Raw genomic sequence first — 57,671 nt, 5'->3', positions numbered from 1 at the left:
ACATTACGATTTCATGCTATAAAAGAATCGCTGTCTAATAAACCAGTATTGGTTGAAGAGAATGAGCGTCGTTCCAAATTATTTGGTCAGAATGTGTTTAACGAAAACACGATGCGACAATACTTAACCAAAGATGCCTTTATGGGGGTAATGAATGCAGTGAAGTTTGGAAAAAAGATTGATCGTAGTCTCGCAGATCAGGTGTCGTCTTCGATGAAAGACTGGGCCTTATCAAAAGGGGTAACACACTATACACACTGGTTTCAACCATTAACAGGGACAACCGCAGAGAAACACGATGCTTTTTTTGAAACGGTAGGAGACGGCATTGCTATAGAAAAATTTGGTGGTGATCAGTTAGTGCAACAAGAACCAGATGCATCAAGTTTTCCGCACGGAGGCATTAGAAATACTTTTGAAGCCAGAGGTTATACAGCTTGGGATCCTACTTCTCCAGCATTTGTGTATGGTACAACCTTATGTATTCCTACTATTTTTGTAGCGTATACAGGTGAGGCTTTAGATTATAAAACCCCATTATTAAGAGCGTTACAGGCAGTAGATGCAGCAGCAACCGAGGTTTGTAAGTATTTCGATAAGAATGTTAAGAAAGTGACATCGTCTTTAGGGTGGGAACAGGAATACTTTTTAATAGATAAAGCGCTAGCAACCAGCAGACCGGATATAACACTAACAGGACGTACTTTATTAGGGCATTCGTCTGCAAAGGGACAGCAGTTAGATGATCATTATTTTGGTTCTATTCCAACAAGAGCGTTTAATTTTATGCGTGAGTTGGAAACTGAGTGTGTGTTGTTGGGGATACCGGTAAAGACCAGACACAACGAGGTAGCTCCAAATCAGTTTGAGTTAGCGCCCATTTTTGAAGAGGCGAATTTAGCGGTCGATCATAACTCGTTGTTAATGGATGTTATGGGGCGTATTGCTTCAAAACACAACTTAAAAGTGTTGTTACACGAAAAACCATTTGCCGGTATTAATGGTTCCGGTAAACATAATAATTGGTCCTTGTCAACCGATACAGGTGTTAATTTATTGGCACCAGGAAAAACCCCTATGAGTAACCTTCAGTTTTTAACCTTTTTCATTAACACGATTAAAGCGGTGCATGAACATGAAGAATTGTTAAGAGCGTCTATCGCTTCAGCAAGTAATGACCATAGGTTGGGAGCTAACGAAGCACCACCGGCTATTATTTCAGTGTTTATTGGTCAGCAGTTAACAAAGGTACTTGAGGAATTAGAGGGGGTAACTAAAGGTAAATTATCACCGGAAGAGAAAACAGAGTTGAAATTAAATGTGGTCGGTAAGATTCCGGATGTGCTTTTAGATAATACCGATAGAAACAGAACATCGCCATTTGCTTTTACTGGAAATAAATTTGAGTTTAGAGCGGTTGGATCTTTAGCGAACTGTGGTAACCCAATGACCATTTTAAATACCATAGTCGCAAAGCAACTTCAGGATTTTAAAGTAGAGGTTGATAAGCTGATTGATAAAAAGGACTTAAAGAAAGATGAAGCGATATTTAACGTGCTTCGTGAGTATATTAAATCGACAAAATCCATTTTATTTGAAGGTAACGGTTATGGAAAAGAGTGGGAGATTGAAGCTAAAAAGCGTGGATTAAGTAATAATAAAACCACGCCAGAAGCACTTAAAGCAAAGATTTCAGATAAGACGATTAAGTTGTTTGAGGAAATGAATGTGATGAGTTCTATTGAAACCAAGGCGCGTTACGAAATTGAAATGGAAGCCTATATTATGCATATCCAAATTGAAGGTCGTGTTTTAGGAGATATTGCGCGTAACCATATTGTGCCAACCGCGGTAAAATATCAGAATGTATTAATAGAAAACGTAAAAGGGTTAAAAGAGATTTTCGATAAAAAATTTACTACGGTTTCTAAAGAACAAATCAATTTAATAGAGGAAATATCTAGTCATATAGAAGGTATTAACTCCAATGTGACTAAAATGATTAATGAGCGTAAAAAAGCAAATACGTTGGAAGATGTTGAAAAGAAAGCTTTAGCTTATTGTAACGATGTAAAGCCGTTGTTTGATGATATTCGTTACCACTGTGACAAATTGGAATTATTGGTGGATGATGAAATCTGGCCATTAACTAAATACAGAGAATTACTATTTACAAGGTAGGATTCCAATAAAGACGTATTTAAATAGAACCTAAAATTAAGATGTGCTTTACGGCGTTTTAATCTTAATTGTCGATAAAAAATCCCGTTTTAATACGGGATTTTTTATTTCAAAGAATTAAATTTGCAACTCAATACAATACTATGAGTCAAGAAGTTTCTAAACGCTACGCACAACGCGGAGTTTCGGCATCGAAAGAAGATGTACATAATGCAATTAAAAACATTGATAAAGGGCTGTTTCCTAAGGCTTTTTGTAAAATCGTACCAGACTATTTAACAAACGACGAGGATTACTGCTTAATCATGCATGCAGATGGCGCAGGAACAAAATCATCTTTGGCTTATATGTATTGGAAAGAAACCGGAGATCTTTCGGTTTGGAAAGGTATTGCTCAGGATGCTTTAATTATGAATATTGATGATTTATTATGTGTTGGAGCAACCGACAATATAATGTTGTCATCAACTATAGGTAGAAATAAAAACCTGATTCCGGGAGAAGTGATTTCAGCAATCATTAACGGAACAGAAGAGTTAATTGAAGAATTAAAGTCTTTTGGTGTAACCATTCATTCAACTGGAGGTGAAACTGCAGATGTTGGGGATTTAGTACGTACCATTATTGTAGATTCTACCGTAACAGCACGTATGAAACGTAGCGATGTGGTTGATAATGCAAATATTCAGGCTGGTGATGTTATTATTGGTTTAGAAAGTTTTGGTCAGGCGACTTACGAGAAATCGTATAACGGCGGTATGGGAAGTAATGGGTTAACATCGGCTAGACACGATGTATTCAATAATTACTTAGCTAAAAAATACCCTGAAAGTTTTGATGCTTCAGTGCCAGAGGATTTAGTGTATTCAGGTAATGTAAAATTAACCGATGCGGTTGAAGATTCTCCAATCGATGCCGGTCAGTTAGTGTTATCGCCAACACGTACCTATGCACCAATCATCAAGCAAATTTTATCAGAATACAATAGCGATAAAGTGCATGGTATGGTACACTGTTCGGGTGGAGCTCAAACTAAAATTCTTCATTTTGTAGATCAGTTTCATATTGTTAAAGATAATATGTTCCCGATTCCGCCTTTATTCAAGTTAATACAAGAGCAGAGTAAAACCGATTGGAAAGAAATGTACCAGGTATTTAACTGTGGGCATAGAATGGAGTTATATGTATCTCCTGAAATAGCAGAAGACATCATTAAAATTTCGAAATCATTTAATGTAAATGCACAAATAATAGGTCGAGTAGAGGCTTCAGAAACCAAAAAGCTTACAATAAAAAGCGAGTATGGAGAGTTTAACTACTAAACTTTTTATTCAATGTCGTTGAAATGGAACGGTTATTGATGACAAGTGTATTTTATTAAAGTAAACTAACACAGCTAGTAAAATAAACATCCATATAAAGGTATGTTGCTTTTTATGAGCATTATGTAATGGCACATGAAAAACATTGTATTAATAATTTTTTGTTTCTTTTTTCAAATTATTTCAGCACAACCAGATTCATTATTCTTAAAAGTTAAATCAGAAAAATACGAAGGCCCGCAGTGGGTGCAAAAAAATAAAGCTACGGTAGATTTAAGCGAGGTGGCTTTTGTGAATTGGAATGCCGGGGGTACAAATTCTATTAGTGGTTTATTAGGATTTGAAACGTCGGCTAATTATTCCGATAAGTATTTTAATTGGAAAAATAACGCTGTGCTTCGTGTGGGTATGAATAAACAGGAGGCTACAGAATTGAGGAAAACCGATGATTTATTTGAAATCAATTCTAACATCGGTTATCAACCTAACGATAATTCCAACTGGTTTTATTCCGCGCGTCTTAATTTTAAAACGCAATTGTTTAATGGTTATAAGTACCCTAATAAGGATAATCCTATTTCGCGTTTTATGGCACCGGGTTACCTTTTCTTTGGGGGTGGTATGGAATATGGTAAGAATATAGATAAAACATCACTTTATTTTTCGCCAGTCACAATGAAAGCGACCTTCGTTCTTGATGAAGATTTAGCCAATGCTGGGAAATTTGGTGTAGAGCCGGGGGTTTACGATTCGGAGGGAAATTTATTAGTGCCAGGAAAACGTGTGCGTCGTGAGGTTGGTATTCTTGTAACCAACAGTTATGAAATGGAAGTGGCTCAAAATGTAAGGGCAAAACATCAGTTAAGTTTATATTCAGATTACGTCAATAATTTTGGTAATGTGGATATCGATTGGAGTATAGACTTCGATTTTAAAGTAAATAGTTTTATTCGCGCGACACTTGGGTCTCACATTCGTTACGATGATGATATTAAAACTTTGGAAGAAACCGATGTTGAAGGCGAGTATGCTGAAGCTGGAGCAAAGATTCAGTGGAAGCAGTTCTTGGGTATTGGGTTTGCTGTAGATTTTTAAGAGTTTTTTTATTTCGATAATTACTGGAATTTTTGATTAAAATTACTTCGTAGTTAGTAGAAAACACGATACTTTTTCTTTAACTTTTGTAGTTTTTCGCATTTTGTAAGGGTTGAATAATGTTTCAAAAATTTGTTAACTTTTTATTGTTGATAAATTTTCAAAACGTTAATAATCAGTTATTTGTGTTTTTTTATTGAAAACTTTATGATTTTTATCATGTTTTAGTTTGGAGATTTTTTACGTTATTTGTGGTGTAGAACCAGTAAAAACTTCCATTCCTATGCCTGTAGAAACACAAACTCACCAAAAGCCAACAACTTACACTCAAGACGAAGCATTCGAAGCTTCAAAAATCTATTTTAAAGGGGACGATTTAGCTGCCCGTGTTTGGATTAATAAATATGCCTTAAAGGATTCAGAAGGTAATTTATACGAGAAAACACCTAACGATATGCACCGTCGTATCGCTAAGGAAATTGCAAGAATTGAAAGTAATTATGCTAACCCACTTTCCGAAGAGCAAATTTTCGATTTAATAAAAGATTTTAAATATATCGTGCCACAAGGAAGCCCTATGGCGGGTATTGGTAATCCGTATCAAACAGCATCGTTATCTAATTGCTTTGTTATTGGTAATTCAGGAGAGTCTGATTCTTATGGTGGTATTATGAAAATAGACCAGGAACAGGTGCAGTTAATGAAGCGCCGTGGAGGGGTTGGTCACGATTTATCGCACATCAGGCCAAAAGGGTCTCCTGTGAAAAATTCAGCGTTAACCTCTACGGGAATTGTGCCTTTTATGGAACGTTATTCAAATTCTACACGAGAGGTGGCGCAAGATGGTCGTCGTGGAGCTTTAATGCTTTCAGTGTCTATTAATCATCCGGATTCAGAAGATTTTATTGATGCAAAATTAGAGCAGGGAAAAGTTACAGGGGCGAATGTATCGGTAAGAATTGATGATGCGTTTATGAAAGCTGTTAAGGCAGATGGAGAATATGTTCAGAAATACCCAATTTTCAGTGAAAGCCCAAAATATAGTAAAACCATTCAGGCTACAGATGTTTGGAAGAAAATAGTACATAATGCATGGAAATCTGCAGAGCCGGGGATTTTGTTTTGGGACACGGTAATTAATGAGTCTGTGCCAGATTGTTATGCAGATTTAGGCTATAAAACCGTATCTACAAACCCATGTGGGGAGATTCCGTTATGTCCTTACGATTCTTGTCGTTTATTGGCAATTAACTTATTGTCTTACGTAGAGAATCCGTTTACGTCGCACGCTAAATTCAATTTCGATTTATTTAAGCAGCATGCAGCTATAGCACAACGAATGATGGATGACATCATCGATTTAGAGTTAGAGAAAATCGATGTGGTTTTAGAAAAAATTGATAACGATCCTGAATTAGACGAGGTGAAAGCTGTTGAGCGTAACCTATGGTTAAATATTAAAAAGAAAGCTGAAGAAGGAAGACGTACAGGTATTGGTATTACTGCCGAAGGCGATATGTTAGCTGCTTTAGGTATTCAATACGGAAGTGAAGCCGGTAATGCTTTTTCTTTAGAGGTGCATAAAACCTTGTGTTTAGAAGTGTATCGTGCTTCAGTTTACACGGCTAAAGAGCGTGGTGCTTTTGCAATTTATGATTCAGAAAGAGAGAAAAACAATCCGTTAATTCAGCGTATCAAGAATGAAGACGAGAAGTTGTATTATGATATGCAGGAATACGGACGTAGAAATATTGCTTTATTAACCATTGCGCCAACAGGAACAACAAGTTTAATGACGCAAACATCGTCTGGTATTGAACCTGTATTTATGCCGGTTTACAAACGTAGAAGAAAAGTAAACCCTAACGACAAAGAGGTGCGTGTTGATTTTGTTGATGAAGTAGGAGACTCTTGGGAAGAATATGTGGTATTCCACCATCGTTTTAAACAATGGATGGAAGTTAACGGTATCGATACCAGTAAGAACTTTACACAGGAAGAGTTAGACGAATTAATCCAAAAGTCACCGTACTACAAAGCAACATCTAACGATGTAGATTGGTTGAGTAAAGTGAGCATGCAGGGAGCCATTCAAAAATGGGTAGACCACTCGATTAGTGTAACCATTAATTTACCAAACGATGTCTCTGAAGATTTAGTAGGAGATTTATACCTTAAAGCCTGGGAAGTAGGTTGTAAAGGCGTCACGGTTTATCGTGATGGATCTCGTTCTGGGGTTTTAATTTCGAATGACGAAAAGAAGGAGACTGAGAATTCGGAGGTATTAACAACATTCCCGGTAAAACGTCCGGAAGTTTTGGAAGCCGATGTTGTAAGATTCCAAAACAACAAAGAAAAGTGGATTGCCTTTATTGGTTTAATCGACGGTAAACCATATGAGATTTTTACAGGTTTAGCTGATGATGAAGATGGTATTTTAATTCCACGTTGGGTGAATGAAGGCTTAATCATTAAAGGTAAAAATGAAGACGGAACCAAACGTTACGACTTCCAATATAAAAACAAAAGAGGTTATAAGACGACTATTGAAGGACTGTCTTATAAATTCAATCCAGAATTCTGGAACTATGCGAAGTTAATTTCAAGTACGTTACGTCATGGTATGCCAATCGATAAAGTGGTTGACTTAATTAATAGTTTACAATTAGATAATGCGTCTATTAATACCTGGAAAAATGGTGTGGTTCGTGCGGTAAAACGCTACGTTGAAGATGGCACTGAGGCTAAAGGACATGTTTGTGATAACTGTAAATCTAAAAACTTAGTGTATCAGGAAGGCTGTTTAACTTGTACAGATTGTGGGTCCTCAAAATGTGGATAAAATAATTTTAAAATAAAGAATTTAAAGGAAGTCGAAAGGCTTCCTTTTTTTATGTGTAAGATATTCAAGAAAATTAAAATTAATTATTTCAATTTTTGAACTCACGATTTATCAATTCATAAATTATCGTATTTTTGCGACACAATTTAATTAGATGTTAGACAAATTACAAATAGTAAAGCAGCGTTTCGACGAGGTGAGTGATTTAATCATTCAGCCAGATATTATATCAGATCAAAAACGCTATGTACAACTTAACAAAGAATATAAAGACCTTAAGGTACTTGTAGAAAAGCGCGACGAGTATATTGAAGCGACTAATAATTTAGCAGAAGCCGAAGAAATCATTGCAGATGGTAGCGATGCCGAAATGGTAGAAATGGCTAAAATGCAGTATGAAGAGTCTAAAGAGTTAATCCCTAAATTAGAGGATGAAATTAAGTTTCTTTTAATTCCAAAAGACCCTGAAGATGCTAAGAATGCTGTAGTCGAGTTACGTGCCGGAACCGGTGGTGACGAAGCGAGTATTTTTGCTGGTGACTTATTTAGAATGTACACTAAATATTGCGAAGGCAAAGGCTGGAAAGTAGATACGGTAGACTTTAGCGAAGGAACTAACGGCGGATTTAAAGAAATTCAGTTTGAGGTGTCTGGTGAAGATGTTTATGGAACTTTAAAATTTGAAGCAGGGGTTCATCGTGTACAACGTGTGCCACAAACCGAAACACAAGGTCGCGTGCATACTAGTGCTGCAACGGTAATGGTATTCCCGGAAGCCGAAGAGTTTGATGTGGAAATCAACCCTAAAGATGTACGTATCGATTACTTCTGTTCATCAGGTCCTGGTGGGCAGTCGGTAAACACAACCTATTCAGCGGTGCGTTTAACACATATCCCAACAGGATTAGTGGCGCAGTGTCAAGATCAAAAATCACAGCATAAGAATAAAGAAAAAGCCTTTAAAGTATTACGTTCGCGTTTATACGATTTAGAACTTGCTAAAAAGCAGGAGGAAGATGCTGCGAAACGTGGAAGTATGGTGACTTCTGGTGACAGAAGTGCTAAGATTAGAACTTATAACTACCCGCAGGGACGTGTAACAGATCATAGAATTGGTTTAACACTTTACGATTTAAGTAATATTGTAAATGGTGATATTCAAAAAATAATTGATGAGTTACAATTGGCCGAAAACACTGAAAAGTTAAAAGCTAACGATAACGTAATTTAAAAATGAATAGCCTCTTTAAGAGGCTTTTTTATATATGACAACAGCACAACTTGTAGAACAGATTAAGAAGAAGCAATCCTTTTTATGTATTGGTTTAGATGTCGATTTAAACAAAATACCGGAGCATCTTTTAAAAGAAGAAGATCCTATCTTTGCTTTTAATAAAGCGATTATCGATGCAACGCATCATTTATGTGTAGCTTACAAGCCGAATACAGCGTTTTATGAAGCTTATGGTTTAAAAGGGTGGAAAGCTTTAGAGAAAACCATTAATTATTTAAATGAAAATCATCCTGAAATTTTTACGATTGCCGATGCCAAACGTGGTGATATAGGAAATACAAGTACGATGTATGCTAAAGCTTTTTTCGAGGATTTAGCGTTTGATTCGGTTACTGTAGCACCCTACATGGGTAAAGATTCTGTAGAGCCATTTTTAGCATTTCAGGATAAGCATACCATTATGTTAGGATTAACATCGAATGCTGGAGCATTTGATTTTCAAACGCAATTAGTTGACGGTAAAGAATTATATAAGCAGGTTTTAGCAACCTCTAAGACTTGGGAGAATTCTGAAAACTTAATGTATGTGGTCGGAGCCACTAAAGCAGAGTATTTAGCTGATATTCGTCAAATTATTCCAGACAGTTTCTTGTTAGTTCCTGGAGTAGGAGCGCAAGGTGGAAATTTACAAGACGTTTGTAAATACGGAATGAATGATTCGGTAGGTTTGCTTATTAATTCTTCAAGAGGGATTATTTACGCTTCTAAAGATGAAGATTATGCCCAAGTAGCTGCTGAAAAAGCTAAAGAACTGCAAGCTGAAATGGCTGAGATTCTTTCAGTTTAAATTTCAAAATAATATAAAATACGATAATTCGTTTTGGAGGTTTTAGATCAATTACAAAGAACAATTGAATTGAAAAGCATTCCAAAGCGAATTATTTCTTTAGTACCCAGCCAAACCGAATTGTTATGCGATTTAGGTTTAGAAGAATCCCTTGTTGGGGTGACTAAGTTTTGTGTGCATCCACATCATATAACAACTGATGTGGAGGTGGTTGGAGGTACTAAGCAGGTTCATTTAGATAAAATAAAAGCCTTAAAGCCTGATGTCATTCTATGCAATAAGGAGGAAAATACCAAGGAAATTGTAGAGGCTTGTGAAACCATTTGTCCGGTTCACGTTTCTGATATTTATACGATAGCCGATAGTATTGAACTTATAAAGCAATATGGTTATTTGTTTGATAAGCGAACTCAAGCTGAAGCAATGTCTTCAAAAATAGCTGCTGAGGTTAGAGATTTTAAAGTCTTTTTAAAAGATAAGCAAGAATTGAAAGTGGCTTATTTTATTTGGAAATCACCTTGGATGGTGGCTGCAAATCATACTTTTATAAATCATCTTCTGGAATTAAATAAATTCACCAATGCTTTCCTTGAGCTAGAGCGTTATCCAGAAGTGTTTTTAGAAGCGTCGGGAGGATATGACGCTGTTGATTTGGTCTTGTTATCTAGTGAACCCTTTCCGTTTAAGGAAAATCATAAAGATGAGGTGCAAGCATATTTTCCAAAAGCTAAAATTGTTTTAGCTGATGGAGAACTATTTTCCTGGTACGGTTCTAGGTTACTAAAAGCATTTAAGTATTTTAAAATGCTCCGTTTAAATCTTGAGAATAATCTAGCTTGCTAGTATCATCTACAAAATTTTCAACTTTACGTTCTAATTCTTTTAAGCTGATTAACTTGTTTAGGTTTGGCTTAATTCTTCCGACTTTACAAAATTGTGTACTCATAACTTGTTTTTTTATAAAGTACGTGATTTTGTGTGGTTTAGATGTAAGGTAATCGTTAAATAAATGATAAATACGTTAAACTAAAGTTTTTTGATGCTCTCTAGCTAAATATTTTAAACGATTTAATTTATTGAGAAGTTTGATGGCCATGTATTCAGAAATATCACTTTGTGCAGAATCTGTCTGGCGTAAGTTATACGCTTGTTCTATTAAAAGCTTATACTTATTTTTAAGCTTCTCCTGATCGATTCGTATGCGGTCAAGTCTATCCATTGATAACTGAATTTCAGATAGTTAAATATACATTTTTTATCTAATAAAAAAAAAAATCCGATAATTATTTTATTAACCATCGGATTTGTATTGAAAACATTGGTGTTTTTTAATCTTGAAGCGCAAAAACTTGTTTAAGTAAAGTGGTTGTTCTCGAAGAGATGTCGGTACGAATTTCTTTTTCTTCAACTGCAATCATTGTGTATACACCTTCAAGAGCTTCACTGGTTACATAATCGGTTAAATCTGGATTAACATTATTCGTAAAAGGAATACTGTTGTATTTGTTAATTAGATTGGTCCAGATTTTATCGGCACCTACTTTGGTAAACGAACTATTAATTACTGGGTGAAATTTGTCGTATAAAGCCGTTTGTGTTTTTCCTGTTAAATATTGCGTAGCCGCATTGTCGTTACCTAATAAAATGCTTTTAGCATCGGTAAAGGTGATTTGCTTAACCGCATCTACGAAAATAGGGGTTGCTTCTTTTACAGCATCTTCGGCAGCACGATTTAAAGCTTTTAAGCCTTCGTCTGCTAAACTTCCTAAGCCAATACTTCTAAGGCTTTTATCAACCTGTTGTAATTCTTCAGGAAGTAATATTTTAACCAGATCATTTTTATAAAAACCATCGGTTTGGGTTAGCTTCGATACTTGTTTCTCTATTCCTAAATTTAAGGCTTCTCTTAATCCAGAGGCTATCTGATCGTTTCCTATAGTTGTTCCTGTTTGTGGAAGCTGATTAATAACTTGTTGTAGGTCGCCACAGGCAGTTAATGCAAAAATTATGGATACTGCGAATATCTTTTTAATCATATTTGGGTGTTTTATATCTTAAACAAATATAGGGTTTAAGATTTACAATTATAGTCTAGGTATTATTTCAATTATATCAAGAGAATATTACCGTTTTGTTATTATAAACCATAACTTTTCTATCGGCGTGTAATTTTATGGCATTAGCCAATACAATTTTTTCTAAATCACGTCCTTTTGCAATTAAATCTGGAATGGAGTGAGCATGAGTTACACGAGTTACATCCTGTTCTATAATTGGTCCAGCGTCCAATTCTTCGGTAACGTAATGACTGGTGGCTCCAATAATTTTCACACCACGCTTAAATGCCGAATGATAGGGTTTGGCGCCAATAAAAGCCGGTAAAAAGGAATGGTGAATATTAATGATTTTATTTGGGTATTTATCGATAAGCGATTTAGGTATAATTTGCATATAACGCGCTAAAACTATAAAGTTGATACCGTGTTCTTCAAGAAGGGCTAATTGCCTATTGGCGGCTTCTTCTTTGGTGTCTTTCGTTACCGGAATGTGATGAAACGGAATTTTAAAACTATCGGCAATGGGTTTTAAATCCTTATGATTGCTTATGATAAAAGGAATTTCAAGATTAAGTTCGCCAGAATTATAACGCCCTAATAAATCGTAAAGACAGTGATCGTATTTAGAAATGAATAAAGCCATTTTCGGTTTGCTTTCCGAGGAGTAAATTCGCCATTTCATTTTAAAAACATCGGCCATTTCTTTTTTAAAGGAAGCTTTAAGACTTTCTGTAGAAAAAGTATCATTAATAAATTCACTTTCCAGTCGCATGAAAAATTCATTTTGTTCGCGATCTACAAACTGATCGATATAAACAATATTTCCTTCATTATTGGCGATAAAATTGGTTACTGAAGCAATAATATTTGGGCGGTCTTTACAGTGTATAAGTATGGTAATTTTATTCATAATCATATATAAGTCTCTCAAAATTAATCTAAAAATCACTTAAGAAGAAAGTGAGAATATGAAATTTAGATAATCGCTTGTAAATAGTTGAATTTTTTGAATATTTCGTAAATTTGACGCATATATAATAGTTTTATTTAATTATACTGAAAAGATGCGTACAGCTCCTTATAAACCAAAACATAAAGTTAGAATTGTTACCGCGGCCTCGTTATTCGATGGTCATGATGCTGCGATAAATATCATGCGCCGAATTATTCAATCTACCGGTGTTGAAGTCATTCATCTTGGACACGACAGAAGTGTTGAAGAGGTTGTAAATACAGCCATTCAGGAAGATGCCAATGCTATTGCGATGACGTCTTATCAAGGCGGGCATAACGAATATTTTAAGTACATGTACGATTTGTTAAAGGAAAAAGGCGCGTCACACATCAAGATTTTTGGTGGCGGAGGTGGTGTAATCCTTCCTGAGGAAATCAAAGAATTAATGGATTATGGGATTACTCGTATTTATTCGCCAGATGATGGAAGGGAACTTGGCTTACAAGGTATGATTAACGATTTAGTCGAACAATCCGATTTTGCGGTTGGCGATTCGCTAAATGGAGAAGTAAAAGAATTGGAGACCAAAAATCCTAAATCGATTGCTCGTGTAATCTCGTCGGCTGAAAATTTTCCTGAAGTAGCCAAAGAAACTTTAGAAATTATACATGATAAAAATAAAACCTGTAATACGCCGGTTTTAGGCATTACAGGAACAGGAGGAGCAGGGAAATCCTCTTTGGTTGATGAGTTAGTTCGTCGTTTTTTAATCGATTTTCCAGAAAAAACAATCGGAATTATTTCTGTCGATCCTTCAAAGCGTAAAACAGGAGGTGCACTTTTAGGCGATCGTATTCGTATGAATGCCATTAATAATTCAAGAGTTTATATGCGTAGTTTGGCAACGCGCCAATCGAATCTAGCTTTATCGCGGCATGTGAATGAGGCGATTGAAGTGCTAAAGGCAGCCAATTACGATTTAATCATTTTAGAAACTTCTGGTATTGGGCAATCGGATACCGAAATTATAGAACACAGTAATGTCTCTTTATATGTAATGACGCCGGAATTTGGTGCCGCTACACAATTAGAGAAAATCGATATGCTTGATTTCGCCGATTTAGTGGCGATAAATAAGTTTGATAAGCGTGGCGCTTTAGATGCCTTGCGCGATGTGAAAAAACAATACATGCGTAATCATGAACTTTGGGAAGTGAATCAGGATGACTTGCCTGTATTTGGAACCATTGCTTCTCAGTTTAACGATCCTGGTATGAATTCACTCTACAAAGCGGTGATGGATAAGATTGCTGAAAAATCCGGAGTCGATTTACAGTCTACGTTCCAAATTTCGAAAGAAATGAGTGAAAAGATTTTTGTCATTCCACCAAGCCGAACACGTTATTTGTCGGAAATTGCAGAAACCAATCGCTCTTATGATGAAAACGTTGTTGAACAGGTTGAAGTAGCTCAAAAGTTATACGGAATCTATAAAACGATTGAGTCTGTAGTCGGAGAAGTTCCTGAGTTAGATAAGTCTGGAATTGATAATGAAGCTTTGACAATTACTGAAGATAATTCTGCTTTTGTAAAGTTATTGATAGGGGAATTCGATCGTGTAAAAATGAACCTTGACCCTTATAACTGGGAAATCATTACTGGTTGGAGTGAGAAAGTGGATAAGTATAAAAATCCGATTTATTCCTTTAAAGTACGTGATAAAGAAATTAAGATTGAAACCCATACCGAATCCTTATCGCATACGCAAATACCAAAAGTAGCTTTGCCAAAATATCAGGCTTGGGGAGACATCTTACGTTGGACTTTACAAGAAAATGTGCCGGGAGAATTTCCGTATACTTCAGGGTTGTATCCGTTTAAACGTACAGGAGAAGATCCAACACGTATGTTTGCCGGAGAAGGAGGACCAGAGCGTACCAACAGGCGTTTTCATTATGTAAGTTTAGGGATGCCTGCAAAGCGTTTATCTACGGCTTTCGATAGTGTAACCTTGTATGGTAACGACCCGGATTACCGTCCGGATATTTATGGGAAAATAGGGAATGCAGGTGTAAGTATCTGTTGTTTAGACGATGCTAAAAAGCTGTATTCCGGATTTAATCTTGCTGATGCCATGACTTCAGTGAGTATGACGATTAATGGCCCTGCACCCATGTTATTGGGCTTCTTTATGAATGCAGCTATCGATCAGCAATGTGAATTATATATTAAGGAGCAAGGTCTTGAAAAAGAGGTAGAAGACAAAATTGAAGCGATTTATAAAGAAAAAGGTGTCGAGCGTCCTAAATATAATGGTGAATTACCTGAAGGTAACGACGGTTTAGGGTTAATGCTGCTGGGTGTTACCGGAGATCAGGTCTTACCAGAAGCCGTTTATAATGAGATTAAAACTAAAACCATTGCTCAGGTTAGAGGAACAGTACAGGCAGATATTTTAAAAGAAGATCAGGCGCAAAATACCTGCATTTTTTCAACGGAATTTGCACTTCGATTAATGGGAGACGTTCAGGAGTATTTTATTGAAAATAACGTTCGTAATTTTTATTCAGTGTCTATTTCTGGATATCATATTGCAGAAGCCGGAGCAAATCCTATTACACAGTTAGCGTTGACCTTATCTAACGGATTTACTTACGTAGAATACTATTTGTCCAGGGGTATGGATATTAATAAGTTCGGACCAAATTTATCATTCTTTTTCTCTAATGGTATCGACCCGGAATATGCGGTAATTGGTCGTGTGGCGCGTAGAATCTGGGCTAAAGCGTTAAAGCAAAAATATGGAGCTAATCCAAGAGCGCAAATGTTGAAATACCACATTCAAACTTCAGGTAGAAGTTTACATGCTCAGGAAATCGATTTTAACGATATCCGTACTACGCTTCAAGCGTTATATGCTATTTATGACAACTGTAACTCGTTACACACAAATGCTTACGATGAAGCCATTACAACGCCAACCGAGGAATCTGTGCGTCGTGCGATGGCCATTCAATTAATAATTAATAAAGAATTAGGTTTAGCAAGAAATGAAAACCCTATTCAAGGTTCATTTATTATAGAAGAATTAACCGATTTAGTTGAAGAAGCTGTATTGGCAGAATTCGATCGCATTACGGAACGTGGTGGTGTTTTAGGGGCTATGGAAACCATGTATCAGCGAAGTAAAATTCAGGAAGAAAGCTTGTATTACGAAACGTTGAAACATAATGGTGAATTCCCGATTATTGGTGTGAATACCTTCTTGAGTAGCAAGGGATCGCCAACAATTCAGCCAAAAGAAGTGATTCGTGCTACTGAAGATGAAAAGCAATTCCAGATAAAAACATTGGAGAATCTTCATAAAACATATGAAGGTCGTATAGAAACCATTTTATCTGAAGTGCAGGAAGCTGCTATTCAAAACCAAAATGTATTTGAAGTATTAATGGAAGCTACTAAGGTATGTTCTTTGGGGCAAATTACAGAAGCTTTATTTGAAGTAGGAGGGCAGTATCGTAGAAATATGTAAACGCTAGTTTTTTCTAATAGATCATAAAATCCTGAACCTGAGTTCGGGATTTTTTATACTATATAGTTGAAAAATAGACGTGTAGTTTATCATGATTTTTTGTAAAATGTTGCAAATTAAAGATTTAAATGAACTGATTAACTAGAAATTTATGTTTCAGTGTGTTTCTTAGGTATCTTAAATGTTCTCTAAAAGTCAATAATATGTTCAATTTAAAATACATTATTATGGAAGCAACTTTAAATTACAATTTTAACAGAAGGTCTGAGAATCACATCGACTGGTTATTAAACGTTATTAAATCGGAGAAATACTATGAAATTGATAGTTACATAGTTAAGTTAGATAAAGCAAGTTAAATTTATTTAAAACCAGAGATTTATACGTAGAACATTACTTTTATTTTTAACTGGGCTAATATTCAAAAGACTTAGAATCTTAGGAATAATAGCCAAAAAAGAAGAACTTTTAAAGCAGTTTAAAAACTGTTTAGAAGGCAGAATTAATCTTAGCAAGTATTGCTAGTATTAATTCTGCTTTTTTATTTTTTATGAATTGGGATGTTATTAGAAAGAAAAGAGAAAATGACACCTTGGGTTATAATGTTAATAACCAAGTACGCTGTAATTGTTTGAATTTTTTCAATTCACTACGTAAAATAGGTAAAAAGTCTTTACCGTTGCTGTTCGATTTTTCTAAACGATACGAATTTCTGTATAACTTGTTTGTTAAGCGTTTTAAGGCAGCAATATGTTTGTGTCTTTTTTCGGTGTAACGTTCTAATTCTACATTAGCAATTTCCGGAGCTAATGAGATAGATTGCTGAACAATATCCCCTGAAAAATAGATGTTATTATCTTCAGAACCATCTGGTTTAAGGTCTGATAAATCGTGGTTTAAGTACGATGAAATGCTTTGTGATAGTGCGAAAATTTCTATCGCTTTTTTATAAATCGGTAATTCCGATAGGTTTTGTGGGGTATTGCGTGACATAATCTTTTTCTCTTTAGCGTTTTTATCAAAATTACAGACAAGTATTCATATTCTTCTTTAAGATTTAAAGTAAAATTGTATATTTACTTTAATATTTAATTTTTTAACGTAATTTATCTTTTGAATGGTTTTAGATGCGCTTAACTGGAAGATTTTGAAGTGTTTACAGCAAAATGCAAGACTCTCAAATGCCGAAATAGGACGACAAGTTGGGATAAGTTCGCCTGCAGTTTCCGAACGCATTAAGAAAATGGAAGATGCTGGAATTATTTTAGGATATAAAACTGTAGTTTCACCCTTAGATATGGGATATCAATTAAAAGCAATAATTACTTTGCGCGCTTTTATAGGTAAGTTAAAACCCTTTTTAGAAAAGGTAAAAACTTATGATGAGGTTTTGAATTGCTACCGAATTACAGGAAACGAAAACATTGTTATGGAAGTCGTGCTTAAAAATCAAAAGCACTTAGAAATGTTTATCGATCAGTTGATTATTTATGGAGAAACCAAAACGCAAATTGTATTGTCTCACGTCACACGATTTAAAGAAATAAAACCAATAAAATAAGCTAAGAAATCCGCCACGGTGGATTTTTTCTGTTTTCCCCAGCATGGTATATTATAATATGGTTACCATCTAAATCGTTTAAATGAGCTTCGCTCCACAACCAGGGTTTATCTTCGGGTAAACTCTTAAAAACAATATCTTGCAGCTGTAGTTTTAAAACAGTTTCTTCAAGATTATCCACTTCAAAATAAATGGTTATTCCTTGTCCTTTTGGTAATGCTTCAACCTTATGAATGGAAAATGTACTATTGCCGTCAGGACATTCAAATCGCGCATATCTGGGAATTGAATCCACAATCAGTCGTAACCCTAAAGTCTGATAGAATGTTACTGCCTTTTCTACATTTATTGAAGGAATTGTAACCTGGTTTAAGTTCATTCTTTAATATGTTCGCTTATAGTTTCTATGTGTTCAGCAATAAGTTTGGCATGAATTCGTGAATTTTCAATAAACCATTTGTGCGTTTCATTACCGCCGCATATCACACCGGCTAAGTATAGACCTTCAACATTCGATTCCATGGTTTCCGGATTGTAGCTTGGAATATTTCTGCCGTCGTCAGATAATTCAATGTTACTTTGCTTTAAAAAGTCGAAATCGGGAACGTATCCCGTAAGGGCTACAACATAATCGTTTTCTAAAGTAATATCACCTTTCGGTGTTGTAATCTCTACAGACTCCTTATCAATTTTAGTAATCTCTGAATTAAAATAAGCCTTAATGCTACCTTCATTAATTCGATTAATAATGTCGGGACGTACCCAGTATTTTACACGTTCGCCAATGGTTTCACCACGCACCACCATAGTCACCTCGCCGCCTTTACGCCAAATTTCTAAAGCCGCATCGACTGATGAGTTACTTGCCCCCACAACAATAACTTTCTGGAGTGAATAGTTGTGTGCTTCCTTATAATAGTGGGTCACTTTAGGTAAATTTTCACCAGGTACACCAATAAGTTTAGGGATGTCGTAAAAGCCGGTTGAGATAATCACTTTTTTTGCTAAATACTCAGTTTTAGAAGAAGATACTTTAAAAATATCGTCTACCTTTTCAATATGCTTTACGGTTTCATATAAATTAATATTCAGTTTGTTAGATGTTACCACACGTCGATAATATTCCAAAGCTTCGTCGCGATTTGGTTTTGGGTTATTACTAATAAACGGAATTTCGTCAATCTCTAATTTTTCAGATGTTGAAAAGAAGGTCATGTTTTTTGGGTAATTGAAAAGGGAGTTGGTTAATGCTCCCTTTTCGACCACTACATAATTCCAGTTTCGTTTTTTACATTCCAAGGCACAGTTAATACCAATTGGGCCTGCACCAATAATTAAAACATCTAATATATTTTTCATTTAAATTTTTATGTCGTTAACCTGCTGTTGTTTATTAAAATTATTAGGTCTTTATTTTTTGCTTCAACTTACAGCTGTATCTTTATTAAATTATTCAATCGTCGATTTAAACTAAATAATAGAAGAGCACATATAAAGGCTAAACCAGTAATAATGTACCAAGTGTTTTCGAAGCCTAAGCCTGCAGATAGCTGTAAACCTGCATTGTGCCCAAAAATATGAGCTACTGAAAACGAAATGGAATACAAGGCCATATATTCGCCTTGATTCCCCTTTTTAGCACGCTCTATAGCAAAAGCATTCGAGAACGGAAAGGCAACCATCTCACCAAAAGTTATCAGTAGCATACCAATAATCAGAATGCCAGACCAGGATGTAAAGTTTAAAATTAAAAAACTAATTCCAGTTAAAACTGCTCCGAAAAACACAAGCCATAGTTTGGTAAAAGCTGTTTTTTCTAACCATTTAATTAATGGCATTTCAAAGATAAAAATTACAAAACCATTCATGCCTAAAATTAAACCAATTTCAAATTCACTTAACAAATGCACATCTTTATAGTAAATGGTGATTGATGAAAAATATTGTAGAAAAACAATGCCAAATAATACCATGGCTATAAAAAACACTAAAAAAGCGTGGTCTTTATAAGCTGAAACTGGATTGTCGTTTTTTAATTCATCTAGTACTTTAGCTTTTTTAGGATTTAAAACTTTAATCATAACCAGTGCAGCAAGGGCACATGTAATTCCATCTACCCAAAAGAGACCTGCATAGCCAAGGCCAGTAATAATCATACCACCAATAGCAGGACCCGCCGAAAAGCCAAGATTAATAGCTAAACGAATTAAGGTTAATGAACGGATTTTGTTTTCAGGTTTACTATACGCATTAAGTGCCACAAATATGGCAGGACGAAAGGCATCCGCAACCATCATAACAATAAAGATTCCGATACATAGCGAAACAAAAGTGTTTAGAAATTGCAACGCAATGAACAGCGCTCCTGTAGCTAATAAACTTCTAACCATAACCTTGTAATAGCCTATTTTATCCGTAAGCTTACCGCCAATCCATGATCCTACAACCGAACCTAAACCAAAGGCACTCATAATCCACCCTACTTGACTAACACTAAAATTTAAATCTTCTTTTAAATAAAGTGATAAAAAGGGAATTACCATGGTACCGGCACGATTTATAAATGTAATGAGTGCCAGCCACCAGATTTCATCCGACAGCCCCTTAAAGGTGTTTATGTAGTTTTTAAAAAGTGTTTTCATTGTTGGTTAGGTATTAAAAATAAAAAAGTCCGACGTTTAAGTCGGACTTTTAATACATTGTAATATAATTTTATAAAAATATCACCACAATATATAGCAAGCCCGACCTCGTTCTCTCACAGAGGTATATTGCTTTTTACAAATTGTGATCATATAGCGCATTGTCTAAATTTTTGAAATACAAACTTATAGAAAATAATTGGAAGTTGTATTTTTGAAATCAAAATTTATTTGAATGAAGTATGTTTTAATGATATTAGTACTTGTGTTCGGTACAGTAGGTTGTCAGGGTAAAAAGCAGTACCACTTAGGGGAAACTGAATTTCAGCGTGAGTTGAATGCAGAATATAAGGATGCGACAACGTCGCCCTTAAAAGATAAAGACCGAAAGACTTTTGAAGGTTTGGAATTCTTTAAAAATGACTCAACATATGTTGTTAAGGCGACTTTAGAGTTGAAGCCTGATTCAAAATTTGTGCCTATGAAAACCACGACAAGTCGTATTTCAGAAAAACGAGTTTACGGGATTTTACATTTTCACTTAAAAGGACAATCATTCAAATTGAATATTTATCAGGATAAAGAATTAATGACTAAAGAAGGTTATGAAGATTATTTGTTTTTACCCTTTTTTGATGAAACCAGTGGTGAAGACAGTTATGGTGGCGGACGTTACATTGATGCCCGAATTCCTTCAGGAAATACCATGATTATTGATTTCAATAAAGCTTATAATCCATATTGTGCTTATAATGATACATATTCTTGCCCAATCGTTCCTAGAGAAAACTATATGAAAACGCGTATTGAAGCGGGAGTGAAGGCTTTTAAAAAGCATTAAGAGGTTCTTCTTTAATGGCAATATAAATTTCGGTAATCCAGTCGGCAGGGTTGAGATTGTTGTCGGGGTTTGTAATGTAAACTTCCAACATTGGTCCATCTTCAGCAAATTCTAATCCAGTATCAGGAATGTATTTTAAAGCGGTTTCCCAAGCTTCTTTTAAATTACGGTAATCGCCTTTTAAAGTTGTTTTTAAGGCCCTGAAAGGTTCAATGTTGCCAATTAAAATATTACTACTTTTAGGTGTTAGTTCTTCGGTTATGGGCACACAACAAGAGAATTCGGCCGTATTATTCACCTCGTCCCATTGGGTGTAGTTTACAAATGGAGCTCCAGACATAGATATATTATGTTCTTTAGTATAAGACATAATTTGGTTAAACATGTCCTGCATTTTGTCTTCAAACTCACTTATTTCGCAGGTGGTGGAATTGTATAAAAAGTGTTCCCCTGCATAACTTGTTATGCCATTAATTTTTATACTATATACTTCCATGCTTGCTAAAACAATGCTGTCTAATTTTTCAAGACTACGCTCGTAATGTGGACCTAATTGCTCTTCCATACTTCCAGTAAAGGCAGTGTAAGCTTTAAACCCAAAAGGTAGGTCGCTGCCATAAATACTCCAGGTTACATTGGTAGAGCCGTCGTTATTAGGATTAAATACCCAGTTTATTTTTGACGCAGGAAAATCTGCAATTTGCATTTCTTGGTATATGGTAGCGTTTGGTAAGGTTTCAAGCGTGGTAATACTGCCTTGTCCGCTGTCGTCTTCCCATGAGTAAGAACTATTAATTCCAGAGGTTTGCTTGGGATAAATAAGCTTCATTTCTGGATTGGCTTCAACCCAAGACGACCAGTCTTTCCAGTTTTTAAAGTCAATCACGTTGTTGTAAATAACCGATGCCGGGGCTAGAATGGTTCTTGTCCTACTAACTTCAAACGTGTTAGGTTGAATAGCTACATAAATAGACGTGCCAATAACAGCAATTAACAATAAGAATAATATGTATTTAAAAGATTTCATATTGTTCTGTTTTTTAGAGAAGTATTTACACTATCAAAGATAAGGAATTAATATTTCTTGTTAAGAAATTATTACATTTGTAGACTTTAAAATAAAAATTTAATAACGAGAATGAGGTAATTGTCTTTAATTGTTAATTTGCCTCCTTTTCGAACTAAAACTCCAAACAAATGAATTTCAAACAAATACTGGGTGTTGCTTTCGTTTCTGCTACATTGTTTTCTTGTGGTAATGATAAAGCTAAAACAACAGAAGAGGTTACAGAAGTTAAGATTGCAGAAGCTCCATTTAATTATAATGTCGAGCAATTTGCAGACATTAAGGTATTGCGATACCAGATTCCGGGATGGGAGAATTTATCGCTTAAAGAGCAAAAGTTAGTATATTATTTAACGCAGGCAGGACTTTCTGGACGTGACATTATCTGGGATCAGAATTACAAGCATAATCTTAAAATCCGTGAGGCTCTAGAGCAGGTCTATAACAATTATGAAGGTGATAAAACGTCTGCAGACTGGAATGCTTTTGTGGTGTATTTGAAACGCGTGTGGTTTAGTAATGGTATCCATCACCATTATTCAAACGATAAATTGAAGCCAGAGTTTTCATCGGAGTATTTAAAGATGCTTTTAGCTGAAACCGATACTGAGTTGGAAGGGGAGGCATTCGACGTTATTTTTAACGATAAAGATGCTAAAAAAGTAAATTTAGCCAAAGGCATAGATAATGTATCTGCATCTGCTGTTAATTTTTATGGAGAGGGTGTTACTAATGCAGATGTTGAAAGTTTTTATAAAGCAATGCAATCACCAGATCCAACAAAGCCATTATCGTATGGTTTAAACTCGAAGTTGGTAAAAGAAGGTGGTGTTTTAAAGGAATTGAAATATAAATCTGGAGGTTTGTATGGAGAAGCTATAGACGAGATCATCAAGTGGTTAGAACTAGCTAAAGGTGTTGCAGAAAATGAAGCTCAGGCCAATGCTCTAGGATTATTGATTGAATACTATACTACAGGTGATTTACAAACCTGGGATGATTACAATGTGGCATGGACAGCGGCCACTGAAGGTAATGTAGATTATATTAATAGTTTTATTGAAGTGTATAATGATCCGTTAGGTTACAGAGGTTCTTACGAAAGTATCATTCAGATTAAAGACTTCGATATGTCTAAAAAGATGGCTGTACTTTCTGAAAACGCGCAGTGGTTTGAAGATAACTCACCGCTTATGGAAGAACATAAAAAGAAAAATGTTGTAGGGGTAACATACAAAGTGGTAAATGTTGCAGGAGAAGCCGGAGATGCATCGCCAAGTACACCTATTGGGGTAAATTTACCAAACGCTAACTGGATTCGTGCAGCTGTAGGAAGTAAATCTGTGTCTTTAGGGAATATAGTGCAATCGTACAATAATGCAGGAGGATCAGAGCGCTTAAAAGAGTTTGTTAATGACGAAGAAGAGTTAGAGTTAGAAGAGGCTTACGGCCAGTTAGGTGATAAATTACATACGGCTTTACATGAAGTTGTAGGGCATGCTTCAGGGCAATTAAATCCAGGAGTAGGAGAAACAAAAGAAACACTTAAAAATTATGCGTCTACTTTAGAAGAAGGACGAGCAGATCTGGTAGCACTTTATTATTTGTATGATCCTAAATTACAGGAGTTAGGTTTAGTTGAAGATTGGCAAAAAGTAGGAAAAGCAACTTACGATGGATATATTAGAAATGGCTTAATGACCCAGTTAATTCGTTTGAATTTAGGTGATGATGTTGAAGAAGCACATATGCGTAACAGACAGTGGGTATCTGCATGGGTTTTCGAAAAAGGTCAAGCCGATAACGTGATAGAAAAAGTAACACGCGATGGTAAAACATATTTCAATATTACCGATTATGAAAAACTACATAAGCTTTTCGGTGAATTATTACGTGAAACACAACGTATAAAATCTGAAGGTGATTTTCAGGCTGTTGAGGCTTTAGTTGAAGGTTATGGTGTAAAAGTAGATCAAACACTTCACGCTGAAGTTTTAGAGCGTAACGCTCAGTTCAAATCTGCACCTTATAGTGGGTTTGTAAATCCGGTATTGGTTCCGGTAACCGATAATAACGGAGAAATCACTGCAATTGAGGTAACTCAGCCAGAAACATTTGATGAGCAAATGTTAGATTATAGTAATCGTTACAACTTCTTACCAGAGGTAAACTAGAATATTTCTAGGACTATAAATTAGGAAACAGAATCCTTAAATCAAGACGTTAGTTTTTTAAAGGCTGCGTTAAAAAATAAGTAGGTTAAGCTTATGGAAGATTTTAGGGTTCTGTTTTTGTTTTTTTATTGACACTAAAAATTAATAAAAAAACATTGACTAAAAGGAGACAACCAATTATAATTAGTACATCCATAAGTGTTTAGTTTTTGTGTTAGTTACCTATATGATGCATTAAACGCAAAAAGGTTGCGTCTTATTTTAAAAAAAATTTAATCGCCACAATAAAAAGGATAAATCCGATGAAAGCAAATAGCATCCAAATGCTGCCTTTGTAGAATTTTCGGTGTAGTTTTAAATCTTTTCGGTACATGAATCCTATAATGATGGAGAAGACAATAAAAAATATAATTCCGAAAATGATTTGACCTTTACTAAACATATAATTAATTTTAGGCAAAAATAAGTAAAAGTCTAGCTTTTCAATGGACTAGTGATAAATAATATTTGAATATATGAAGAATAAAATTGAAGCTGTAAAGGCATTTCATACAGCATTTAAAATAGGGCATAAAGAAACACCAACAGCCGATTTAGGTTCAGACAAAAACACTTTGCGTTTTAACTTAATGAAGGAGGAAAACGAAGAGTATTTAGAAGCCGCCAATAATAATGATTTGGTTGAGGTTGCTGACGCCTTAGGTGATATGCTGTATATTTTATGTGGAACCATAATAGAGCATGGCATGCAATATAAAATTGAAGAGGTTTTTGAGGAAATTCAGCGTAGTAATATGAGTAAATTGGGTGATAATGGTGAGCCTATTTACCGAGAAGATGGTAAAGTGCTAAAAGGTCCAAATTATTTTAAACCAAACATTGCCTCAATTCTAGATAAATAAAAAAAAGAGAAGCTACTTTACTTTAGCTTCTCTTTTTTTATCAATATTATCAAAAGTAATTAGTCTACTTTGTATCTCCATCCAAATGGATCTTCAACTTTATTCGTTTGAATGTCTGTGATACGTTTCTTTAAGAAGCTAGCAAAAGTATCTTCTAATTCTGGTAATTCGAAATCTTCGTCTTTATAACCAAATCCTGAAATAGGAGAGATAACAGCAGCTGTTCCAGCTCCAAACATTTCTTTTAATGTTCCGTTTTTAGCAGCATCCACCACTTCGTGAACAGAAAGTTTTCTAACTTCAACATTAATACCTTCAGCTTTAGCTAATTCAACTATACTTTTACGAGTAATACCATCTAAAATTCTATCACTTGTAGGGGCAGTAATTAGGGTGTCGTTAATGCGAACAAAAATGTTCATAGCTCCAGCTTCCTCAATGTATTCATGGCTTGTGTCGTCAGTCCAGATTACTTGTTGGTAGCCTTTCTCAACCGCTAATTGCGTAGGGTAGAATTGCCCGGCATAGTTACCTCCAGCTTTAGCATAACCAACACCACCATTGGCAGAACGCGAATAGGTTTGTTCGATTAATACTTTTACTTTTCCTGAGAAATAAGAACCAGAAGGCGCCGTACAAATTAAGAATTTATATTCGTTGGCAGGGGATGCGTGAAATCCGCTTCCTGAAGCAAAAATAAATGGACGGATATATAATGAACTACCATCTTGCTTAGGGATCCAGTCTTTATCAACTTCTAATAAAGCTTTTAAACCATCCATAAAATAGTTTTCTGGTAATTCAGGCATCGCTAAACGCTTAGCTGAAATATTTAAACGCTTAAAGTTGTCTAACGGACGGAATAAATACACGTCTTCATTAGCATCTTTATAAGCTTTCATACCTTCGAAAACCGATTGTCCGTAATGGAAGATCTTTGCAGAAGGGTCTAAACTTATTGAGTGGTAAGGAACTACCTTTGGTGCTTCCCATTTTCCATCTTTATAATTACACTCTAGCATATGGTCTGAAAAAACACTTCCAAAAGCCAAATTGTTAAAATCTACATCGTTTATTTTTGTAGTTTCTGATTTTATAATCTCTATGTCGTTGATTATTGAGTTCATAAATAGCGTTATTTTTATGCTACAAATTTAAGTAAAAACGTTTTTAAAAAAGCAGTATATTTACAACAAATCAATAAAAATTGAATTTTAGCGTATGAAAAATATATTATTTTCATGGATTTGCCTTTTTATGCTATTTTCTTGCAAAGAAAAGGTGGCTTACGAATCGTTTGGAAAGGAAATTACAGCCATAAATGCAAACAATGTAAAATCGATGACTAAGGTCTATAACGGAATGCAACTAGGAGATAGTACAAACTATAAGTTAATTGCGGAAGTTAAAGATGTTTGTAAAGCAAAGGGGTGCTGGATGACTTTAAATTTAGAGGACGGAAAAGAGGTGATGGTTAAATTTAAGGATTATGCGTTTTTTGTACCAAAGGATATTGAAGGAAAAGAAGTTGTAATTGAAGGTAAAGCGTTTGTAAATGAAGTGCCGGTTGATGAATTACAGCATTATGCTCAGGATGCTGGTAAATCTGAAGAAGAAATAGCAGCAATCACTGCACCTAAAAGAACACTATCCTTTGAAGCCGAAGGTGTATTAATTAAACAGTAAAATTGGAAAGAGAAGTCGTTATAACAGGAGACGGGTCGTCTACTATACATTTACCGCAATGGAATGAGCAGTACCATTCGAAGCATGGTGCTATTCAGGAAGCATATCATGTGTTTATTAAATATGGACTTCATCATTATTGTTATTCTGAGCTTGATTCAGAATCTCAATTAAAGGTCGTGTCGAAGGGAATCCAAACAGCTCGCATCAGTATATTAGAAATTGGTTTTGGAACAGGACTGAATGCATTTATTACTTTATTGGAGGCTGAAAAACTGAAATGTTCAATTGATTATTATGGAGTAGAAGGTTATCCCGTTGAAAAGGAGGAAGTAGTCCAGTTAAATTACCCTGAAAAATTAGATGTTGCTAGTAAAGAAAACCTCTTTATTAATTTGCACGATGTCTCTTGGGAAGACCAGCATAGTATTACTCCAAATTTTTCATTAACAAAACAAAATCGATTCTTCTCAGAAATAAAAGAGAAGGAACAATTTAATATTATTTATTTTGACGCTTTTGGTGCTCGGGTTCAACCAGAATTATGGACAGAAGATATCTTTCAAAAAATGTACGAAGCACTTCAAAACAATGGTGTTTTGGTTACCTACGCAGCAAAAGGTAGTGTACGTCGAGCCATGCAAACTGTAGGATTTAGTGTTGAAAAATTACCTGGTCCACCTGGAAAGCGTGAAATGCTCAGAGCTACAAAAAAGTCCTGAGTATTCGAATTTTTTCAAATGTTGAGAGCAACGAAACATTCAACGTAAGCTAAATGCTCAGGCTATTAAAAACAATCTAAAAGTAAATAATCGTTTGATTGCTTGTTTCCTAATCTTCTATTATGTTAAACCTAACATAAATCTGTAGTTTGTAGTATTTGCATTTCGTAATTTTAGGACAAACTACTATATAACATGAGGGTTTTAATTACCGGAGCTACAGGGATGATTGGGAGTGAGATAGTAAAGCACTGTTTCAAGAAAGGCATTTATGTAAACTATTTAACGACAAGTAAATCTAAAATAGAACAGAATGAGGATTATCAGGGGTTCTATTGGAATCCTAAAACTCAGGAAATAGATACGCAATGTTTTGATGGTGTTGATGCTATAATTCACCTTGCCGGAGCCAGCATTTCAAAACGCTGGACACCTTGTTATAAAAAAGAAATCTTATCAAGCAGAAGAGATTCTACAAGTTTGTTGGTTAATAGTCTCAAGGGCGAAATGCACTCCATTAAACAGGTTGTTTCAGCAAGTGCAATTGGTATTTACCCGGATTCTCTTACTAATTATTACGAAGAAAATTATAAAGTAAAAGATACTTCTTTTTTGAGTAAAGTTACTCAAATTTGGGAGTCAGAAGTCGATGCGTTTTCAAAGCTAGATATCATAGTTTCCAAAATTCGAATAGGGTTGGTATTGTCTGATAAAGGCGGAGCCTTAAAAGAAATGCTTAAACCTGTGAAAATGGGAGTTGGAGCGGCTTTTGGTAAGGGAACGCAATGGCAGTCCTGGATTCATATTCATGATTTAGCCGAATTGTTTTTATATGTTTTAAAACATCAATTGCCAGGAGTTTACAATGCTGTAGCCCCTAATCCCGTTACCAATAACGAGCTTATTAAAATTATAGCTAACACGGTTGATGCGCCTTTAATAATGCCTAACATTCCTAAAGTCTTTATGAAAATGATTTTAGGTGAAATGCATACTATTTTATTTGACAGTCAGCGGGTAAGTTGTAAAAAAATAGAAGATAAAGGTTTCTATTTTAAACATCACCATTTACAACCTGCATTGGCCGATTTATTGGAATGATTTACTCATTGATTTCTGGTTTTTCAGTGAAGGGTTTAATGCCAAATTCAGGATAAATTTCAGTTGGATAATAAAATGTACCACCTTTGGAAACCAAAGAAATGGTTTTAATGGCTTTTATATCTTTGGTAGGGTCACCAGGTACTAAGAAGAAATCAGCAAGGTTGCCTTCTTCTATACTTCCAAGGTTTTCATCATCAAGATATTTGGCCATATCGTAGGATGCCAGTTTTAATAATTCGGCAGGGCTATAACCTAGTTGTTCATAAAGTTCTAATTCTCGATGGTAGAAAAATGATCCTCCCAAATCAGTTCCCGGAACGATAAATATTCCTTTATCTTTCATCATTTTTAAGGTCTCAATAATTTTTGTAAAAGCTTCACGATAGGCAATGTCGTCCTCTGGATTAGAAATGTCGGCCATAGCAACTTTAAGGGAACGCTGGACACTAGGAGGCATATGGTCAATAATATCTTTTGTTCCTGGCCAAATTTTACCATTCCTGGCTAATAATAGCGCTTCGTGTATTGCTAAGGTAGGGTCCATAGCTGTTTTGTTTTTTATAAACAATGCCATGGTTTCTTGAACTTTGTCACTGTTTAAATCAACTGAGGGAAGGCGTTTTAATGCGGTTAATCTTAATAGTGTTCGTGTATCTTCTTCAGGTTCTAAAACCCAGCCTAACATGGTTTGATTAATATGTGTCATTTCATTGAAACCTGCTTTTAGCATATCGTCAGCATTTGAGAATGCTGGTACATGGCCACAAACAAACATACCATAATTATGGGCATGTTTTACAATGGCAGGAGCCCAGTCACCATTCATACTATTATAAAGTTTGATGCCGTAATAACCCATATCGTGATACTTATCAACAGCAGCCAGAGCTTCAGTTTTATTCGAAACGATGATACCGATATTGGCACTGTATGGGCTTTTACCTTCAATAAAACCTAATCTATGAATACTAGGTCCGGCAATGGTTCCGGAATCAATTTTGGTCATTAGTTCGGTTAAAACATCATTGTCATTACCCATATCTCTAAACGAAGTAACTCCGGCTAAAATATTAACCAACGCTTCCTCAACACCAGTATGGGCATGCATATCATACATTCCAGCAATTAAAGAACCGTTGTTGCCATCAATAATAACTTCATTATCTTTCGTTTCAGTAGGGGAATCTATTGAAATAATTCGATCGTTTTGAACGACAACAGAAGAGAGGTTAGAAAGCGATAAAGTTGTTGGGTTAAAAATATGAACATTGGTAATTCTAACATTTTTATTATAATTATGGGCATAAGTTTCCTGAAGTTTTTCGAAGCGATCTTTAGAATATTTTTCAGATAATGCTCTTAGTTTTTTTTCTTCACTTTCAAATCCTTCACGAACTATAATAAATCTTGGGTTAATAAAGGCAAAAAGGCGTTGTTCATCATCTAAAATAAAATAAGAGGGATTTGTGTCTGCGCCAGATAAGGCATAAGAGGTAACCTGAACATTGGTAGAGTCGTTTGAAATATTTAAAGATTCCATTTCAGTAAGCTTTAAAGTGCCTGCTGGAAGTATTTCTAATGAATAATTAGGTGCTTTTAATAAACTCCTGGCTGTTAATATAGTAGAATAAGGACTGCCCGACTGGTTAATATACCACATTGGTGAATCAACCATAGTGCTATCCGTACCTGTAGCATCTGTCCACATAGCTTTTAAGTTGTTTAAATTATAATGTTCGTCCACAGGATTGCCAAAAGTGCTATTACCTTTAATATTCCAATTTATAGGAAACCCTTCATCATTGAGTACGATAGTTTCTTTAATTGTAGGACCTCGACCGTTGTTTTTATAATCATAATCAATGAAAATACTGTCTTGAGAAATATGAGATTTAAGCTCGCCAACTTTCGTACCTGTAAAAATAATACTATAGATTTCATTACCTTGGTAGGGTGCTAATGAAGATTGTTTTTGTTCTTTTTTACAGGCAGTTAGTGTAATAATTAAAAAAAGAATTACAGAATTAGGAAATTTCATAAAACAGGCTTTTTTAGTGATTAAATGCGCTAAAAAAAACGAAAAGGGAGAATAATGACTAATATAGTAATAAAATGTATTTGTTTGATATTAAGTTGGTTAAAATTTAAAATATAAGCTAGTAGATAAAGGTTTCTATTTTAAACATCACCATTTACAACCTGCTCTACATGATTTGTTAAAGTAATTCAATAAAAAAAAGCTGCTCTTTTGTATAGAACAGCTTTCCAAAAAAATACTCTTTAAACTAAGACTTAGTAGCTTTTACTGTAACTTTTAACTCAATATCGTCGTTTATAAATTTGTCACCTAAATCATCAAAAAATGATTTTGATCCATATTTTACATTCCATTTAGAGCGGTCTATAGTAAACATATCACTTACTAAAGTAAGGGTTTCACCTTCATGGGTAACCGATACCGGAAAGGTTACATTATTTGTAGTGCCTTTTAAGGTTAAATTCCCTGAAAGCATGGCTTTGCCGTTTTCATCTTTTAAACTGGTTATTTCAAACGTTGAGGTAGGGTAGGTTTCCACTTCAAAAAAATCAGCACTTTTTAAATGGCCTTCAAGTTTAGCACTACCTTCAGCATCTTTTAAGGACGTCATGTCTATGACAAAACTGCCTCCTGAAATTTTAGAGTCGACTAAACTCAAATCACCTTCCTTAATATCGATGGTGCCATAATGACTTCCTGTAGGCTTATAGCCTTTCCACTCTATAGTTGAAGCAGATAAATTGGTGGTGTAACTTACACCTGAAGGGGTTTCAATTACTTGCTCAGCTTCGCTTGTGGTTGCTTCTTTAGCTTTTTCTTTACATGAAAAAAAGGAGATTGATAAGGTAGAAAGAAATAATACGGTAAATAAATTTTTCTTCATTTTTAAATCTGTTTTGGGTTATAAACTCATAAAGTTAATAATTACAAAATAACTTTAAACTTAGTTTAATGAAATTCATACTAATTTTTTTGTGACATTATGACATTTTTAGAATAATGGCAGTACTTTTGCCAATCAGTTTTAGTATTTGTATAAAAATTTAGATACAGCGATGAGTAAAAAAGAACACGATATAGAAAAGGAGCAAGTAGAAGCCGCAGAAAACGAAACAGTTGAGGTTGAAGAACAAGTTGAAGAAAAGACCGTAGAAGAAAAGCTTCAAGATGAGTTAAAGCAAGAGAAAGATAAGTTTTTACGCTTATTTGCCGAGTTTGAAAATTATAAAAAAAGAACTTCTAAAGAGCGTGTCGATTTGTTCAAAACGGCAAGTCAGGACGTTATGGTGGCCTTATTACCTATTTTAGATGATTTTGACAGAGCCTATGTTGAAATTTCTAAAACCGAAGAAAAGGAATTATTAAAAGGTGTTGAACTTATTAGTAATAAATTAAAATCTACACTTCAGCAAAAAGGTTTAGAGGTTATTGAGGCAGCTCAAGGTGATGCTTTTAATGCAGACAACCACGAGGCGATTACGCAAATACCTGCGCCTTCAGAAGAATTAAAAGGAAAAATTATCGATGTTATCGAAAAAGGATACAAACTTGGCGATAAGATAATTCGTTTTCCAAAAGTAGTAATAGGACAATAAAAAAGGAACATGGCTAAAAGAGATTATTACGAAGTATTAGGAGTAAGCAAAGGTGCCAGTGCAGCCGAAATTAAAAAGGCGTACCGCAAAAAGGCAATCGAGTTTCACCCTGATAAAAATCCGGATAATAAAGAAGCAGAGACAAAGTTTAAAGAAGCAGCAGAGGCTTATGAAGTACTAAGCGACGCCGACAAAAAAGCACGTTACGATCAGTTTGGTCATCAAGCATTCGAGAATGGTGGAGGCTTTGGCGGCGGAGGTATGAATATGGATGACATATTCAGCCAGTTTGGAGATATCTTCGGCGGAGGCTTTGGTGGCGGCTTTGGCGGTTTCGGCGGAGGCGGTGGTCCACGTCGTACTAAAGGAAGCAATCTGCGTATTCGTGTGAAGTTAACTTTAGAAGAAGTTGCTAACGGCGTTGATAAAAAGATAAAAGTAAAACGTAAAGTTCAAGCGCCCGGAACAACCTATAAAACCTGTACAACATGTAGCGGTTCTGGTCAGGTAACGCGTATTGCCAATACCATTTTAGGTAGAATGCAAACGTCTGCACCTTGTAATGCCTGTGGTGGTTCTGGTCAAACTATTGATCAAAAACCAGCCGATGCCGATGCGCAAGGGTTAAAAGTAGCAGAAGAAACAGTTTCTATTAAAATTCCTGCAGGAGTTGTAGATGGTATGCAACTTAAAGTGTCAGGAAAAGGAAACGAAGCACCAGGAAATGGTATTCCAGGTGACATTATAGTAGTGATTGAAGAAGAACAACACGAAAAATTACAACGTGAAGGCGACAATCTGCACTATGATTTATATGTAAGTTTCCCTGATGCCGTATTAGGAACGTCGAAAGAAATAGATACCGTAACAGGTAAAGTACGTATTAAAATTGAGCCTGGTGTGCAATCGGGTAAAATTTTACGTTTACGCGGAAAAGGTATTCCGAGTATAAATGGTTACGGAAAGGGGGATTTATTAGTGCATGTAAATGTATGGACTCCTAAAACATTAAATAAACAACAACGTGAATTTTTCGAATCTATGCAGGAAGATGAGCACTTCTCGCCAAAACCGGAAAGTTCAGATAAATCATTTTTTGAAAAAGTAAAAGATATGTTTTCTTAGAAAGTAGCAGTTTTTAGTATTATAAAACTAACCTGCTGTTTTTTAAAAAGTTCTTAATTCTTTTTATTTGGAATTAAGAATAAAAAAACTATATTTGATTCATCACTAAATTTATTTTAGTGATAATTTTTCTTTTTCATAGCAATTTTTTCCCATCCTTAATCCTTTTTAAGGGTGGGTTTTGTTTTTATAAAAACACCAAAAAGCTATTGGCTTTACAATTAATAAATTAGGCTTTTAAGATTAAATTGTTGAAACCGTTTAGAGGTCTCTTAACATTTAATATCTTTACCAATCATTAGTCAATATAAATTATACCAATGAGCAACTTATTAGAAGTTAATCAGGTTTCTAAACATTTTGGAGACTTCAGGGCGCTTAACAATGTGTCTATATCTATTCCAAAGGGCAGTATATTCGGGCTATTAGGTCCTAACGGTGCCGGAAAAACTACATTAATACGTATTATAAATCAAATTACTATGCCAGATTCTGGTACGGTACGTATAGATAACGAGTTACTTAACGAAAACCATATTAAAGATATTGGGTATCTGCCTGAAGAGCGTGGTTTGTACAAATCTATGAAAGTGGGCGACCAGGCTCTATACTTAGCACAATTAAAAGGGTTAAGTAAAGCAGAGGCCAAAGAGCGATTAAAATACTGGTTCGACCGTTTAGAAATCGGCGACTGGTGGAACAAAAAAATTCAGGAGCTCTCAAAAGGAATGGCACAAAAAATTCAGTTTGTGGTCACTGTTTTACATGAACCAAAACTATTAATTTTCGATGAACCGTTTTCAGGGTTCGATCCTATTAATGCGAATTTAATAAAGGATGAAATTTTACGCCTTCGTGAAAATGGAGCAACGGTTATTTTTTCAACCCACCGTATGGAGTCTGTGGAAGAGTTATGTGATGATATTGCATTAATAAATAAGTCGAATAAAATCCTTGACGGAAAATTAATTGATATTAAACGACAATATAAAATTAATACCTTTGAAGTAGGTGTTAAAACAGCTGATAACCTAGCGCTGCAAAATAAATTATCAGATAAATTTACGGTGTCTCCGGCTAGTTTTAAGACTTTAGATGATGAGCTAAAGCTTAACATCAAACTATCAAACGGAGAAAGTCCTAACGATTTATTGAACTATTTAACTGGCCAAGGTGAGGTGTCTCACTTTGTGGAATTAATTCCGAGTGTTAATGATATTTTTATTCAAACTGTAAAGAATAATCAATAGAAAAATGAACCATTTACCACTAATAATAAAGCGAGAGTATTTAACAAAAGTTAGAAACAAATCGTTTATAGTCATGACGTTTTTAAGTCCGCTGGTTATGATTATTCTTGTTTCTGTTGTTGCCTATTTAACACAGTTGAACAATGAAAAAGTTAGAACGATCTCAGTGTTGGATGAGTCTGGGTTAGTACAGAACATTTTTAAAAGTAATGACAAAACCACCTACAACATATTAAACGAGATGTCTCTAGGAGACGCAAAAGTGTTCGCTAAAGAGACAGAAGCTTACGGTTTACTTTATATCGGTGATTTTAAAAATGTGAATGAAGCTGAAAATCACATTCAATTTTATTCAGAAGAGTCTCCGTCTTTAACACTTATTTCAGATCTTGAAGGGCAGTTAGAAAAGAAACTTACCAATCTAAAGCTTTTAGATAATGGGGTAGATGTGGATATGATTAACGCTTCAAAAATCAATATAAATATTGTTCAGGAAAGTTTTGAAGGAGAGAAAACTTCAAAAACCGATAGTGTTGTAAAACTTATTTTTGGAGGCGCAGCGGGATATTTACTTTTCATGTTTATCATTATTTATGGAAACATGATTATGCGTAGCGTTATTGAAGAAAAAACCAGCAGAATCATCGAGGTTATAATTTCTTCTGTTAAGCCGGTGCAATTAATGTTTGGTAAGATTGTTGGAACATCATTGGCCGGAATTACACAATTTATTATTTGGTTAATTATTGGTAGTATTCTGTTGACTGTTATTTCTGTATTCTTTGGTATAAATGTTATGGAAACGCAGCAGCAAGAGATGATGAATCAGGCTATGGCAAACCCTGAAATAAACGCGCAGGTTCAAAATTTTGTGACCTCATTCTATAATTTACCATTAACGAATTTAATTTTTGCATTTATTTTATTCTTTATCGGTGGTTACTTATTATATAGTTCATTGTATGCAGCCATTGGTGCAGCCGTCGATAATGAAACAGATACGCAGCAATTTATGTTACCCATTATAACACCATTAATGTTAGCGGTTTATATTGGGCTGTTTACGGTAATAGAAGATCCGCATGGAACGGTGTCTACCGTGTTTTCATTTATACCATTAACATCACCGGTAGTTATGCTTATGCGTATTCCTTTTGGTGTTCCACTTTGGCAGCAAATAGTATCTTTTGTAATTTTAATTGGTACTTTTATGCTTACGGTATGGTTTGCAGCCAAAATTTATAGGGTAGGTATTTTAATGTATGGTAAAAAGCCAAGCTATAAAGAGCTGATTAAATGGATTAAATATTAACATGACTCAGGAATTAGAAAAAATAGAAAAGGCAGTAACGGAGAGTTCCGTTTGGAGTAAAGTCAAAGATTTTTTAAATCTACATGTCGAAATAACCGAGAAGATTCATATTTCGGTTCTCGATGTTATAGCCATTATCACTGCCATTTTTGTTACTACTTTGGTATTACGAGTGATTTTAAAGCTTATTACCAAAAAGTTACCCGAAGAAGAAAAAGGGAAATTTAATGTGGTTTTCGGGTATTTTAGATGGCTGGTTTATCTCATTATCCTTTTAATTACATTAAACGCTGTAGGGGTAAATGTTACAGCTGTTTTTGCGGCTTCCGCAGCCTTAATGATTGGTATTGGTTTAGCCTTGCAAACGTTGTTTCAGGATATTATTTCTGGAATATTTATATTGGTAGATCAAACGGTTCATGTTGGAGATATTATTGAGTTAGAGGGGAAAATTGGTCGTGTTGAAGAAATAAAATTGCGCACAACAAGAGCTGTAACGATTGATAATAAAGTGCTAATCATTCCAAACCATTTGTATTTAGAAAACAGTTTGTATAACTGGACGCAAAACGGAAGTACTACACGAGAAAGTGTTACGGTTGGCGTGGCCTATGGTAGCGATGTACAGTTGGTAAAAGAACTTTTAATACAAGCGGCTAATTCACATCCTGATGTAATGGCAACTTCAGAAACAATAGTGCGTTTTGAAGATTTTGGCGATAGTTCGCTAAATTTCAGAGTGATTTTTACATTAAGCGATAGCTTTAATGCCAATATGCCTAAAAGTGATATTCGTTTTGAGATCGATCGGTTATTTAGAGAACACAATATTAGTATTCCATTCCCACAACGCGATATTCACATTATTCAAAACCCAAATCAAAGTATCAATCTAAACTTAAAATCTTCTGGTAATACACCGAAGTTAGAAGACCAAAACCAATAAACAGAATTTTAAAAGGAAAATATTATGCCCAAAATTTTAATTATAGAAGATGAAGCTGCTATTCGTCGTGTACTTGTTAAAATTCTTTCTGAAGAAAACGATACTTATGTTGTAGAAGAAGCCGAAGATGGATTGGTGGGTATCGATAAAATTAAAAATGACGATTACGACTTAATTCTTTGCGATATTAAGATGCCTAAAATGGATGGTGTTGAAGTATTGGAGGCTACCAAAAAAATTAAACCGGAAATTCCAATTGTTATGATTTCTGGTCATGGCGATTTAGATACAGCTGTAAACACTATGCGTCTTGGAGCTTTCGATTATATCTCAAAACCACCGGATTTAAACCGTTTGCTAAATACCGTTCGAAATGCTTTAGATCGTAAAGAACTTGTTGTAGAAAACAAGCTACTAAAAAAGAAAGTCGGTAAAAATTTCCAGATGGTGGGTGAGAGTGATGCGATTTCTCATATTAAAGATATGATTGAAAAAGTGGCACCAACAGATGCTCGTGTTTTGGTAACAGGACCGAATGGAACAGGTAAGGAGTTGGTGGCTCATTGGCTACATCAAAAAAGTGAACGCAGTAAAGGCCCGATGATAGAAGTGAACTGTGCTGCAATACCAAGCGAATTGATAGAAAGCGAATTGTTTGGTCATGTTAAAGGCGCGTTTACCAGTGCTGTTAAAGACCGTGCAGGAAAGTTTGAAGCGGCAAACGGAGGAACTATTTTTCTTGATGAGATTGGAGATATGAGTTTACCAGCACAAGCAAAAGTGTTAAGAGCGTTGCAGGAAAGTCGCATTCAGCGTGTAGGGAGCGATAAAGATATTAAAGTGAATGTTCGTGTGGTTGCGGCAACAAATAAAGATTTGAAAAAGGAAATTGCCGATGGTAAATTCCGAGAGGATTTGTATCACCGATTGGCAGTTATTTTAATCCAGATACCGCCATTAAACGACCGTAGGGATGATATTCCATTATTGGTGAATCACTTTTCAGAAAAAATTGCGAGCGAGCATGGTACAGCTAAAAAAGAGTTTTCAGATAAAGCTTTGGGTTTACTTAAAGATTACGACTGGACCGGAAATATTCGTGAACTTCGAAATGTAGTAGAACGTCTAATAATTTTAGGCGGTAAGCAGGTAAGTGAAGAAGACGTCAAGTTATTTGCAAGTAAATAACCTGACGTTTCTAAATAGATATTATAGTTTACACGAATCTAACTCAGCCAAATATTTTGAAGCTAAGCTTTTCAATTGATTGGTGTAATGGGTTTTTAATGCTTCAGTAGACAAGTCTGAAGTGTTTACTGAGTTGCTTGATTTAACGATGGTTTGATGCCCGCAATTACAGCTTTTTAAAGTTTCGTTGTAGGTCTTAATATTTAAATCAATCATCTTTTCGTAAGATACCACAAGCTGTTGCTTTTCAAGTAGCAGCTTTTTTTCTTTTTGTTCAGCTAACTGTCTTTTTATTTCAGCTTCTTTACGCTTCAGGGCTTCTTGTTGCGCAAGCAAAGCAGCTTGTTCATTTTTCAGACTTGCTAAATCGTTTGTGTCCGTTGCATCAGCTACATATTCTGCTTCAATGTTTTGCATACTATATGAAGACGTGGCGCATTTATCCATTTCAATCACGCTCTGTTTACAGAATTCTTTAGCGCGTTTTACAAAATATCTGCCGTCTTCGTAAGTCGGTTGGTCATCAACTTTAGCTAAAACTTCTAGAGCTTTGTTCGTTTGTTCTAAAGCTTTGCTGCAGTTACAATCTTCTAAGGTTTTCTTTGCGAGATTGATGGATTCTAACGAGCGATGTGCAGAATATTTTAAGTGACTAATATTATTAGCATCATAAGATGATTTTGCATGTGAATAAGCACTTACTAAGTAGGCATTGGCATTATCGCATTTGCTTTGAGCATGCATACTTAAAGCGCCAATTAAATAAAAGAGATAGAAGAAATTTTTCATATAATTTGGGGTTATAACATAAATAGGTATAACGAAAATACCAAAAACATTGTATTTATTGGTGTTTTTCGTCGAAATTGTAGAAATTACTATCTTTAAAGGATATAATGAAAACCTCGAAACTTAAAACTAAGGAGCCCTCTTATTTATGGAAAAATATAAAGTAACTTCAAACATTTCACTAAAGGAATTAGAAACTAAAGTCGTTATAGACGATGCTAAAAAGGAATTAAAAAAGGTTAGAAAGAAGCTTGGTAAAATTCAAGATACAATGTATGCTCATGGTAAATATGCGGTTTTGGTGTGTTTACAGGGGATGGATACGGCCGGAAAGGATAGTTTGATTCGTGAGGTGTTTAAAGATTTTAATACACGGGGTATTATTGTGCATAGTTTTAAGGTGCCAACCGACTTAGAATTGAAGCACGATTATTTGTGGCGACATTACATTGCACTACCTGCTCGTGGTAAATTCGGAATTTTTAATCGTACGCATTACGAAAATGTATTGGTTACAAGGGTGCATCCCGAGTATATTTTAGGCGAGAACCTTCCAACGGTTACCAAAGTAGAAGATGTTAATGATGCGTTTTGGGATAAACGTTTCCAGCAGATTAATGAGTTTGAACAACACATAGCTGAAAACGGAACCATTATTTTTAAGTTCTTTTTAAATCTTTCCAAAAAAGAACAAAAAGAACGATTATTAAGACGTCTTGAAAAACAGGAGAAAAACTGGAAATTCTCTCCGGGAGATTTAAAAGAGCGTAAGGAGTGGGACGATTATCAAGTATGTTATGAAGATGCTATAAACAGAACATCGATGCCACATGCCCCTTGGTATACAATTCCTGCCGATGATAAAGAATCGGCGCGTTATATTGTAGCCAAGATTATGTACGATACTTTAAAAGAGTATAAAGATATTGAAGAACCAGAATTAGATGAGGATATTTTAGAAAACCTGCACCTTTATAAAGCCCAATTAGAAAGTGAGGATTAATTTATTTTAGGATTTCTTTTAGAAAATAACCTGTAGAGAAACATTACTTTTGGTTTAAATCTTTAACTCATGCGATATTTAATAATCCTTCTTTTTACTATTCAAAGTTTTGCTCAAGTGTCTAATAAATTACCATATTACGAAATTCCTGAAAGCCCTGAATTCTATACGCCAGCAACGACAGCGGCAAGAATGATTGATGGGTTGGGGTTTAGATATTACTGGGCAACCCAAGGCTTACGAGCAGAAGATTTGGCTTATAAAATAGGAGCGGACTCCAGAACATCCGGAGAAACGGTTGAACATATTTATGGATTAAGTAAGTTTATTAGAAACAGTGTTCTTACAGATAATAAAGATGAAAACAAAGATGAATTGTCCTTCGAAGAAAAACGAAAACAAACCTTATTGAATTTAAAATTAGTTTCTGAAGCTTTAAAAGCTAATAATGGTAATTTTGATTTAGCCAGCACCGAAGTGCCCTTTTGGAATATCATTAATGGACCCGTTGAAGATGCCGTATGGCACTGTGGTCAGGTAGTCATGTTGAGACGCGCATCAGGAAATCCATTTACATCTAATGTGAGTTTGTTTTCGGGAACAGTGAAAGACAAAAACTAATCCAAAGGTTTTTGGTCTGGGTTTAACGGTTCTTTTAAAAGCACTTTACATATTTGGTAATTTCCTTGTCTAAAACCGGAAATCAATAAATTAATATCGTTTGGTGACCAGCACGGTAAAATGTCTTCTACGTCGTTATAGGTAATTTGTATTTTGTGTGTGCCATCGTCTCGCATGATAAAAATTTCAGAATGTTGCATATCATCAACTTGAGCCGAATAAACTATACGTCTACTACCGTTCGTATTAGACCAGTCGGGGTAGGTACTTTCGTCTTTTAAATAGGTTAAACGGTTTTTATCCTTGGTAAACAAATGCTGGCTGTAAATAATATTGCTTTCACCTTGCGTGTTTTTATTTGAAAAATAGATCAAGACATCTCCTCTGGAGGTTAAATTTGGGTAGACATTTTTAAATTTATTACTAACTACTTTTTTTAGGCGTTTTCCTTTTATGGAACAAGCGTAAATATCAAAAATATCGGCTCGCTCTGAGTATGAAAACATAAGCTCTCCGCCGTTAGGAGCAAAACTACCAAAGTATTTATTACCACTTAGCTTAATAGGTAGTTGATTGACTTTACCTGAGTCGAAATCGTGGGTATAAATTTCATTGGTGCCTGTTCTGTCCGATTCAAAAAGAATCATATTTTTTGAAGGATGCCATTTCGGGCGTCTATCGTTAGAGGTTGTTGTCATCACTCGTTTTTGCGCACTTCCATCGATATTCATCACATAAATTTGCCAAACCCCATCACGATTAGATTCGAAAATAATCTTTGTTCCTTCTTTGTTATAACTGGCGTATCGGCTATCGCCATTAGAAAAGGTAAGTTGTTCTTCTTTAAAACCGTCTTTAATTTCTTCGTCTTGAGCAAAGCTTGATGCGACGCAAAGCATTGAAAATAAAAAAAGGGTTGATTTTAAAATGAGAGATAAACGCATAGTAATGGATTAGTGTTCAGCTAATTTAAAAAAATATACCAAATGAGTAAACTTAGTCTCAGTCAAGACGTTTTTTAATTAATTCGTGTCTTTTTATTTTGAAAATACTTGATGATTACATAAATAATACTGAGTGAAATGATAATAAGAATGGTACCAATGATTTCGAAAGAAGCCAAGTTGGATAGAAAATAAAAGATAATAAGTATTGATAGAATAGGAACAGTTAGACCTCCTGGGATGTTAAATTCCTCGGCTTTAGCTTTTTTGTTTTGTCTGAGTTTAATAACAGATAAAGCAACCCCGAGGTAAAGCAAAAGCATAGAGCTGGTAGCAATAATTACAGATTGTTTAAAACTTCCGAAAACCGTTAATGTAAAACTAATGGCGACATAAACTAGTATAGCTGCATACGGTGTTGCATAGGTTTTGTGAATTTTTGAAAGGAATTTTATGGGTATAACATTATCTCTTGAAAGTGCATAAACGATTCTAGGGCTATTAAGAATAGAGCCTGTCATATTTCCAAACATGGAAATTACAGCGCCTACGGTTAAAAGTAAAAAACCGAAAGATCCTAACACAATTTTCGCGGTTTCAGCCAATGGAGCTGCTTCATAGTTCTGGAAGTCATTTCCAAGAATGCCTTGACCAACAGTTTGCAATAATACATAAACAACAAGTACAGTGCTTATGCTTACCAAAACAGCTTTGGGTATGGTACGTTTAGGTTTTACAACCTCACCGCCTACAATAATGCCTGTTTCACACCCTTGAAAGGCAAAAAACAGAATTAAAGACGCTTGACCTAAGGTGTTTAAATCAGGAAGGCTGTCAATAGTTAAATTACTGAGAGTGATATTCGGTAATCCGACAATGATTAAAATAGATAAAGGCAAAAGTTTTAAAATGGTATTTAGTTTTACAAGGCCGATGCCTTGCTTTATACCAAGAATATTTATCGATGCAAGTCCCCAAAATAAAATAATTAAAAAGATTAACCGGAAGTAAGTTCCTTCTAGAGCAGGGTAGGCCGCAGTAATAATGTTTACTAACGCATTGGACACGGCGGCATCTGCAAACAGGTTACTGCTAACCGCAAAGCATCCGGCTATGAAACCGGCATAATCGCCGAAGGCGGTTTCAATATAGGTATAAGGTCCACCAGTATTATTCACTTTGCTACCGGCTTCGGCAAAACATAACATGACCAAAGCCATTAATAGTCCGCAAAACAAATAAGTGATAATACTTGCAGACCCCATAAGTGCAGCAATGGTTGCCGGTAAGACAAAAATGCCGGAACCAATTATAATGTTTACTATATTGGCAGAAAGCCCTAAAACCCCAACTTCACGTTTTAAATGTTCATTATTTTTTATCATATGTTTAGAGGTATTACAGGTAGCTTAACCACCATTTATCTTTGTTTTTAGCTTTATAAATCATGTAGGTTTTACAAGGGAAATAGAGAAGGGTAATAATTGAAATCCAAACGAGATAAACTATAAATAAAGAATAGCCGTAATCTTTTAGTGTTGGATTGTTAAATCCTGCCTGTGTTATAATCATGTTTTTCCAATCTCCACCGAAAATTAGTATACCGACTATTGCTAAAACATGGATGACAAAAATGTGAAGGAAATAATAGAACAGAGGTACCCGACCAAAAACAATCATAAAATCGGTTATTTTATTTTTTACAGATTCAATAGCGTATAGAAATAATAATGAAGGTCCTAAGGTGATTAAAAGATACGATAAGGAAGGTGGATATTTGGTGACTTTAAAGAAAGACAATATGGTTTTAGTGGTAGTGTCTTGTAAGGTCCAAGGAACAAGGTCACCATAAACATTTATACCACGAATGATGAAAAATAGGACTGTGGCTGATGTTCCTAGAACTAATAGCCATTTTCTTCTTAAATCACTTTTGTAATCAGAAAGGTAAAGTTGCCCAAGGCAATAACCGAGAATCATAACCCCGAGCCATGGTAGAATAGGATATGCAAAAACGACCAATTGTCCTCCTATAGCCGTTCCGTTTTGTTGATGTAAGGCATACCATAACAAAGAAGAAAAACTATTGCCTTGCATGGTTATTCCGTCTAAGCTATTGTGACCGGCAATTAATATTATTCCTATAAGTAATAGAAGTTTGGTATTTAAAAATATTAAAAAGGATAGGATAAGCATAGTTACGCCTATAGCCCAGATTACCTGAAGGATGATAACAGAATAAGTGATATCGAATTTCCATAACAGGTTGTTTAAAAATATTTCGAGAAAAATAAGCCAAATGCCGCGACTAAAAAGGAATTTAAAAAGTACAGGTTTTGTTTTCTTGCTGCCATATAAAAAAGCGGAAGTTCCGGCTAGTAAAATAAAAACAGGAGCGCAATAATGCGTAATAAATCGGGTGAAAAACAAGATTGGAGTGGTCGTTTCTAAATCGGTTGGATTACTAAAAAAAGCACCGTAATGAAAGTAATCTCTTGTGTGATCTAAAGCCATAATAATCATGACTAACCCTCTTAAAACATCTATAGATTCAATTCGATTGGATTTTATCATAGGCCATGTCTAAATTATAAAGTTTAATTTAGTAATAAAATGTTTATGTTGTTCATTGTGTGTTTCTTATGTTTGGTTATTGTTTGCCTAAACCTATGTATTGTTGAAAAGCTGTTACTTTTTCTTCCTTTAATGTCCATAAATGTACTACTGTGGTTTGGTAAGTTTCGCCGGTTTTTTTCAATTTACCATCGTAGTTGAGAGTGGCTAATACTTGGTCATTCCCTAAAGCAGATAATTTTATATTTTCCAATTTGAAATAGTCGTTATCTTCTCCTAATCTTTTGAAAACGCCGTTTAATACGGCATCAGGACTACTGTAAGGGTTACCGTCGGAATAGGAACTGGAACTTGATTCATTCCATATAATGTCTGATGTCATCATGCCTAAAACAGTTGGGATGTCACCTTTTCCAAAAGCTTCGTATATACCGTCTATAATAGCTATGTTTTCTTGGTTAGGTAAAAGCCCCAATTGCTGCATAAAAACCATATTGTCCATAAAGTCTTCTTCCTGAGCAATTTTTCCGTCTTTCATTTTTACTAGGGTAACACCATTAATATTAACAGATTTTCCTGTGGCGGGTATTCCGAAAAAGGCTCCAGTATGGTTGCCTTTAAAATTCCAGTGCTTTACAATATTGTCGTCTTGACCGAAAACCTGAATGACTGTAAATTTTATGTCTGAAAATCCAGTTAGGAAATTTTGATAATAGGCCTTTAAATTATCTATCCCGACTATGTTTTCAGGGCTTGTAACCAAGGTGATATCATCTGTAAAGTTAGAAGCGTTGATGAGATCAATATCACCATTGTTTATAATTTCATTCCATGTTTTTTCATACATAGAGATGTTTTTTTCAAGTTTCCCATCGTTACAGGAAACCAGGCTTAAACTTGCTGTTAACAGAAATAATGAGATTAAAGTTTTCATAAGTTTTATATTTAGTTGGTTGTTATTCAGTTAAATTTTCTAATGTGGTTAAGTGTTTTTTTATGTTAATGGTTTTGTAAATGAAAAAAGCGAAAAATGGAATGGCTGCACCGCAAAAAAAGACTTGATTCCATTGTAATTTTTCTTGAATCAAACCAAACAGCCATGGACCTATTATAATTCCCAGATTATTACAGGTCATATAAAGCGTGAATTGAGAAGCTGATATTTTGTGCCATGAGATTTTCATCGCCATGGCTAAAAGTGCTACGGTAAGTAGAGTGTTTAATAAATTAAAAAGTATGATAAATCCATAAACAGTAGAGATGTTTTGCCAACTATTTGAAATTAAACCGAATGAGAAAATAACAAGAGCTAATAAGGATATAAGAATTAGTGCCATTTTCTTTGTGCCAATAAAATCTATAATAACCCCACCGGCAACCATACTAAAGCCACCACCAACAACCGAAGCTATGGAGTAAACTTGAGAATAATCCGTATTGGTCCAATTTAATTCCTGAACCGTAAAAATAGGAAATAAGACTTCAATAAATCCAGTTGAAGCACCAGTGAAAATCATGCCCAGACTCAGAATTAGACTGGTTGGCAGTATGAGGACTTTTCCGAGGTTTTTAAACAAGCTTTTCCATTCTGTAAGCTGTGCCTTTTTTGAAACTTCAGAGGCTTTACCTTTTGTCCAGGGCATAAGTTTTTCACCTCTGTGTTCTCTGAAATAAATAGGAACAAGTATAAGAAATGCTATAATTAAAGATAATGATGTAATAGCATTTGTAAATCCTACAATATTTATAAGAGTTGTTCCTAAAAGTAATGATAAGGACTGACCTATAATTCTAGATCCCCACATAATACCATTAGCCCTTGCTTGTTGGTGTATGGGAATTATATCAACCGCCATGCCATCTATGGCAATATCCTGAGTCGAGCCAAAAAGACTTATTAAAAAACCACAAATCATTAAACCCTGAATATTACTTAAAGGTTCTTTTACAAAGCCAAAAGACAGAAAGCTAATGATTAGTCCTATTTGAGCAACAATAATCCAGGGGCGTTTTCTGCCCATAGCTATTGGGGTGTATCGATCGATAATAGGGGCTATAAAAAATTTAAAACTCCATGGAATTGAGATGATAGAAACATAAGCAGCAATAGAAACTGCGGAAACCTTATTCATAGCCAACCAAGCTGGGATAGCGTAAAAAGTAATACCAATGGGAATGCCTTCGCAAACATATAGAGCAGCAAAAACAAGATATCGCAATGTTGCGTTTTCAGATAAATAAACTTTTTGCTTTAAATCGGCTAGTTCATAGCGTATTGCTTTTTGATTCATTGTTTTGGTTTTAGGTTAAAACAAAATGCTATTAATTAATTTGGGTAATATTCTCTAAATGTCAAAAAGGGATAAAAAGCACAATTTTAAATTGTGCTTTTTTTGTAAGTTGAATAGTTTTTTGAAACTATATTTTAATAAGACAGGTCGTCTATTAAGCTATACATGTAAGACCAATCTTTAGAAACTGCAGTTCTGAATTTTTCTTTGATGTCTTCGGTTTTGGATTTTCCTTTTTCTTTTTCATAAACTTTCCAAACGCCATCGCGGTCTTCATCAAGCGCAGCAAAATTTTTAAAAGGAACAGTCACAAAGAAATCAGATACATGTGGACCTCCACCTATTACGCTATACCAGGTGCCCCTTACGTCGCCTTCAGCTTTTTTAATGGCTGATTCTACTTCTTTAACGGTTTCCATGAAACTATCGTAATTGTCCACTTTTACATTGTACACCCATACGAGTTTGGTGTCTTCAGGTAAGCTAGAACTTGATTTACTGATATCAGGCATACGACGGGCAATATTGTACTCCACACTTTCAACATGAGGAATAATTAAATCAACAACTTTCATTCTACATTTTTTTCCGGCTTCATCATTGCTTTCATCCATTTCAGCCCAATTAGCCATACGACTAGTCATAGTATACACCGTTCCTTTACCTTGAACGCGTCTCCACATACTCCATTTAAATTCTCCTTCATTGTCCTTGTAGCATTTTTTCCAGGACATAACCCCTTCTTTAAATTGCGAATTGTGCCCTGCTTTCACAGTGATTTCAGACATGTTTAGTAAATAATTGTCGTTTCCTTGAGATACTCCTAAGAGAGGTAGTACGAATAATAAATACAATAGTGTTCTCATAATTTTGATTTTGGTTAGAATTAATAATGGTTATATAGTTTGGTGGTGTTAAATGTTATTTTAACACGATTAATATTCTAAATAAAATCAACTTGGGACTCTAATATTAGAGGTTAATTATGGAGAGAGGGGTGGGTAATTTGTTGGTTTATAAGTAATAGCGTACTTAAATATAGGGAAATTTATTAATAAATCTTGTTTTAGTTTCTGAAATAAAAAAAAAGCCCAACCAAAGGTTGAGCTTTTATAACTAAGATGTATAATTATAGAAATTGGTTATTTAGCCAACTCTTTTTGTTTTTTTTCTGAAAAATCGACTTCTATTTGATTTTTAATGATATCATCAAACGTTTCTCTTTTTCTAATTAAATGCGCTTCATTGTTATACCATAAAACTTCGGCAGGGCGGAACCTTGAGTTGTAATTGCTTGCCATTGAGAAACAGTAAGCCCCTGCATTCTTAAAACATAACACATCGCCTTCAGAGATTTCTTTAATTCGTCTGTTACTACCAAAAGTATCCGTTTCACAAATGTAACCTACAACGGTATAGAAACGTTCACTACCATTAGGATTAGAGATGTTAATGATGTCATGATGCGACCCGTAAAACATCGGACGGATTAAGTGGTTGAAACCAGAATCTACCTGAGCAAACACTGTTGAAGTGGTTTGTTTAACTGCATTTACTTTAGTTAAGAAGTAACCCGACTCACTTACTAAAAATTTACCAGGTTCGAAAGCCAAGGTTAAGTCTTTTCCGTATTCTTTACAGAAGGCGTTAAACTTAGCCGTTAATTTTTTACCTAATTCTTCAATATTGGTTTCAATGTCACCTTCTTTGTAAGGTACTTTAAATCCAGAACCGAAATCAATGAATTCTAAGTTTTTGAATTGTTTAGCCGTATCGAATAAAATTTCGCTCGCATACAAGAACACTTCAATATCTAAAATATCACTACCGGTATGCATGTGAATACCGTTAATAGTCATTCCTGTATTTTCAACAATACGTAAAATATGAGGAATCTGGTGAATAGAAATTCCGAATTTAGAATCAATGTGCCCTACAGAAATATTGGCATTACCACCGGCCATAATATGTGGATTAATACGAATACAAACCGGAACATTCGGGTGTTTTGTACCAAATTGCTCTAAAATAGACAGGTTGTCGATGTTAATTTCAACACCAAGTTTAGCTGCTTCTTCAATTTCAGCTAAAGACACACCGTTAGGAGTGAAAATAATTTGTTGAGGTTTGAATCCTGCTTTTAAACCCAGTTCGATTTCTTGTAAAGACACCGTATCTATACCAGAACCAAGCTTGTTGAATAATTTTAGGATCGATATATTTGATAATGCTTTAACAGCATAATTAAGTTTTAACTTTTTTACACCACTAAAGGCATTAGTTAGTCTGTTATACTGTGCCTCAATTTTCTCGGCGTCGTAAACATAAACAGGGCTTCCAAAATCTTCTGCAATTTTAAGCAATTGGTTCTCCAACATAATTTTCAAATTTTTGGCAAAGATATTTCTTTACTGACAATAAAAAATAAATAAATAAAAAATTATACAAGTTGAACAGAATGTTAATTATTTAACACAAGGTTGTTAGTTTATTATTTATAAAGTTTTCACATTGAAATATTAGGGTAAGTTATTGCGATTATTTACATTTGTGCCTCTTAAACTATTTAGCGAATTATGAATTTACACGAATATCAAGGTAAAGAAATATTAAGCAGTTTTGGTGTACGTATCCAACGTGGTATTGTAGCGCAAAATGCAAAGGAAGCTGTTGCAGCAGCAAAACAATTAACTGAAGAAACAGGAACCGGTTGGCATGTTATTAAAGCACAAGTACATGCAGGTGGTCGTGGAAAAGGTGGTGGAGTTAAGCTTGCCAAAAACTTAGAGCAGGTTGAAGAGATTGCTGGACAAATCATCGGCATGAACTTAGTAACACCTCAAACATCAGCTGAAGGTAAAAAAGTACACCAAGTATTAGTTGCAGAAGATGTTTACTATCCTGGAGATAGTGAAACTAGTGAGTTTTATGTATCTGTTTTATTAAACAGAAGTACAGGACGTAACATGGTTATGTATTCAACTGAAGGAGGTATGGATATTGAAACTGTTGCTGAAGAAACTCCGCATTTAATTTTTACTGAAGAAATCGATCCTGCTGTTGGTTTAACACCATTCCAGGCTAGACGTATTGCTTTCAACTTAGGATTATCAGGTACAGCATTTAAAGAAATGACAAAGTTTGTTACTAATCTTTATACGGCTTATGTAAAATCTGATTCTTCATTATTTGAAATCAACCCGGTATTAAAAACAAGTGACGATAAAATTTTAGCTGTAGATGCTAAAGTAACCATAGATGATAACGCGCTTTACAGACATAAAGATTACGTAGATTTACGCGATATACGCGAAGAAAGTGCTATTGAAGTAGAAGCTGGCGAAAAAGGATTAAACTATGTAGACCTTGATGGTAACGTTGGATGTATGGTTAACGGTGCTGGTTTAGCAATGGCAACTATGGATTTAATTAAGCAAGCAGGTGGTGAGCCAGCTAACTTCTTAGATGTCGGAGGTACTGCTGATGCTGCTCGTGTAGAAGCTGCTTTTAAAATCATCTTAAAAGATCCTGCTGTAAAAGCAATTTTAATTAACATTTTTGGTGGTATTGTTCGTTGTGATCGTGTAGCACAAGGAGTTATTGATGCTTACAAAAACATGGGTAACATTAACGTGCCAATTATTGTGCGTTTACAAGGAACCAATGCAGACATCGCTAAAGAATTAATTGACAACTCTGGTTTAGACGTGTTAAGTGCGACTGAATTCCAGGAAGCTGCAGATAAAGTACAAGAAGTATTAGCATAGGCTTAACATAGCCGTAGTATTTGTTAATATTACCATATAGTTTTAATAAGAGTAGTGTAAATCACTACTCTTTTTTTATGTCTAATTTTGACTCGTAAAACAAAAACAGTCAATATTAAAAGCTGTAAAAACTAAAACTATGAAATGAGCCTTAATGAAAAGTTGATTACACAACATTTGTTATTAGGCGAATTCCATCTGACAATTTAAAAACAATAAAATTATTAACAGATGAAAACAATTAAAGTATTATTAGTATTAGCAATTTTATTATGTTCAAACACCATTTTTGCTAATAATAGCAAAGTGAATGACCTTCCGAAAACGGAAACCATTACTGTAGAAATACAGAAGATCTTAAAGAACTCTAATTTGGAATTTACAGAGGAAGTTTCTGCTAATGTTTATTTTACTATTAATAATAAAAGCGAAATTGTTGTATTGTCAATTGATTCCGATTCAGATGAATTAGAGCAATTTTTAAAGTACAAACTTAATTATTGTAAAATTCAAGCCGAAGGTATGGCTCCGGGTAGAAAGTATTTAATACCGGTTAAGCTGGTATCATCTATGTAGTACAATTTTTAACCGTATTAAAAAAGCTCTTAATGAAAATTAAGAGCTTTTTTTGTTGTCTTGTTTTTTGGGAGGAATGGGGCCTCGCATATGAATTACCAGACCGTTTAAAAAGTTTCTTAAAATCTGGTCGCCACATTCCATGTATTTCGGGTGGTCTTCTTTTCTAAAAAAAGCACCTAGTTCACTTTTCGAAATTCTAAAGTCTACCAAAGCTAAAATTTTGACAATGTCATCGTCTCTAAGCTTTAAAGCCACTCTTAATTTTTTTAAAATATCATTATTTGTCATGTCTGTAATTTAAGTTCCAAAAGTACTATTCCTTTTTGTGAATTAGATAGTATTAAGAAGTGTTTTCTAGCGTTTTTGCAATTTTTATAAAGATAAATCAAAAAATGGAGATATAATGTTTAGTAATTTATTATTAAAGGTTGTTTGTAATGTGCTGATATTTAGTGTGTTGGTGTTTTGTGAAAGTGTATGTTGTTTCTGTTTAAAGTGTTGAAAATCAGATGAAAAATGATGTTGTTTTTTTATGAATTGAGATGAAATAATTAAAATAAACGACCAAATACACCACGGTTTTCGATAAGCTACAAATTATCTACGATTATAAAATTAAGGTTGTTCGTATCTTTATAGTGTAATTAATTAATCCCTTAACTATATGATTAATAGAGTCGAAAAATTAAGTCTCTTATCTGAAATGATTGCCTTTGCAAAGCATGATAAAGATATCAAAGATTTAGAATACAATTTTTTGTTAGGTGTTGCAAAACAGCTTGAAATTTCTCGAGAGGATTTCGACTACCTGATAGAACATCCTATTAACTATATTCATTTAAAATCACATAGTGAACGCATTGTACAGTTTCATCGTTTGGTATTATTAATGAATATAGATAACGAACAGAGTGATTCTAAAAAAATTGTAAAGCTACATAACTTTGGGCTACGCATGGGGTTAAGCCATGAATCCATTTCTAAGGTGCTGTATTTAATGGAAAGTTTTCCGAATAAAATAGTACCACCGGATGTGTTGATTGATATTTTTAAAACACAGTATAACTAGAAAACAAACTAGATATTTTTGGGAAGAAAAGCTAAGAGTGTTACACTTTTAGCTTTTCTAGTTTTTCCTGGTATCCTTTTATCTCATCTCGAAGTTTCGCCGCTACAATAAAGTCTAACGCTTTAGCAGCTTCTTCCATTAGTTTACGCTTATCTTTTATTTTCTTTTCTAATTCAGGTTTTGTTAGGTATTGACTTTCTGGTTCAGCAGCTTTAGCTGCTTCCAATTCGTAACTATAAGTACTAACCGAATTTTTAGACAAGGCATTATTTAAATTTTTATTTAATGCTTTCGGCGTAATATTGAATTTAGTATTGTAATTGATTTGTTTTTCTCTGCGATAAGTGGTTTCATCAATGGTTTGCTGCATGCTATTCGTAATTTTATCAGCATACATTATAGCCTTACCATTTAGGTTTCTAGCGGCTCTACCAACCGTTTGGGTCAATGAACGTGCCGAACGTAAGAACCCTTCTTTATCGGCATCTAAAATGGCTACCAGAGATACTTCAGGTAAATCTAAACCTTCACGAAGTAAATTCACACCAACAAGTACATCAAACAAGCCTTTACGTAAATCCTGCATGATTTCTACACGCTCCAAAGTATCAACATCACTGTGAATGTAACGGCAACGAATTTGAATACGATCCAGATACTTGGTCAATTCTTCTGCCATACGTTTGGTTAAGGTAGTTACCAAAGTTCGTTCATCTTTTTCAACACGTTGTTGAATTTCTTCAATTAAATCATCAATCTGATTTAAACTTGGGCGCACTTCAATAATCGGATCTAATAACCCTGTAGGTCTGATGATTTGCTCCACGTAAACTCCGTCGGTTTTCTTTAATTCGTAATCGGCCGGTGTGGCACTTACATAAATGACCTGATTCTGTATCGCCTCGAACTCTTCAAATTTTAACGGACGGTTATCCATGGCGGCAGGTAAACGGAAACCGTATTCTACTAAGTTTTCTTTTCTACTGCGGTCGCCACCATACATCGCATGCACTTGAGAAATGGTCACGTGACTTTCATCAACGACCATTAAATAATCATCCGGGAAGTAATCCAGTAAACAGAACGGGCGAGTGCCTGGTTGTCTGCCATCGAGATAGCGTGAGTAATTCTCAATACCTGAACAGTATCCTAATTCGCGAATCATTTCTAAATCGAATTCGGTACGTTCTTTAAGTCGCTTGGCTTCTAAATGTTTCCCAATGTCTTTAAAGTAATCGTGTTGTTTTACCAAATCGTTCTGAATATCCTTTATAGCATTTTGAAGGACATCAGGTGATGTTACGAACATGTTCGCTGGGTAGATATTCAGTCGGTCGTATTTTTCAATCACCTGATTGCTTTGAATATCGAAGGCTTCAATTTCTTCAATTTCATCCCCAAAAAAGTGAATCCTAAACGCGTAATCCGCATAACTCGGGAACACATCAACGGTGTCTCCTTTTATTCTGAAATTACCATGGTTAAATTCCGCTTCGGTTCTGGAATATAAACTTTGCACCAGACGGTGAAGCAATTTAGTTCTGGAAATTTCCTGATCGCGTTCTAAAGAAATTACGTTTTTTTGAAACTCTACAGGGTTTCCAATACCATATAAACACGACACGGAAGCCACAACTAGCACGTCTCGTCTGCCTGAAAGGAGTGACGATGTTGCGCTTAAACGCATCTTTTCGATTTCATCGTTAATCGATAAATCTTTTTCTATATAAACACCAGAAACCGGGATATAGGCTTCAGGTTGATAATAGTCATAGTACGACACGAAATATTCAACCGCATTATTTGGGAAAAACTGTTTGAACTCAGAATATAACTGAGCAGCCAAGGTTTTGTTATGGGCCAGCACCAGAGTAGGACGCTGCACTTCCTGTATAACATTGGCAACCGTAAACGTCTTTCCTGACCCCGTAACACCAAGTAAGGTTTGATATTTTTCGTCAGCATTAATGCCTGCTACTAATTGTTTAATAGCTTGAGGTTGATCTCCCGTAGGACCGAATTCAGATTCAATTTTAAAACGCATGATGCAAAATTACACAAAATATAACTCTTATCGCTTTAAAGTAAAGTGCCCAGTAAACGATCTGCCATCGGTTAGCTGAACAGTAAACCAATAGTCATCTGTTGCTAATAGTTCACCATTTAAAGTGCCATCCCAGCCATTACCCAGTGGATTTAGTTGTTTGATTAATTTTCCGTAGCGGTTATAGATGTATACCAAGCTTGAAGCCTGAGAATTATTTATGCCCTGAATTTTCCATAAATCATTTTGACCATCTCCGTTTGGTGTGAAGAATTTTCTGTAGCCAATAACAAACACATCAATTTCAACGGTTCCACAAATATCATCTTTAACAAACAGGGTGTAATCGCCGGCTCTCACATTATTAAACACAAGACTATCCTGATAAGAAAACGTGACTGCCCCATCTTTAGATTCTAAAGCAAATTGATAGGTTCCAGAACCTAAACTTTCAGGGTTATTTATAGTGACACTATTATTGTCCGATATGTCTACGATGGTTATGTCGTCTTGAGTTATCCTTGCTAATTCTGAAGCTTTAACAGAAACTGTTTTAGTAGATGAACAAAGTGTTGTAGGATTAGTTAATGTTATCGAATAGTTTCCAGGAGTGGATACATCTAAAGTTGTGTTGTTTGAAATTTCGGTACCGCCTTCAAAGGCCCATGAGTAGTTAAATACTTCTGAAGCGTTGGCTTGTATTGGTGTTAAGGTTACAGTAAAAGAAGGATCGGATGTACAAACAATTTCTTCTTCATTTATAGTGAATTCAGGCATAGGATTGACAATTAATTGGATATTAGTTGAAGCCACACAATTTGTGTTTAGAGGATTAATAACATCTACCGTTATCGTTTGTGTTGCTGAAACCAATGGATTAGGTAGTGTGGTTGCGTTGATTATTGCGGTACCATTGCTATCGATATAGGAAAAATAGATGTCCATATTGGCTTGATTGCCTAAAATCACATTTGAAAAAGTAGATGTGTCAAAATTATGGAGGCCATCATTTATATATGTACCATCAGTGCCATCATCACAGAATTCTTGTGGATCAACAGCATTTGCAATAGGTTGCTCGTGAATAATAAATTTAAGTGTCGTTTCATCAAAACAAGCACCATCAGGGTCTTCTGTTGTGTTATTAGTCACCCGAATGGTAATGGTTTGGTTCTCGGTTAAAAAAGGATTTGGTAACGGGCTAGGCAACAGGTTTCCTTGTTCGTCAAAATAGGAAACGGTAACATTAGCCGGATTTTGGTTTCCTAAAACTGTAGCTTCAATTTGTGATGTGTCAAAAGGAAAGTTTAAAATAGTGTTAGTCGTATCGTAATCACATTCAGGATTAAGAGAAACAGGATTTGCAACTGGTAGGCTTTCAACAATTAGCAGATTTTGAAATTCTTTTAATCCTAAACAGTCATTAGCCAAGCTACTCTTTATGCGCACCCAAATATTTTGGCTATGAGGTGAATTGGTATTTTGATGGGTGTCGACATTTATTATTTCATTGATTTCTAATTCCGCATCGGTTTGATTTTCGTAAAGATGTACCGTAGCGGGAATAGAGGAAAATAAGTTGTTTGCAATATAATTTTTAATATCACTCAAGTCGAAAGTTGAAATTCCATCTCTTTTATCTAAGCCATCATCACATTGATGTATAGCCACAGGGTTATAGGCATCCAGAGCACTGCCAGAAGGGTTGACTTGTAATTCTAACGAAACTACCCGGTAACAGCCATTAGGGTTTTCAACACGAATCCAAATGGTTTCGTTAGTGAAAGCAAGTTGGTTTGTGTAGCTTTCAGGTGAAGTTATATTTGAACCTTTATTTTCGGCTTCATTTTGATTATTGTAGTAGGTGAATGTTAAGCTTTCAGTTATATAATTAGGGTTTATTTCTTCTTTAATGTCATCCAGCGTTAAATTAAAGAGCGCGAAACCATCGTTTGCAGCGTCATCACATTGTGCGTAAAGACCAGGAGTGTTAACTTCCGGTAATTTGAAGATTTCAATTTGAAAACTGGTATCTGAATAACAATCGATAAAATTGTTATTGGTCATTCTAACATAAATAGTTTGTCCTCCGGAGACCGTATTAGTAAATGTTGTGGGATTAAGTATTTCGTCCACATACAAGGCATCTGTAAAATAAGTAAGCGTAAATTCAGAATCTGATTGACCATTAAGAATTTCGGTTTTTCTTTGGGTGATGTCTATAATTTTAAAGCCATCTGTATCTGTTCCTACGGAAGTGTCATCACATTCTTCAATAGGGTAGATGTTTGCAGCATCTAAAGGAAAGGCTGAGTTATAGACTTCTAAATTAAAATTAGAAATGGCATAGCAATCAGGGTTAAAGATGTTTTCTACTCTGGCGTAAATAGTTTTGCTACTACTATTATAGTTGGCTGGGTTTAAAATAAAGGACGTTCCGTTTTGAGCTTCCGCTAAACTTTCATAATAGGTAATGCTGACACCTGCAGAACTATTTATGCTGTTTATTTGTTGGGTTAAGTCAAAAGTGGTGTTGCCATTATTATCGTTATCGCATAACTGTAAATTTGGTACCACATTAGCATCGGTAAAGTAATAATTTACAGGGTCGGTAAAGAAATTACAACTACTATTTATAAGATTATTGGCATTATGCGCAAACTTTAGCCTAAAATGATGAAAGCTATTTGAATTTGCAGGAATAGTATAGTTTAATGTCGGGTTGGTTTCATTTGGTATATCTGTCCAGATGCCAGCTGAAGTTGATTCTTGCCAGATCATAACAAAATTGCTTGGTATGTCAGCAGATAAATTTACCGTCGTATCTGTTGTTCCACTCAGACAATATGTTTCATTGTTAACTATACTATTTGTTGCATCGCTAATTTCAATTTGAGGCCCACACGGGCGTACTTCAATATCATCTATAACTAAATCGTTACCTGCTTGACCGGATACATTATTTTTAAGCATAAAATAAATGTTTTCTGTGCCAGAAGGAACGGTAAAAACCAGTGTTTTTTTATGCCAGCGGTTGACACCTATTCCTGTGATGGAACCAGTGTCGGTGTCAATTATATTTCCTAAAGGGATATCATTAGCATCAGTAAAACCAACAATTAACTTAATGTTAGGATCTATAAAGTAACCAGGTTCGTTAGATTTTGCAAACCAAGCCGATAGTTCGTATTCAATATCATTACAAAGGCCATCTATTTTTTGAGCATAAAACACGTTTAAATCTGTTCCTGCATCGCAATAATAAAGATAACCGTTTGTGTTTCCTGTGTGGTCTGTAAAACTATCATTCCATCCAGCTCCACCGGGGGCAGCATCGTATGGGTTTTTCATTAATCCATATTGGTCATAACCAACTGTACCGTTTCCGCCAACATAGGTGTATAATTGCGCCGGTCTGAAATCGGGATGCACATCGGCATTCGGGTCTTGGTTTAATGATGGGCCCAGCCGAGCAGTTCCAGACCCGAAGTTTTCTGTAAAAACGGGATTCCCTAATGAGCAGGTTTGAGAAAACCCCTTTAAAACAAGGCCTAAAAAGCAAATAGTAAAAAGGGCTATGTATTTAGTTTTGTTAGTTTGCGTTTTTGTCATAACTAACAAATATATAAATATTTAGAATTGATTTTTAACGCTTTAAAGAAAAGTGTCCGGTATATTTTGAGCCGTCTTTTAAAACTACACGATACCAGTAGTCGTCGTTGGGTAGAGGTTGTCCTTGAAGTGTGCCATTCCAGCCAGATTGAGACGGGTTT

At 35.0% G+C, this 57,671-nt stretch carries 50 protein-coding genes (2 of these 50 cut by a window edge); 27 read left to right on the top strand and 23 right to left on the bottom strand.

Annotation, left to right across the window (positions count from 1 at the left end):
* The 7 genes from RBH94_RS00635 to RBH94_RS00605 all read left to right on the top strand — a co-directional run.
* Window positions 1-2,181, top strand: partial view of a glutamine synthetase III gene (locus RBH94_RS00635; protein ID WP_307881920.1) — the 3' portion only. 6 nt of this gene lie to the left of the window's left edge; the window shows 2,181 of its 2,187 coding nt (coding positions 7-2,187); the start codon falls outside the window, past its left edge; the stop codon is at window positions 2,179-2,181.
* Window positions 2,182-2,324: 143 nt separating this feature from the next.
* Window positions 2,325-3,503 carry an AIR synthase related protein gene (locus RBH94_RS00630; RefSeq protein ID WP_307881919.1) on the top strand — a complete coding sequence of 393 codons (1,179 nt, stop codon included), beginning with the start codon at window positions 2,325-2,327 and terminating at the stop codon, window positions 3,501-3,503.
* A gap of 135 nt (window positions 3,504-3,638) precedes the next feature.
* The gene (locus RBH94_RS00625; RefSeq protein WP_307881918.1) at window positions 3,639-4,598 is read left to right on the top strand and encodes a DUF3078 domain-containing protein; all 960 of its coding nucleotides are present in this window, start codon (window positions 3,639-3,641) and stop codon (window positions 4,596-4,598) included.
* 283 nt (window positions 4,599-4,881) lie between these two features.
* On the top strand, window positions 4,882-7,440 hold the full coding sequence (locus RBH94_RS00620; protein ID WP_307883122.1) for an adenosylcobalamin-dependent ribonucleoside-diphosphate reductase: 2,559 nt from the start codon (window positions 4,882-4,884) through the stop codon (window positions 7,438-7,440).
* A gap of 154 nt (window positions 7,441-7,594) precedes the next feature.
* Window positions 7,595-8,671 carry a peptide chain release factor 1 gene (gene prfA / locus RBH94_RS00615; protein ID WP_188223318.1) on the top strand — a complete coding sequence of 359 codons (1,077 nt, stop codon included), beginning with the start codon at window positions 7,595-7,597 and terminating at the stop codon, window positions 8,669-8,671.
* A 34-nt stretch (window positions 8,672-8,705) separates the two neighbouring features.
* A complete protein-coding gene (pyrF, locus tag RBH94_RS00610) occupies window positions 8,706-9,521 on the top strand; it encodes an orotidine-5'-phosphate decarboxylase (protein WP_307881917.1) in 816 nt (271 codons plus the stop codon).
* A 69-nt stretch (window positions 9,522-9,590) separates the two neighbouring features.
* Window positions 9,591-10,364 (top strand): ABC transporter substrate-binding protein, encoded by a 774-nt coding sequence (locus tag RBH94_RS00605; RefSeq protein ID WP_307881916.1) that lies wholly within the window; start codon window positions 9,591-9,593, stop codon window positions 10,362-10,364.
* 178 nt (window positions 10,365-10,542) lie between these two features.
* Here the strand turns inward: RBH94_RS00605 and RBH94_RS00600 are convergent, their stop codons facing one another.
* From RBH94_RS00600 to purU, 3 genes are all read right to left on the bottom strand, one after another.
* Window positions 10,543-10,740, bottom strand: coding sequence for a Lacal_2735 family protein (locus RBH94_RS00600; RefSeq protein WP_307881915.1), 198 nt, complete (start codon window positions 10,738-10,740; stop codon window positions 10,543-10,545).
* Between the two features lie 109 nt (window positions 10,741-10,849).
* Complete coding sequence (locus RBH94_RS00595; RefSeq protein ID WP_307881914.1) at window positions 10,850-11,557, bottom strand: DUF4197 domain-containing protein; 708 nt, start codon at window positions 11,555-11,557, stop codon at window positions 10,850-10,852.
* Window positions 11,558-11,633: 76 nt separating this feature from the next.
* Window positions 11,634-12,488, bottom strand: a complete 855-nt coding sequence (purU, locus tag RBH94_RS00590; RefSeq protein WP_307881913.1) for a formyltetrahydrofolate deformylase — start codon at window positions 12,486-12,488, stop codon at window positions 11,634-11,636.
* Between the two features lie 154 nt (window positions 12,489-12,642).
* On the opposite strand from purU, the gene RBH94_RS00585 reads away from it, so the two are divergent.
* A complete protein-coding gene (locus RBH94_RS00585) occupies window positions 12,643-16,065 on the top strand; it encodes a methylmalonyl-CoA mutase family protein (RefSeq protein WP_307881912.1) in 3,423 nt (1,140 codons plus the stop codon).
* 203 nt (window positions 16,066-16,268) lie between these two features.
* Entirely contained in the window at window positions 16,269-16,424 is a 156-nt protein-coding gene (locus RBH94_RS00580) for a hypothetical protein (protein WP_307881911.1), read from the top strand.
* A gap of 238 nt (window positions 16,425-16,662) precedes the next feature.
* Here the strand turns inward: RBH94_RS00580 and RBH94_RS00575 are convergent, their stop codons facing one another.
* Window positions 16,663-17,058, bottom strand: a complete 396-nt coding sequence (locus RBH94_RS00575; protein ID WP_307881910.1) for a hypothetical protein — start codon at window positions 17,056-17,058, stop codon at window positions 16,663-16,665.
* A gap of 124 nt (window positions 17,059-17,182) precedes the next feature.
* Between RBH94_RS00575 and RBH94_RS00570 the strand changes: the two genes are divergently transcribed.
* Window positions 17,183-17,626, top strand: coding sequence for an Lrp/AsnC family transcriptional regulator (locus tag RBH94_RS00570; protein WP_307881909.1), 444 nt, complete (start codon window positions 17,183-17,185; stop codon window positions 17,624-17,626).
* 1 nt (window position 17,627) lies between these two features.
* Here RBH94_RS00570 and RBH94_RS00565 read toward each other — a convergent pair whose 3' ends face one another.
* The 3 genes from RBH94_RS00565 to RBH94_RS00555 form a co-directional block, all read right to left on the bottom strand.
* Window positions 17,628-18,005, bottom strand: a complete 378-nt coding sequence (locus RBH94_RS00565) for a VOC family protein (RefSeq protein ID WP_307881908.1) — start codon at window positions 18,003-18,005, stop codon at window positions 17,628-17,630.
* Window positions 18,002-18,985 (bottom strand): YpdA family putative bacillithiol disulfide reductase, encoded by a 984-nt coding sequence (locus tag RBH94_RS00560; RefSeq protein ID WP_307881907.1) that lies wholly within the window; start codon window positions 18,983-18,985, stop codon window positions 18,002-18,004. Before RBH94_RS00560 ends, RBH94_RS00565 begins: the two co-directional genes overlap by 4 nt.
* Before the next feature lie 68 nt (window positions 18,986-19,053).
* On the bottom strand, window positions 19,054-20,268 hold the full coding sequence (locus tag RBH94_RS00555; protein WP_307881906.1) for an MFS transporter: 1,215 nt from the start codon (window positions 20,266-20,268) through the stop codon (window positions 19,054-19,056).
* Window positions 20,269-20,503: 235 nt separating this feature from the next.
* On the opposite strand from RBH94_RS00555, the gene RBH94_RS00550 reads away from it, so the two are divergent.
* Window positions 20,504-21,109, top strand: a complete 606-nt coding sequence (locus RBH94_RS00550; protein WP_307881905.1) for a DUF1684 domain-containing protein — start codon at window positions 20,504-20,506, stop codon at window positions 21,107-21,109.
* On the opposite strand, the gene RBH94_RS00545 is transcribed toward RBH94_RS00550, so the two are convergent.
* Window positions 21,096-22,136 carry a GyrI-like domain-containing protein gene (locus tag RBH94_RS00545; RefSeq protein WP_307881904.1) on the bottom strand — a complete coding sequence of 347 codons (1,041 nt, stop codon included), beginning with the start codon at window positions 22,134-22,136 and terminating at the stop codon, window positions 21,096-21,098. The genes RBH94_RS00550 and RBH94_RS00545 overlap by 14 nt on opposite strands.
* Before the next feature lie 170 nt (window positions 22,137-22,306).
* On the opposite strand from RBH94_RS00545, the gene RBH94_RS00540 reads away from it, so the two are divergent.
* Both RBH94_RS00540 and RBH94_RS00535 read left to right on the top strand, forming a co-directional pair.
* Complete coding sequence (locus RBH94_RS00540; protein ID WP_307881903.1) at window positions 22,307-24,349, top strand: dihydrofolate reductase; 2,043 nt, start codon at window positions 22,307-22,309, stop codon at window positions 24,347-24,349.
* A 515-nt stretch (window positions 24,350-24,864) separates the two neighbouring features.
* Complete coding sequence (locus RBH94_RS00535; RefSeq protein ID WP_188223333.1) at window positions 24,865-25,251, top strand: nucleoside triphosphate pyrophosphohydrolase family protein; 387 nt, start codon at window positions 24,865-24,867, stop codon at window positions 25,249-25,251.
* 59 nt (window positions 25,252-25,310) lie between these two features.
* Here RBH94_RS00535 and RBH94_RS00530 read toward each other — a convergent pair whose 3' ends face one another.
* Window positions 25,311-26,378 (bottom strand): branched-chain amino acid aminotransferase, encoded by a 1,068-nt coding sequence (locus tag RBH94_RS00530; protein WP_307881902.1) that lies wholly within the window; start codon window positions 26,376-26,378, stop codon window positions 25,311-25,313.
* Between the two features lie 94 nt (window positions 26,379-26,472).
* On the opposite strand from RBH94_RS00530, the gene RBH94_RS00525 reads away from it, so the two are divergent.
* The 3 genes from RBH94_RS00525 (at window position 26,473) to RBH94_RS00515 (ending at window position 28,760) form a co-directional block, all read left to right on the top strand.
* Window positions 26,473-26,937, top strand: coding sequence for a DUF4920 domain-containing protein (locus RBH94_RS00525; protein WP_307881901.1), 465 nt, complete (start codon window positions 26,473-26,475; stop codon window positions 26,935-26,937).
* Between the two features lie 2 nt (window positions 26,938-26,939).
* Complete coding sequence (mnmD, locus tag RBH94_RS00520; RefSeq protein WP_307881900.1) at window positions 26,940-27,659, top strand: tRNA (5-methylaminomethyl-2-thiouridine)(34)-methyltransferase MnmD; 720 nt, start codon at window positions 26,940-26,942, stop codon at window positions 27,657-27,659.
* 195 nt (window positions 27,660-27,854) lie between these two features.
* Window positions 27,855-28,760 carry a TIGR01777 family oxidoreductase gene (locus RBH94_RS00515; protein ID WP_307881899.1) on the top strand — a complete coding sequence of 302 codons (906 nt, stop codon included), beginning with the start codon at window positions 27,855-27,857 and terminating at the stop codon, window positions 28,758-28,760.
* A gap of 1 nt (window position 28,761) precedes the next feature.
* Here RBH94_RS00515 and RBH94_RS00510 read toward each other — a convergent pair whose 3' ends face one another.
* Together RBH94_RS00510 and RBH94_RS00505 are read right to left on the bottom strand one after the other, a co-directional pair.
* Window positions 28,762-30,801, bottom strand: a complete 2,040-nt coding sequence (locus RBH94_RS00510) for an amidohydrolase family protein (protein WP_307881898.1) — start codon at window positions 30,799-30,801, stop codon at window positions 28,762-28,764.
* 247 nt (window positions 30,802-31,048) lie between these two features.
* The gene (locus RBH94_RS00505) at window positions 31,049-31,684 is read right to left on the bottom strand and encodes a YceI family protein (RefSeq protein WP_307881897.1); all 636 of its coding nucleotides are present in this window, start codon (window positions 31,682-31,684) and stop codon (window positions 31,049-31,051) included.
* Window positions 31,685-31,856: 172 nt separating this feature from the next.
* On the opposite strand from RBH94_RS00505, the gene RBH94_RS00500 reads away from it, so the two are divergent.
* From RBH94_RS00500 to RBH94_RS00475, 6 genes are all read left to right on the top strand, one after another.
* The gene (locus RBH94_RS00500; protein ID WP_307881896.1) at window positions 31,857-32,396 is read left to right on the top strand and encodes a nucleotide exchange factor GrpE; all 540 of its coding nucleotides are present in this window, start codon (window positions 31,857-31,859) and stop codon (window positions 32,394-32,396) included.
* Window positions 32,397-32,405: 9 nt separating this feature from the next.
* Complete coding sequence (gene dnaJ, locus RBH94_RS00495) at window positions 32,406-33,521, top strand: molecular chaperone DnaJ (RefSeq protein WP_307881895.1); 1,116 nt, start codon at window positions 32,406-32,408, stop codon at window positions 33,519-33,521.
* A gap of 320 nt (window positions 33,522-33,841) precedes the next feature.
* Window positions 33,842-34,771 (top strand): ABC transporter ATP-binding protein, encoded by a 930-nt coding sequence (locus RBH94_RS00490; protein WP_188223342.1) that lies wholly within the window; start codon window positions 33,842-33,844, stop codon window positions 34,769-34,771.
* A 4-nt stretch (window positions 34,772-34,775) separates the two neighbouring features.
* A complete protein-coding gene (locus RBH94_RS00485; RefSeq protein ID WP_307881894.1) occupies window positions 34,776-36,083 on the top strand; it encodes an ABC transporter permease in 1,308 nt (435 codons plus the stop codon).
* A gap of 1 nt (window position 36,084) precedes the next feature.
* Window positions 36,085-37,029, top strand: coding sequence for a mechanosensitive ion channel family protein (locus tag RBH94_RS00480; protein ID WP_307881893.1), 945 nt, complete (start codon window positions 36,085-36,087; stop codon window positions 37,027-37,029).
* Window positions 37,030-37,053: 24 nt separating this feature from the next.
* The gene (locus RBH94_RS00475; protein ID WP_307881892.1) at window positions 37,054-38,217 is read left to right on the top strand and encodes a sigma-54 dependent transcriptional regulator; all 1,164 of its coding nucleotides are present in this window, start codon (window positions 37,054-37,056) and stop codon (window positions 38,215-38,217) included.
* Between the two features lie 21 nt (window positions 38,218-38,238).
* On the opposite strand, the gene RBH94_RS00470 is transcribed toward RBH94_RS00475, so the two are convergent.
* A complete protein-coding gene (locus tag RBH94_RS00470) occupies window positions 38,239-38,961 on the bottom strand; it encodes a hypothetical protein (RefSeq protein ID WP_307881891.1) in 723 nt (240 codons plus the stop codon).
* Window positions 38,962-39,154: 193 nt separating this feature from the next.
* Between RBH94_RS00470 and RBH94_RS00465 the strand changes: the two genes are divergently transcribed.
* Window positions 39,155-40,009, top strand: a complete 855-nt coding sequence (locus tag RBH94_RS00465) for a PPK2 family polyphosphate kinase (protein ID WP_188223347.1) — start codon at window positions 39,155-39,157, stop codon at window positions 40,007-40,009.
* Window positions 40,010-40,078: 69 nt separating this feature from the next.
* A complete protein-coding gene (locus RBH94_RS00460) occupies window positions 40,079-40,630 on the top strand; it encodes a hypothetical protein (RefSeq protein WP_307881890.1) in 552 nt (183 codons plus the stop codon).
* Here the strand turns inward: RBH94_RS00460 and RBH94_RS00455 are convergent.
* The 7 genes from RBH94_RS00455 to lysA form a co-directional block, all read right to left on the bottom strand.
* On the bottom strand, window positions 40,627-41,529 hold the full coding sequence (locus tag RBH94_RS00455; protein WP_307881889.1) for a hypothetical protein: 903 nt from the start codon (window positions 41,527-41,529) through the stop codon (window positions 40,627-40,629). The two genes, RBH94_RS00460 and RBH94_RS00455, sit on opposite strands and share 4 nt — an antisense overlap.
* A gap of 119 nt (window positions 41,530-41,648) precedes the next feature.
* Window positions 41,649-42,959, bottom strand: coding sequence for an APC family permease (locus RBH94_RS00450; protein ID WP_307881888.1), 1,311 nt, complete (start codon window positions 42,957-42,959; stop codon window positions 41,649-41,651).
* Window positions 42,960-42,972: 13 nt separating this feature from the next.
* Window positions 42,973-44,148, bottom strand: a complete 1,176-nt coding sequence (locus tag RBH94_RS00445; protein WP_307881887.1) for a DUF1624 domain-containing protein — start codon at window positions 44,146-44,148, stop codon at window positions 42,973-42,975.
* 76 nt (window positions 44,149-44,224) lie between these two features.
* Window positions 44,225-45,082, bottom strand: coding sequence for an ester cyclase (locus tag RBH94_RS00440; RefSeq protein ID WP_307881886.1), 858 nt, complete (start codon window positions 45,080-45,082; stop codon window positions 44,225-44,227).
* A gap of 22 nt (window positions 45,083-45,104) precedes the next feature.
* Window positions 45,105-46,439, bottom strand: a complete 1,335-nt coding sequence (locus RBH94_RS00435; protein ID WP_307881885.1) for an MFS transporter — start codon at window positions 46,437-46,439, stop codon at window positions 45,105-45,107.
* 134 nt (window positions 46,440-46,573) lie between these two features.
* The gene (locus RBH94_RS00430) at window positions 46,574-47,305 is read right to left on the bottom strand and encodes a hypothetical protein (RefSeq protein WP_307881884.1); all 732 of its coding nucleotides are present in this window, start codon (window positions 47,303-47,305) and stop codon (window positions 46,574-46,576) included.
* Window positions 47,306-47,581: 276 nt separating this feature from the next.
* The gene (lysA, locus tag RBH94_RS00425) at window positions 47,582-48,817 is read right to left on the bottom strand and encodes a diaminopimelate decarboxylase (RefSeq protein WP_307881883.1); all 1,236 of its coding nucleotides are present in this window, start codon (window positions 48,815-48,817) and stop codon (window positions 47,582-47,584) included.
* A 198-nt stretch (window positions 48,818-49,015) separates the two neighbouring features.
* Between lysA and sucC the strand changes: the two genes are divergently transcribed.
* Window positions 49,016-50,206: an ADP-forming succinate--CoA ligase subunit beta gene (gene sucC / locus RBH94_RS00420; protein WP_188223356.1), complete on the top strand. Its 1,191-nt coding sequence runs from the start codon at window positions 49,016-49,018 to the stop codon at window positions 50,204-50,206.
* Window positions 50,207-50,437: 231 nt separating this feature from the next.
* Window positions 50,438-50,782 (top strand): hypothetical protein, encoded by a 345-nt coding sequence (locus RBH94_RS00415; RefSeq protein WP_307881882.1) that lies wholly within the window; start codon window positions 50,438-50,440, stop codon window positions 50,780-50,782.
* 39 nt (window positions 50,783-50,821) lie between these two features.
* Here the strand turns inward: RBH94_RS00415 and RBH94_RS00410 are convergent, their stop codons facing one another.
* Window positions 50,822-51,073: a DUF1456 family protein gene (locus RBH94_RS00410; protein WP_307881881.1), complete on the bottom strand. Its 252-nt coding sequence runs from the start codon at window positions 51,071-51,073 to the stop codon at window positions 50,822-50,824.
* A gap of 376 nt (window positions 51,074-51,449) precedes the next feature.
* Here RBH94_RS00410 and RBH94_RS00405 point away from each other — a divergent pair, with 376 nt between their 5' ends.
* A complete protein-coding gene (locus RBH94_RS00405) occupies window positions 51,450-51,854 on the top strand; it encodes a TerB family tellurite resistance protein (protein WP_188223359.1) in 405 nt (134 codons plus the stop codon).
* Between the two features lie 40 nt (window positions 51,855-51,894).
* On the opposite strand, the gene uvrB is transcribed toward RBH94_RS00405, so the two are convergent.
* The 3 genes in view from uvrB to RBH94_RS00390 are tightly spaced (at most 34 nt apart) and all read right to left on the bottom strand, a layout consistent with a single transcriptional unit that may run on beyond the window.
* Window positions 51,895-53,898 (bottom strand): excinuclease ABC subunit UvrB, encoded by a 2,004-nt coding sequence (uvrB, locus tag RBH94_RS00400; RefSeq protein WP_307881880.1) that lies wholly within the window; start codon window positions 53,896-53,898, stop codon window positions 51,895-51,897.
* A gap of 27 nt (window positions 53,899-53,925) precedes the next feature.
* A complete protein-coding gene (locus RBH94_RS00395; RefSeq protein ID WP_307881879.1) occupies window positions 53,926-57,510 on the bottom strand; it encodes a T9SS type B sorting domain-containing protein in 3,585 nt (1,194 codons plus the stop codon).
* A gap of 34 nt (window positions 57,511-57,544) precedes the next feature.
* A protein-coding gene (locus RBH94_RS00390) for a T9SS type B sorting domain-containing protein (RefSeq protein WP_307881878.1) crosses the window boundary here: on the bottom strand, window positions 57,545-57,671 show its end. 2,198 nt of this gene lie beyond the right edge of the window; the window shows 127 of its 2,325 coding nt (coding positions 2,199-2,325); the start codon falls outside the window, past its right edge; it ends in the stop codon at window positions 57,545-57,547.

The organism is Aestuariibaculum sp. YM273 (genome assembly GCF_030908365.1).
In the GTDB taxonomy this organism is placed as follows: domain Bacteria; phylum Bacteroidota; class Bacteroidia; order Flavobacteriales; family Flavobacteriaceae; genus Aestuariibaculum; species Aestuariibaculum marinum.
The sequence above is the reverse complement of the archived record's forward strand: the minus strand, read 5'-3'. Positions and strand labels throughout refer to the sequence as shown.

Bases quoted from the DNA above. Each gene is read 5' to 3' on its own strand.
- RBH94_RS00565 (WP_307881908.1), bottom strand. From the start codon at position 18,005: ATGAACTTAAACCAGGTTACAATTCCTTCAATAAATGTAGAAAAGGCA.
- RBH94_RS00465 (WP_188223347.1), top strand. From the start codon at position 39,155: ATGGAAAAATATAAAGTAACTTCAAACATTTCACTAAAGGAATTAGAA.
- lysA (WP_307881883.1), bottom strand. From the start codon at position 48,817: ATGTTGGAGAACCAATTGCTTAAAATTGCAGAAGATTTTGGAAGCCCT.
- RBH94_RS00625 (WP_307881918.1), top strand. From the start codon at position 3,639: ATGAAAAACATTGTATTAATAATTTTTTGTTTCTTTTTTCAAATTATT.
- RBH94_RS00455 (WP_307881889.1), bottom strand. From the start codon at position 41,529: ATGCTTTGCGTCGCATCAAGCTTTGCTCAAGACGAAGAAATTAAAGAC.
- RBH94_RS00570 (WP_307881909.1), top strand. From the start codon at position 17,183: ATGGTTTTAGATGCGCTTAACTGGAAGATTTTGAAGTGTTTACAGCAA.
- RBH94_RS00630 (WP_307881919.1), top strand. From the start codon at position 2,325: ATGAGTCAAGAAGTTTCTAAACGCTACGCACAACGCGGAGTTTCGGCA.
- RBH94_RS00585 (WP_307881912.1), top strand. From the start codon at position 12,643: ATGCGTACAGCTCCTTATAAACCAAAACATAAAGTTAGAATTGTTACC.
- RBH94_RS00575 (WP_307881910.1), bottom strand. From the start codon at position 17,058: ATGTCACGCAATACCCCACAAAACCTATCGGAATTACCGATTTATAAA.
- RBH94_RS00560 (WP_307881907.1), bottom strand. From the start codon at position 18,985: ATGAAAAATATATTAGATGTTTTAATTATTGGTGCAGGCCCAATTGGT.
- uvrB (WP_307881880.1), bottom strand. From the start codon at position 53,898: ATGCGTTTTAAAATTGAATCTGAATTCGGTCCTACGGGAGATCAACCT.
- RBH94_RS00505 (WP_307881897.1), bottom strand. From the start codon at position 31,684: ATGAAGAAAAATTTATTTACCGTATTATTTCTTTCTACCTTATCAATC.
- RBH94_RS00415 (WP_307881882.1), top strand. From the start codon at position 50,438: ATGAAAACAATTAAAGTATTATTAGTATTAGCAATTTTATTATGTTCA.
- RBH94_RS00580 (WP_307881911.1), top strand. From the start codon at position 16,269: ATGTTCAATTTAAAATACATTATTATGGAAGCAACTTTAAATTACAAT.
- RBH94_RS00405 (WP_188223359.1), top strand. From the start codon at position 51,450: ATGATTAATAGAGTCGAAAAATTAAGTCTCTTATCTGAAATGATTGCC.
- purU (WP_307881913.1), bottom strand. From the start codon at position 12,488: ATGAATAAAATTACCATACTTATACACTGTAAAGACCGCCCAAATATT.
- RBH94_RS00460 (WP_307881890.1), top strand. From the start codon at position 40,079: ATGCGATATTTAATAATCCTTCTTTTTACTATTCAAAGTTTTGCTCAA.
- RBH94_RS00430 (WP_307881884.1), bottom strand. From the start codon at position 47,305: ATGAGAACACTATTGTATTTATTATTCGTACTACCTCTCTTAGGAGTA.
- RBH94_RS00450 (WP_307881888.1), bottom strand. From the start codon at position 42,959: ATGATAAAAAATAATGAACATTTAAAACGTGAAGTTGGGGTTTTAGGG.
- RBH94_RS00475 (WP_307881892.1), top strand. From the start codon at position 37,054: ATGCCCAAAATTTTAATTATAGAAGATGAAGCTGCTATTCGTCGTGTA.
- pyrF (WP_307881917.1), top strand. From the start codon at position 8,706: ATGACAACAGCACAACTTGTAGAACAGATTAAGAAGAAGCAATCCTTT.
- RBH94_RS00555 (WP_307881906.1), bottom strand. From the start codon at position 20,268: ATGAAAACACTTTTTAAAAACTACATAAACACCTTTAAGGGGCTGTCG.
- RBH94_RS00600 (WP_307881915.1), bottom strand. From the start codon at position 10,740: ATGGATAGACTTGACCGCATACGAATCGATCAGGAGAAGCTTAAAAAT.
- RBH94_RS00535 (WP_188223333.1), top strand. From the start codon at position 24,865: ATGAAGAATAAAATTGAAGCTGTAAAGGCATTTCATACAGCATTTAAA.
- RBH94_RS00525 (WP_307881901.1), top strand. From the start codon at position 26,473: ATGAAAAATATATTATTTTCATGGATTTGCCTTTTTATGCTATTTTCT.
- RBH94_RS00545 (WP_307881904.1), bottom strand. From the start codon at position 22,136: ATGAAATCTTTTAAATACATATTATTCTTATTGTTAATTGCTGTTATT.
- RBH94_RS00500 (WP_307881896.1), top strand. From the start codon at position 31,857: ATGAGTAAAAAAGAACACGATATAGAAAAGGAGCAAGTAGAAGCCGCA.
- sucC (WP_188223356.1), top strand. From the start codon at position 49,016: ATGAATTTACACGAATATCAAGGTAAAGAAATATTAAGCAGTTTTGGT.
- RBH94_RS00410 (WP_307881881.1), bottom strand. From the start codon at position 51,073: ATGACAAATAATGATATTTTAAAAAAATTAAGAGTGGCTTTAAAGCTT.
- RBH94_RS00490 (WP_188223342.1), top strand. From the start codon at position 33,842: ATGAGCAACTTATTAGAAGTTAATCAGGTTTCTAAACATTTTGGAGAC.
- RBH94_RS00485 (WP_307881894.1), top strand. From the start codon at position 34,776: ATGAACCATTTACCACTAATAATAAAGCGAGAGTATTTAACAAAAGTT.
- RBH94_RS00515 (WP_307881899.1), top strand. From the start codon at position 27,855: ATGAGGGTTTTAATTACCGGAGCTACAGGGATGATTGGGAGTGAGATA.
- RBH94_RS00435 (WP_307881885.1), bottom strand. From the start codon at position 46,439: ATGAATCAAAAAGCAATACGCTATGAACTAGCCGATTTAAAGCAAAAA.
- RBH94_RS00530 (WP_307881902.1), bottom strand. From the start codon at position 26,378: ATGAACTCAATAATCAACGACATAGAGATTATAAAATCAGAAACTACA.
- RBH94_RS00550 (WP_307881905.1), top strand. From the start codon at position 20,504: ATGAAGTATGTTTTAATGATATTAGTACTTGTGTTCGGTACAGTAGGT.
- dnaJ (WP_307881895.1), top strand. From the start codon at position 32,406: ATGGCTAAAAGAGATTATTACGAAGTATTAGGAGTAAGCAAAGGTGCC.
- RBH94_RS00540 (WP_307881903.1), top strand. From the start codon at position 22,307: ATGAATTTCAAACAAATACTGGGTGTTGCTTTCGTTTCTGCTACATTG.
- RBH94_RS00440 (WP_307881886.1), bottom strand. From the start codon at position 45,082: ATGAAAACTTTAATCTCATTATTTCTGTTAACAGCAAGTTTAAGCCTG.
- RBH94_RS00445 (WP_307881887.1), bottom strand. From the start codon at position 44,148: ATGATAAAATCCAATCGAATTGAATCTATAGATGTTTTAAGAGGGTTA.
- RBH94_RS00395 (WP_307881879.1), bottom strand. From the start codon at position 57,510: ATGACAAAAACGCAAACTAACAAAACTAAATACATAGCCCTTTTTACT.
- RBH94_RS00470 (WP_307881891.1), bottom strand. From the start codon at position 38,961: ATGCATGCTCAAAGCAAATGCGATAATGCCAATGCCTACTTAGTAAGT.
- prfA (WP_188223318.1), top strand. From the start codon at position 7,595: ATGTTAGACAAATTACAAATAGTAAAGCAGCGTTTCGACGAGGTGAGT.
- RBH94_RS00595 (WP_307881914.1), bottom strand. From the start codon at position 11,557: ATGATTAAAAAGATATTCGCAGTATCCATAATTTTTGCATTAACTGCC.
- RBH94_RS00510 (WP_307881898.1), bottom strand. From the start codon at position 30,801: ATGAAATTTCCTAATTCTGTAATTCTTTTTTTAATTATTACACTAACT.
- RBH94_RS00480 (WP_307881893.1), top strand. From the start codon at position 36,085: ATGACTCAGGAATTAGAAAAAATAGAAAAGGCAGTAACGGAGAGTTCC.
- RBH94_RS00620 (WP_307883122.1), top strand. From the start codon at position 4,882: ATGCCTGTAGAAACACAAACTCACCAAAAGCCAACAACTTACACTCAA.